This window comes from Metapseudomonas cellulosilytica (genome assembly GCF_049334135.1).
Lineage (GTDB): Bacteria > Pseudomonadota > Gammaproteobacteria > Pseudomonadales > Pseudomonadaceae > Metapseudomonas.
The window spans coordinates 1-56207 of record NZ_JBHZGN010000024.1; the positions used below are offsets into that span (position 1 = coordinate 1).

The 56207-nt window shown below is 65.5% G+C and carries 51 protein-coding genes (1 of these 51 running past the window's edge); 19 read left to right on the forward strand and 32 right to left on the reverse strand.

The window, feature by feature from the left end:
- Positions 1-250: 250 nt before the first annotated feature.
- Genes ACFW0H_RS23970 through ACFW0H_RS23995 form a run of 6 tightly spaced genes read right to left on the reverse strand, consistent with a single transcriptional unit; the run spans position 251 to position 5388 of the window.
- Positions 251-904: an HAD family hydrolase gene (locus tag ACFW0H_RS23970; protein WP_422916345.1), complete on the reverse strand. Its 654-nt coding sequence runs from the start codon at positions 902-904 to the stop codon at positions 251-253.
- Positions 904-1893 (reverse strand): ABC transporter ATP-binding protein, encoded by a 990-nt coding sequence (locus ACFW0H_RS23975; protein ID WP_422916346.1) that lies wholly within the window; start codon positions 1891-1893, stop codon positions 904-906. Before ACFW0H_RS23975 ends, ACFW0H_RS23970 begins: the two co-directional genes overlap by 1 nt.
- Positions 1890-2687 (reverse strand): ABC transporter permease, encoded by a 798-nt coding sequence (locus ACFW0H_RS23980; protein WP_422916347.1) that lies wholly within the window; start codon positions 2685-2687, stop codon positions 1890-1892. The genes ACFW0H_RS23975 and ACFW0H_RS23980 overlap by 4 nt, the downstream gene beginning before the upstream one ends.
- A complete protein-coding gene (locus tag ACFW0H_RS23985) occupies positions 2674-3516 on the reverse strand; it encodes an ABC transporter permease (protein WP_422916348.1) in 843 nt (280 codons plus the stop codon). The genes ACFW0H_RS23980 and ACFW0H_RS23985 overlap by 14 nt, the downstream gene beginning before the upstream one ends.
- Positions 3513-4319 carry an alkaline phosphatase family protein gene (locus ACFW0H_RS23990; protein WP_422916349.1) on the reverse strand — a complete coding sequence of 269 codons (807 nt, stop codon included), beginning with the start codon at positions 4317-4319 and terminating at the stop codon, positions 3513-3515. The genes ACFW0H_RS23985 and ACFW0H_RS23990 overlap by 4 nt, the downstream gene beginning before the upstream one ends.
- A gap of 10 nt (positions 4320-4329) precedes the next feature.
- Positions 4330-5388, reverse strand: a complete 1059-nt coding sequence (locus tag ACFW0H_RS23995) for an ABC transporter substrate-binding protein (RefSeq protein WP_422916350.1) — start codon at positions 5386-5388, stop codon at positions 4330-4332.
- A 301-nt stretch (positions 5389-5689) separates the two neighbouring features.
- Here ACFW0H_RS23995 and ACFW0H_RS24000 point away from each other — a divergent pair, with 301 nt between their 5' ends.
- Complete coding sequence (locus ACFW0H_RS24000) at positions 5690-6406, forward strand: UTRA domain-containing protein (protein WP_422916351.1); 717 nt, start codon at positions 5690-5692, stop codon at positions 6404-6406.
- Between the two features lie 210 nt (positions 6407-6616).
- On the opposite strand, the gene lpcA is transcribed toward ACFW0H_RS24000, so the two are convergent.
- From lpcA to minC, 7 genes are all read right to left on the reverse strand, one after another.
- Positions 6617-7204, reverse strand: coding sequence for a D-sedoheptulose 7-phosphate isomerase (lpcA, locus tag ACFW0H_RS24005; protein ID WP_422916352.1), 588 nt, complete (start codon positions 7202-7204; stop codon positions 6617-6619).
- 17 nt (positions 7205-7221) lie between these two features.
- Positions 7222-8511, reverse strand: coding sequence for a M18 family aminopeptidase (locus ACFW0H_RS24010; protein ID WP_422916353.1), 1290 nt, complete (start codon positions 8509-8511; stop codon positions 7222-7224).
- A gap of 214 nt (positions 8512-8725) precedes the next feature.
- The gene (locus ACFW0H_RS24015; protein WP_422916354.1) at positions 8726-9310 is read right to left on the reverse strand and encodes a class I SAM-dependent methyltransferase; all 585 of its coding nucleotides are present in this window, start codon (positions 9308-9310) and stop codon (positions 8726-8728) included.
- 37 nt (positions 9311-9347) lie between these two features.
- A complete protein-coding gene (locus ACFW0H_RS24020) occupies positions 9348-9983 on the reverse strand; it encodes an RluA family pseudouridine synthase (RefSeq protein ID WP_422916355.1) in 636 nt (211 codons plus the stop codon).
- Positions 9984-10041: 58 nt separating this feature from the next.
- Positions 10042-10296, reverse strand: a complete 255-nt coding sequence (gene minE, locus ACFW0H_RS24025) for a cell division topological specificity factor MinE (protein ID WP_280292442.1) — start codon at positions 10294-10296, stop codon at positions 10042-10044.
- Entirely contained in the window at positions 10293-11108 is an 816-nt protein-coding gene (gene minD / locus ACFW0H_RS24030; RefSeq protein ID WP_422916356.1) for a septum site-determining protein MinD, read from the reverse strand. Before minD ends, minE begins: the two co-directional genes overlap by 4 nt.
- 99 nt (positions 11109-11207) lie before the next feature.
- Positions 11208-11954: a septum site-determining protein MinC gene (gene minC / locus ACFW0H_RS24035; RefSeq protein ID WP_422916357.1), complete on the reverse strand. Its 747-nt coding sequence runs from the start codon at positions 11952-11954 to the stop codon at positions 11208-11210.
- A 120-nt stretch (positions 11955-12074) separates the two neighbouring features.
- Here minC and ACFW0H_RS24040 point away from each other — a divergent pair, with 120 nt between their 5' ends.
- On the forward strand, positions 12075-12995 hold the full coding sequence (locus ACFW0H_RS24040) for a lipid A biosynthesis lauroyl acyltransferase (RefSeq protein WP_422916358.1): 921 nt from the start codon (positions 12075-12077) through the stop codon (positions 12993-12995).
- Between the two features lie 37 nt (positions 12996-13032).
- On the forward strand, positions 13033-14235 hold the full coding sequence (locus ACFW0H_RS24045; RefSeq protein WP_422916359.1) for a patatin-like phospholipase family protein: 1203 nt from the start codon (positions 13033-13035) through the stop codon (positions 14233-14235).
- Positions 14236-14249: 14 nt separating this feature from the next.
- Here ACFW0H_RS24045 and ACFW0H_RS24050 read toward each other — a convergent pair whose 3' ends face one another.
- The 3 genes from ACFW0H_RS24050 to ACFW0H_RS24060 all read right to left on the reverse strand — a co-directional run bounded on the left by ACFW0H_RS24050 (position 14250) and on the right by ACFW0H_RS24060 (position 17377).
- Positions 14250-15095, reverse strand: a complete 846-nt coding sequence (locus tag ACFW0H_RS24050; RefSeq protein ID WP_422916360.1) for a pirin family protein — start codon at positions 15093-15095, stop codon at positions 14250-14252.
- A 229-nt stretch (positions 15096-15324) separates the two neighbouring features.
- Positions 15325-16089 (reverse strand): MlaA family lipoprotein, encoded by a 765-nt coding sequence (locus tag ACFW0H_RS24055; RefSeq protein ID WP_422916361.1) that lies wholly within the window; start codon positions 16087-16089, stop codon positions 15325-15327.
- Entirely contained in the window at positions 16082-17377 is a 1296-nt protein-coding gene (locus ACFW0H_RS24060) for an alpha/beta fold hydrolase family protein (RefSeq protein WP_422916362.1), read from the reverse strand. The genes ACFW0H_RS24055 and ACFW0H_RS24060 overlap by 8 nt, the downstream gene beginning before the upstream one ends.
- Positions 17378-17617: 240 nt before the next feature.
- Here ACFW0H_RS24060 and ACFW0H_RS24065 point away from each other — a divergent pair, with 240 nt between their 5' ends.
- Positions 17618-17998 carry a hypothetical protein gene (locus ACFW0H_RS24065; protein ID WP_422916363.1) on the forward strand — a complete coding sequence of 127 codons (381 nt, stop codon included), beginning with the start codon at positions 17618-17620 and terminating at the stop codon, positions 17996-17998.
- A gap of 170 nt (positions 17999-18168) precedes the next feature.
- Here the strand turns inward: ACFW0H_RS24065 and ACFW0H_RS24070 are convergent, their stop codons facing one another.
- Positions 18169-19719, reverse strand: coding sequence for a glycoside hydrolase family 17 protein (locus ACFW0H_RS24070; RefSeq protein ID WP_422916364.1), 1551 nt, complete (start codon positions 19717-19719; stop codon positions 18169-18171).
- Positions 19720-19831: 112 nt separating this feature from the next.
- Positions 19832-20056, reverse strand: coding sequence for a DUF2061 domain-containing protein (locus tag ACFW0H_RS24075; RefSeq protein WP_422916365.1), 225 nt, complete (start codon positions 20054-20056; stop codon positions 19832-19834).
- Positions 20057-20280: 224 nt separating this feature from the next.
- Between ACFW0H_RS24075 and ACFW0H_RS24080 the strand changes: the two genes are divergently transcribed.
- From ACFW0H_RS24080 to cls, 10 genes are all read left to right on the forward strand, one after another.
- Complete coding sequence (locus ACFW0H_RS24080) at positions 20281-20589, forward strand: DUF485 domain-containing protein (protein WP_422916366.1); 309 nt, start codon at positions 20281-20283, stop codon at positions 20587-20589.
- Positions 20589-22247, forward strand: a complete 1659-nt coding sequence (locus ACFW0H_RS24085) for a cation acetate symporter (RefSeq protein WP_422916367.1) — start codon at positions 20589-20591, stop codon at positions 22245-22247. The genes ACFW0H_RS24080 and ACFW0H_RS24085 overlap by 1 nt, the downstream gene beginning before the upstream one ends.
- A 306-nt stretch (positions 22248-22553) precedes the next feature.
- Positions 22554-22865, forward strand: coding sequence for a DUF485 domain-containing protein (locus tag ACFW0H_RS24090; protein ID WP_422916368.1), 312 nt, complete (start codon positions 22554-22556; stop codon positions 22863-22865).
- Positions 22862-24511, forward strand: a complete 1650-nt coding sequence (locus tag ACFW0H_RS24095; protein ID WP_422916369.1) for a cation acetate symporter — start codon at positions 22862-22864, stop codon at positions 24509-24511. The genes ACFW0H_RS24090 and ACFW0H_RS24095 overlap by 4 nt, the downstream gene beginning before the upstream one ends.
- A 121-nt stretch (positions 24512-24632) precedes the next feature.
- Positions 24633-25001 carry a DUF2784 domain-containing protein gene (locus ACFW0H_RS24100; RefSeq protein WP_422916370.1) on the forward strand — a complete coding sequence of 123 codons (369 nt, stop codon included), beginning with the start codon at positions 24633-24635 and terminating at the stop codon, positions 24999-25001.
- Between the two features lie 104 nt (positions 25002-25105).
- On the forward strand, positions 25106-25918 hold the full coding sequence (locus ACFW0H_RS24105) for an SDR family oxidoreductase (protein ID WP_422916371.1): 813 nt from the start codon (positions 25106-25108) through the stop codon (positions 25916-25918).
- 109 nt (positions 25919-26027) lie between these two features.
- Positions 26028-27182, forward strand: a complete 1155-nt coding sequence (locus tag ACFW0H_RS24110; protein WP_422916372.1) for an MFS transporter — start codon at positions 26028-26030, stop codon at positions 27180-27182.
- Between the two features lie 75 nt (positions 27183-27257).
- Positions 27258-27686, forward strand: coding sequence for a hypothetical protein (locus tag ACFW0H_RS24115; protein ID WP_422916373.1), 429 nt, complete (start codon positions 27258-27260; stop codon positions 27684-27686).
- 46 nt (positions 27687-27732) lie between these two features.
- Positions 27733-28065 carry a YnfA family protein gene (locus tag ACFW0H_RS24120; RefSeq protein ID WP_422916374.1) on the forward strand — a complete coding sequence of 111 codons (333 nt, stop codon included), beginning with the start codon at positions 27733-27735 and terminating at the stop codon, positions 28063-28065.
- A 178-nt stretch (positions 28066-28243) separates the two neighbouring features.
- The gene (cls, locus tag ACFW0H_RS24125; protein ID WP_422916375.1) at positions 28244-29638 is read left to right on the forward strand and encodes a cardiolipin synthase; all 1395 of its coding nucleotides are present in this window, start codon (positions 28244-28246) and stop codon (positions 29636-29638) included.
- A 1-nt stretch (position 29639) separates the two neighbouring features.
- Here the strand turns inward: cls and ACFW0H_RS24130 are convergent, their stop codons facing one another.
- Positions 29640-29951, reverse strand: coding sequence for a hypothetical protein (locus ACFW0H_RS24130; RefSeq protein WP_422916376.1), 312 nt, complete (start codon positions 29949-29951; stop codon positions 29640-29642).
- Between the two features lie 864 nt (positions 29952-30815).
- On the opposite strand from ACFW0H_RS24130, the gene ACFW0H_RS24135 reads away from it, so the two are divergent.
- Complete coding sequence (locus ACFW0H_RS24135) at positions 30816-32273, forward strand: multiheme c-type cytochrome (protein ID WP_422916377.1); 1458 nt, start codon at positions 30816-30818, stop codon at positions 32271-32273.
- A 653-nt stretch (positions 32274-32926) separates the two neighbouring features.
- On the opposite strand, the gene ACFW0H_RS24140 is transcribed toward ACFW0H_RS24135, so the two are convergent.
- From ACFW0H_RS24140 to mnmC, 7 genes are all read right to left on the reverse strand, one after another.
- Positions 32927-33157 carry a YheU family protein gene (locus ACFW0H_RS24140; protein ID WP_422916378.1) on the reverse strand — a complete coding sequence of 77 codons (231 nt, stop codon included), beginning with the start codon at positions 33155-33157 and terminating at the stop codon, positions 32927-32929.
- Positions 33158-33207: 50 nt separating this feature from the next.
- Positions 33208-35985 carry a hybrid sensor histidine kinase/response regulator gene (locus ACFW0H_RS24145; protein ID WP_422916379.1) on the reverse strand — a complete coding sequence of 926 codons (2778 nt, stop codon included), beginning with the start codon at positions 35983-35985 and terminating at the stop codon, positions 33208-33210.
- Between the two features lie 63 nt (positions 35986-36048).
- Positions 36049-37242 carry an osmoprotectant NAGGN system M42 family peptidase gene (locus ACFW0H_RS24150; protein ID WP_422916380.1) on the reverse strand — a complete coding sequence of 398 codons (1194 nt, stop codon included), beginning with the start codon at positions 37240-37242 and terminating at the stop codon, positions 36049-36051.
- A gap of 59 nt (positions 37243-37301) precedes the next feature.
- Positions 37302-39041, reverse strand: a complete 1740-nt coding sequence (gene ngg / locus ACFW0H_RS24155) for an N-acetylglutaminylglutamine synthetase (protein WP_422916381.1) — start codon at positions 39039-39041, stop codon at positions 37302-37304.
- Positions 39042-39045: 4 nt separating this feature from the next.
- Positions 39046-40815 carry an N-acetylglutaminylglutamine amidotransferase gene (locus ACFW0H_RS24160; protein WP_422916382.1) on the reverse strand — a complete coding sequence of 590 codons (1770 nt, stop codon included), beginning with the start codon at positions 40813-40815 and terminating at the stop codon, positions 39046-39048.
- A 257-nt stretch (positions 40816-41072) separates the two neighbouring features.
- Positions 41073-41822 carry a sulfite exporter TauE/SafE family protein gene (locus tag ACFW0H_RS24165; protein ID WP_422916383.1) on the reverse strand — a complete coding sequence of 250 codons (750 nt, stop codon included), beginning with the start codon at positions 41820-41822 and terminating at the stop codon, positions 41073-41075.
- 2 nt (positions 41823-41824) lie between these two features.
- A complete protein-coding gene (gene mnmC / locus ACFW0H_RS24170; protein WP_422916384.1) occupies positions 41825-43792 on the reverse strand; it encodes a bifunctional tRNA (5-methylaminomethyl-2-thiouridine)(34)-methyltransferase MnmD/FAD-dependent 5-carboxymethylaminomethyl-2-thiouridine(34) oxidoreductase MnmC in 1968 nt (655 codons plus the stop codon).
- A gap of 184 nt (positions 43793-43976) precedes the next feature.
- On the opposite strand from mnmC, the gene pap reads away from it, so the two are divergent.
- Positions 43977-45464 carry a polyphosphate:AMP phosphotransferase gene (pap, locus tag ACFW0H_RS24175; RefSeq protein ID WP_422916385.1) on the forward strand — a complete coding sequence of 496 codons (1488 nt, stop codon included), beginning with the start codon at positions 43977-43979 and terminating at the stop codon, positions 45462-45464.
- Between the two features lie 104 nt (positions 45465-45568).
- The gene (locus ACFW0H_RS24180) at positions 45569-46753 is read left to right on the forward strand and encodes a thiolase family protein (protein ID WP_422916386.1); all 1185 of its coding nucleotides are present in this window, start codon (positions 45569-45571) and stop codon (positions 46751-46753) included.
- 188 nt (positions 46754-46941) lie between these two features.
- Here the strand turns inward: ACFW0H_RS24180 and ACFW0H_RS24185 are convergent, their stop codons facing one another.
- Complete coding sequence (locus tag ACFW0H_RS24185; RefSeq protein WP_422916387.1) at positions 46942-47151, reverse strand: DUF6316 family protein; 210 nt, start codon at positions 47149-47151, stop codon at positions 46942-46944.
- 221 nt (positions 47152-47372) lie between these two features.
- Here ACFW0H_RS24185 and ACFW0H_RS24190 point away from each other — a divergent pair, with 221 nt between their 5' ends.
- Entirely contained in the window at positions 47373-48341 is a 969-nt protein-coding gene (locus tag ACFW0H_RS24190) for a DMT family transporter (protein WP_422916388.1), read from the forward strand.
- A 55-nt stretch (positions 48342-48396) separates the two neighbouring features.
- Here ACFW0H_RS24190 and ACFW0H_RS24195 read toward each other — a convergent pair whose 3' ends face one another.
- The 5 genes from ACFW0H_RS24195 to ACFW0H_RS24215 all read right to left on the reverse strand — a co-directional run bounded on the left by ACFW0H_RS24195 (position 48397) and on the right by ACFW0H_RS24215 (position 55866).
- A complete protein-coding gene (locus tag ACFW0H_RS24195; protein WP_422916430.1) occupies positions 48397-49047 on the reverse strand; it encodes a transglutaminase-like cysteine peptidase in 651 nt (216 codons plus the stop codon).
- 344 nt (positions 49048-49391) lie between these two features.
- Entirely contained in the window at positions 49392-49688 is a 297-nt protein-coding gene (locus ACFW0H_RS24200; protein WP_422916389.1) for a hypothetical protein, read from the reverse strand.
- A 459-nt stretch (positions 49689-50147) separates the two neighbouring features.
- The gene (adeC, locus tag ACFW0H_RS24205) at positions 50148-51581 is read right to left on the reverse strand and encodes an AdeC/AdeK/OprM family multidrug efflux complex outer membrane factor (protein WP_422916390.1); all 1434 of its coding nucleotides are present in this window, start codon (positions 51579-51581) and stop codon (positions 50148-50150) included.
- Complete coding sequence (locus ACFW0H_RS24210; protein ID WP_422916391.1) at positions 51578-54712, reverse strand: efflux RND transporter permease subunit; 3135 nt, start codon at positions 54710-54712, stop codon at positions 51578-51580. The genes adeC and ACFW0H_RS24210 overlap by 4 nt, the downstream gene beginning before the upstream one ends.
- A gap of 11 nt (positions 54713-54723) precedes the next feature.
- On the reverse strand, positions 54724-55866 hold the full coding sequence (locus tag ACFW0H_RS24215; RefSeq protein WP_422916392.1) for an efflux RND transporter periplasmic adaptor subunit: 1143 nt from the start codon (positions 55864-55866) through the stop codon (positions 54724-54726).
- Positions 55867-56067: 201 nt separating this feature from the next.
- Between ACFW0H_RS24215 and ACFW0H_RS24220 the strand changes: the two genes are divergently transcribed.
- Positions 56068-56207, forward strand: partial view of a TetR family transcriptional regulator gene (locus ACFW0H_RS24220; protein ID WP_422916393.1) — the start only. The gene runs 502 nt beyond the window's last position; the window shows 140 of its 642 coding nt (coding positions 1-140); the start codon lies at positions 56068-56070; the stop codon falls past the right edge of the window.

Genomic DNA, 56207 nt, shown 5'->3' on the forward strand with positions numbered 1-56207 from the left:
GCACTATCTACGTCGCAAGCTCGAGGCCTAAGGGTGGATACGGCTTCCTGACCCTCCCCCGATGATCAGTCGGGGACTATCGCTCTTTGAAAGGACGCTAGTCGAGATACAAGGGTGGATCACGCTTCACCGATCCACCGTCGGTGTCGAGCTTGGCCTCGCTGGTGGATGTGAAAAACGACATCCACCCTTGGTTTTTGCGGGCCTATTCGCGAATGAATTCGCTCCTACAGGTCCTGGGAGCGGGGGCTCAGCGCCAGTCGAGGATCGGCCAGCCCGCCTCTTCGGCATGGGCCCGCAGCGTCGGGTCGGGGTTGACCGTGTGGGGATTGGCCACCAGGGACAGCAGGGGCAAGTCGTTGCGGGAGTCGGAATAGAAGTAGGCGCCGTCCAGGCTTTCCCGGTGCTCTTCCAGCCAGGCATTCAGGCGGGCCACCTTGCCTTCGCGGTAGGTGAGCACGCCGCGGGTGCGGCCACTGAAGCAGCCGTGCTGTTCTTCCAGTTCGATGGCCAGGACTTCCTCCACGCCCAGGCGTTCGGCGATGGCGCTGACCAGGAAGTGCGCCGAAGCGGAGATGATCAGGATGCGATCGCCGGCGGAACGGTGCTGCGCCAGGCAGCGCATGGCGTCGGAGTGGATCAGCGGCTCGATGACGTCCTCGACGAAGGGCCCGACGACGAACTCCACCTCCTCGGCCGTGCGCCCCACCAGCGGCGACAGGCTGAAGGCCATGTAGTCCTCCATGGCCAGCTTGCCTTCGGCGTAGAGGGCCATGAGCTCGTGGTCCCTGCGGACGAAGGATTCCCCATCGACCCAACCCAGCTCGGCCATGTGCGCGCTCCACAGGCTGGCGCAGTCGCCGTCTATCAGGGTGTCGTCCAGGTCGAAGATTGCCAGGGCCATCAGGCCACCTCCCGAATTGCATGGTCGTCGATGCGCAGGCCAATGCGCTGGCCCTTGCGGTGCAGATCTTCGGCGGAGCGGTTGAGTACGTCCACCACCAGTTCCACGCCGCGAGCTTCGACCCGGTAACGCACCACGTTGCCCAACAGGCTGTGGCTGCGCACCTCGGCTTCGATGCCGCCGTCGTGGCTGAGGGCGATGGCCTCGGGACGGATGGCAATGCGGCCGTTCACCGGGCGTTGCAGCAGGCGGCTGGCGGCGTCGGCGTCGAGCAGGTTGTAGTTGCCGATGAAGCCGGCGGCGAAGGCGTCCACTGGTGCGGTGTAGAGGGTTTCCGCGTCACCGCTCTGGACGATGCGCCCGGCGTTCATCAGGAAGATGCGGTCGGACAGGGTCAGGGCTTCTTCCTGGTCGTGGGTGACGAAGATGGTGGTCAGCCCCAGCTCCTGCTGGATGGCGCGGATCTGTTCGCGCAGGTGCTTGCGGATGCGCGCGTCCAGTGCCGAGAGCGGCTCGTCCAGCAACAACAGGCGCGGCCGGGTGACCAGCGAGCGGGCCAGGGCCACGCGCTGGCACTGGCCGCCGGAGAGCTGGTGCGGGTAGCGGTCAGCGAAGTCCCGCAGTTCCACCATGGCCAGGGCCTCATCCACGCGCCGGCCGCTCTCGGCGGCCGAGGCCTTCTGCATGCGCAGGCCGAAGGCGACGTTCTGCTGCACGGTCATGTTGGGGAACAGCGCATAGCTCTGGAACACCATGCCGATGCCGCGCTTCTGCGGCGACAGCGGCACCAGGTCCTGGCCGTCCAGCAGGATCTGCCCGCCATTGACTTCGGTCAGGCCGGCGATGCAGCGCAGCAGGGTGGACTTGCCGCAACCCGAAGGACCGAGCAGGGTGACGAACTCGCCCTTGCCGATCTCGCAGTGGATGTCGCTGAAGATGGCGGTCTGGCCATAGTTCTTGTGCAGGCCGCGGATGGAAAGAAAACTCATGCCTTGTCCTTGTTCAGACGATTGGCTGCCCAGGTGAACAGCAGTACGAAGAAGAAGTAGGAGATCACCAGGGCGCTGTTGAAGTGGCCGCTGCTGTTGCGCATGTTGTTCAGGTACACCTGCAGGGTCTCGTAGCGGGTGCCCACCAGCAGGTTGGCGAAGACGAACTCGCCGAAGAGGAAGGAGAACGACAGGAACAGCGACACCATCAGGCCCTTGCGCAGGTTCGGCAGCACCACCAGGAAGGCCGCCTTCCAGGTGCTGGCGCCGAGCAGGTGGGCGGCGTCCATCAGGTCGCGCAGGTTGATCGCCTGCAGGTTGTTGGTGATGGCGCGGTACATGAAGGGCAGGGCGATGGTGAAGAAGCAGCCGATCAGGATCCAGGGCGTGCCCACCATGGCCAGCGGCCCCGAACCGTAGATCTGCAGCAGCCCTACCGAGGACACCACCGGCGGCACCGCGAAGGGCAGCAGGATGAGGATGTTCATCAGCCCGTCGAGTCTCGGGAAGTGGTAGTTCACCACGAACAGCAGCGGCAGGATCAGTACCACCGACAGCAGCAGGGCACCGAAGCACACCAGCAGCGACTGGCCGAAGGCGGTGAGGAAGCGCACGTCGCTCCAAAGCGCCAGGTACCACTTGAGCGTGAGGCCTTCCGGCAGGATGGTTGCCGACCAACTGGTGGACAGGGAATAGAGCAGGGTGCCGGCCAGCGGCAGCAGGAGGATCAGGAACAGCAACCAGACCACCACGCGGTGGTAGAGACTGCCGCTGCGGGCTTCAGCGCGCGACATGGTAGCTCCTCTTCAGCATCCATTGGTGAACCACGGTGATCAGTGCCATCAGTCCCACGAGGATCATCGCCAGGGCGCTGGCCAGGTTGGGATTGAGGGCGATGTCGCCGGCGACCATGGCGGCGATGCGGATGGTCAGTACGTTGAAGTTGCCGGTGGTCAGGGCGTAGACCGTGGCGTAGGCACCCAGGGCGTTGGCCAGCAGGATGACGAAGGTGCCCAGCAGCGCCGGGGTCAGCACCGGCAGGCCGATGTGTCGCCAGAACTGCCAGGGGCCGGCGCCGAGCAGTTCGGCCGATTCGCGCCAGTCTTCACGTAGGGCGTCGAAGGCCGGGTAGAGCAACAGCACGCCCAGGGGAATCTGGAAGTAGGTGTAGAGCACGATCAGGCCGGCCTTCGAATAGAGGTTGAAGTCCTCGATCAGGCCCGACTGCTTGAGCAGGATGGTCAGCGCACCGTTGAAGCCGAGCAGGATGATGAAGGCGAAGGCGAGCGGAACCCCGGCGAAGTTGCTGGTCATGTTGGAAAACGCCATGACGAAGTCGCGCAGCTTCGAGTCCACCTTGCGCAACGAGTAGCTGCCGATCACCGCGATGACGATGCCGAACAGGCTCGACCAGAAGGCGATCTGCAGGCTGTGCTTGATCGCCTGCAGGTAGAACTTCGAGCTGAACACCTTGGCGAAGTTGCCCAGGCCCCAACCGTCGGGGGTATTCAGGCTGTGGATGGCCACCCAGGCCAGCGGTGCGATCTGGAAGGCGATGAAGAACAGGGCGAAGGGCAGCAGGCAGAGCAGCGCCAGCCATTTGCCCCGTTTGGCGGTGTTCACTTCAGCAGCTCCCGGCAGAAGGACTTGTCATGGTCGACCCCGAGCAGCTCGCACACGGTGCCGCAGAGTTCGGTCTGCTTGGGTTGCGCAGTTGTATCCAGGCTGAAGGCTGCGCCCAGGACGAACAGTGGAACCTCGCGCTCCTCGGGAAGCAGGCCGTTGTGGGAACGGTCGTCGTTCATGCCGTGGTCGGCGGTCACCAGCACCTGGTAGCCGGCGTCCAGCCAGTGCTGCAGGTACTCGGCCAGGAGGATGTCGGCGCGTCGCGCGCTGTTGCGGTACTGGGGCGAGTCCAGGCCGTGCTTGTGGCCGGCGTCGTCCACGTTCATCGGATGCACCAGGAGGAAATCCGGGCTGTGGCGCTGGCGCAGGCTTTCGGCGTCGGCGAACAGGTGCGAGTCCGGGTAGTGGTCGGCGTAATAGAAGTGGCCGTGCTGGATCGGCAGCTGCGGGGCTTCGGTATGGCGGTCGCGGGCGGCGTTGAACGGCGAATTGTTGTACAGCTCGCTGACCCAGTGGTACGCGGCGGCGGCGGTGCCGAGCCCGGCGGCGCTGGCGTAGTGAAAGATGCTGCGCTCCTTCGACAGGCGCACCACGTCGTTATGGACGATGCCGCTCTCGATCGGCGGCACGCCGGTCAGGATGCATTCATAGAGCGGGCGGGACAGCGCCGGCAGCTCGCACTGGAGCTTGTACAAGGCGGCGCGGCCGGCCCCGCAGTAGGCCTGCAGGTGGCCCAGCGCGTGCCGGGCCACCTCGTAGTTCAGGCCATCCAGCAGAACGAGGATGACTTTGTGCTTCATCGCGGGAGCCTTACTCCATTTCTATGATGACGTGCTCTTGCCACAGCTGCGGCAGTGCCTTGGAGGTCTCTTCCCAGGCCTTGGCGTCCTTGATCGGCTGGACCTTGGCGTACTGCTCGTTGGGCAGCAGCTTGGCCTTGACCTCGGCCGGCAGGGTCAGGTGCTCGGCGCGGATCGGCCGGGCATTGCCCTTGGCCAGGTTGATCTGGCCGGCGTCGCTGAGGATGTATTCGCGGGCCAGCTTGGCGGCGTTGGGGTTCTTCGCGTACTTGTTGATGATGGTGGTGTAGCCGGAGATCACCGAACCGTCGGCGGGGATCAGCACGTCGAAGCGGCTGGGGTCGATCTGGTCGCGGTAGGACAGGCCATTGAAGTCCCAGACGATGCCCACTTCCACCTCGCCCTTCTCCAGGGTCTGGATGGTGGGGTTGGACAGCGACAGGCGGCCCTGCTTGGCAATCTCGGCGAAGAAATCCAGGCCCGGCTGGATGTTCTTCTCGTTGCCGCCATTGGCGATGGAGGCGGCCAGCACGCCGTTGACCGCCTGGGCGGCGGCGCTGACGTCACCGATGGCGACCTTGTACTTGCCGGTCTTCAGGTCGGCCCAGGATTTGGGCGATTCCTTCACCAACTGCTTGTTGACGATGAAGGCGATGGAGCCGGTATAGGCCAGCATCCAGTGGCCGTCCGCGTCCTTGGCCCAGTCGGGGATCTGTGTCCAGGTGCTGGGTTTGTACGGCTGGGTCACGCCCTGTTGCACGGCGATGGGGCCGAAGGCCGCGCCCACGTCGCCGATGTCGGCGGTGGCATTGTCCTTCTCGGCGGCGAACTTGGCGATTTCCTGGGCCGAACTCATGTCGGTGTCGACGTGCTTGAGGCCATACTGCTTGTTGAGGTCGACCCAGGTGTCTTTCCAATTGGCCCAGCTGTCGGGCATGCCAACGCTGTTCACCGTGCCTTCCTTGCGGGCGGCTTGTTCGAGACTCTTCAGATCTGCGTCGCTTGCCATGGCCTGGGTTCCCAGGGCGATGGCCGTTCCCATCAGTGAAGCCAGCAACAGGCGTTTCATGTGAAGCTCCTTAGCAGGTTTGGAGGTTGGTCTAGATCAGCAAGACCCAGGCCAAATCTAAAAGCCTTGGATGACGGTTTGATTTCAGGGTCGCCACCCGATCCGGGCGCGACAGACGCCTGAAAAGCGTAGACCATGGCTAAGTCGCTGATTCGGGAGGCTGTCGCGTTTGGCGATGGCATGGCGCATGCAGGCGTGCCTGACTGTCATCCCATGGTCATCTAGGCTGCCTAGGATGGCCGGCAAACCCGACCGTGGTGCACCTTGTTGGTGTTGGTCTATTCCAGATTGGAGTCTTTCGATGCGCGATGAGGCGCCCCGCACCCTGACCGCCATCTGCAGCGCACTGCAGGAACAGATCGAGCATGGCCTGCTGCCCCAGGGCAGCAAGCTGCCCGCCGAGCGCAAGCTGAGCGAACTGTTCGATACCACCCGCATCACCCTGCGCGAGGCGCTGGGGCAATTGGAGGCCCAGGGGCTGATTTACCGCGAGGAACGCCGCGGCTGGTTCGTCTCCCCGTCCCGGCTGGCCTACAACCCGCTGGTGCGCAGTCACTTCCACGCCATGGTGGCCGAACAGGGGCGCACGCCGGCGACCGAGGTGCTGGGGGCGAGGCTGATTCCGGCGAGCGTGGAGATCTGCGAGCTGCTGGAGTTGCCGGCGTTGTCCAGCGTCTACCAGATCCGCCGCGTTCGCCGGGTGGACGGACGCCTGGTGCTCTACGTGGAGCACTACCTGAATCCGGCGTATTTCCCCGGCATCATCGATTTCGACCTGACCCGCTCGCTCACCGAGCTGTATGACAGCGAATTTGGCATCCGCTACGGCCGGGTGCGTTTCGACATGGTGCCCACCGCCCTGCACCCGGAGGCGGCGGCGCCGCTGAAGGTGTCAGCCGGCAGCCCGGCGCTGAAGATCACCCGGATCAACCGCGACCAGCACGGGCGGTTGATCGATTGCGACCTGGAGTTCTGGCGGCACGATGCGATCCATGTGAGCGTGGAAGTGCCGGAGTGAGGCTGGAAGAGGCTTCCTTCGTAGGGTGGGCTTTAGCCCACGGGAAACTGTGCTGGTGGGCTGAAGCCCACCCTACATGTGAACGGAGTGCGTAGCGATCAGGCCGGGGCGTAGGGCGGGGGCTGGGGGGAGAGGGGCGGGACTCCGGAGGGCGAACCTGAGGTCCGCTTGGCGAATGAATTCGCCCCTACAGGGTGAAGCGATCTCCCGTCAGGCGTAGTTCTCCGGCGCCAGCTTGCGCTCCACCAGCTCGATCAGGATATGCAGCACCTTGATGTGCAGTTCCTGCACGCGGTCGGCGAAGTCGCCGCCGGGGGCGCAGATGCAGACATCGGCCAGCGCTTCCAGGGCCGAGCCGGGCTTGCCGGTGAGGGCCACCACCTTCACGCCCAGGGCGCGGGCGGCTTCTGCGGCCTTGATCACGTTGGGGCTCCTGCCGCTGGTGCTGATGGCGATCAGCACATCGCCGGCACGGCCGTGGGATTCGATATAGCGGGAGAAGATGTAGTCGTAGCCGAAGTCATTGGCGACGCAGCTGATATGGCTGGCGTCGCTGATGGACACGGCGGCGATACCGGGGCGGTTCTTGCGGTAGCGACCGGTCAGCTCCTCGGCGAAGTGCATGGCATCGCACATGGAGCCGCCGTTGCCGCAGGAAAACGCCTTGCCCTTGTTCTCGAAGCTCTCGACCAGGAGTTCCGCCGCACGCTCGACGCTTTTCAGGGCTTGCTCGTTGGCGATGAAGTTGTCCAGGGCAGACCTGGCTTCCTCCAGGCTGTTGCGGATATGGCTGAGCATGCGGGGTTCCTTGCGGTTCAGGGCAGGTCGTGGCTGGAGTAGAAGGCGGCCAGCACTTTCACCAGATGGGCCAGGTCGTGGCTGCCGGCCAACTCGCGGATCGAGTGCATGGCGAAGGTCGGCAGGCCGATGTCCACCGTGCGCACTCCCAGCTGGCTGGCGGTGATCGGACCGATGGTGGAGCCGCAACCCATGTCGCTACGGGTCACGAAGCTCTGCACCGGCACTTCGTTCTCCAGGCACAGGTGGCGGAAGAAACCGGCGGTTTCGCTGTTGGTGGCGTAGCGCTGGTTGCTGTTGACCTTGATCACCGGGCCGGCATTGAGTTTCGGGCCGTGATTGCCGTCGTGCTTGTCGGCGTAGTTCGGGTGCACGCCGTGAGCGTTGTCGGCCGATACCAGCAGGGAGCGCTGGATGACCCGGGCGAAGGCGTCGCCTTCCGGCAATACGCGACGCAACACCTGCTCCAGCATGGGGCCGTCGGCACCACAGGCCGAGCAGGAGCCCACTTCCTCGTGGTCGGTGCAGACCAGCACGCAGCTTTCGTCGGCTTCGGCGGCCAGCAGCGCCTGCAGGCCGGCGTAGCAGGACAGCAGGTTGTCCAGGCGCGCGCCAGCGATGAAGTCGCCGTCCAGGCCGATCACCGCGGCGCTCTGGGTGTCGTAGAAGGACAGCTCGTAATCCAGCACCGCGTCGGCGACCACCCCGTGTTCCAGGGTCAGCTGTTCGGCCAGCAGGTCGCGGAATTCGCGGGCTTCGCCGGCGGCCAGTTGGGCCAGGATCGGCGGCAGCTCGGTCTGGGCGTTGATCGCCCAGCCCTGGTTGGCTTCACGGTTGAGGTGGATGGCCAGGTTGGGGATCACGGCGATGGGGGCCTGGAAGTCCACCAGTTGGCTTTCCACCATCCCGGCGGCGCGGTAGGTGACACGGCCGGCCAGGGACAGGTCGCGGTCGAACCAGGGCGCCAGCAGCGCGCCGCCATAGACTTCCACGCCCAGTTGCCAGAAGCCCTGCTTGTGCAGTTCCGGGTTCGGCTTGACCCGCAGGCAGGGGCTGTCGGTGTGGGCGCCCACCAGGCGCAGGCCGCCATCCAGCACCGGGCGCTTGCCCAGCTTGATGGCGACTATGGAGGAGTCGTTGCGGGTAACGTAATAACGGCCACCGCTTTCGATGCGCCAGGCCTCGCGTTCGTCGAGGCGCACATAGCCGCCAGCCTCCAGGCGCTTGGCCAGGCTGCGGGTGGCGTGGAAGGGGGTGGGCGAGGCCTTGAGGAAATCGATCAGGCCCTGGTTCAACTCTTCGCGCATTGTGGGACTCCGGACAGCAGTGGCCGGGAGTTTATCCCATCGGGCTCGGGGATTAGGAGGCCGGGTGGCGGTGAATTTTCGCTAACAGGTTGATAGCCGGGGGCTGGGGCCTGGTTGTAGGAGATTCCATGTCGATCGGTGCGTAGGGTGGAAATCCCTTTGGGGATTTCCACCATCGCTGTCTGGCGCTGCCTCGCTGGTGGATAGAAAAGCGCTATCCACCCTCCCGGCGCCGGGCCACCACCGAAAACAGGTGCCAGTGCTTGTTGCGGCCCTTGGCGGTGACGCCGTCTTCTTCCTTTTCCTCCAGCATCAGCACGTCCCAGCCAGAGAGCAGCTCTTCCAGCTGTCGGCGGCGGAGGATGGTGATGCCGTTGTCGGCCCAGTCGTCCCGCTCGCCGAACAGGTGGCCGGCGAACAGGCCGCCGGCCGGCAGGGCGCCGCAGATGGCCTGCCACAGGTTGGGAAAGGCTGCGGGCGGGCAGAGGGGCAGGGCGAAGCTGGAGTTGACCAGGTTGGCTGGTGGAAGCGGCATGGATTCGAAGCGGCAGCAAAGGCTTTGCAGCCTTGGGCGTTTGTCTTCGTCCACTTGCGCTTCGAGACGGGCCAGAGCCTCGGGTTCGGCATCCACGGCCAGCACCCGCCAGCCGCGCCGGAGCAGTTCGAGGGTGTCGCGGCCGGCACCGCAGCCCAGGTCCAGGGCGTGGCCGGGCGGCCCGTCCCAGATTTCCAGGGCGGTGAGCAGGGTGAAACGGGCGGGTTGACCTTCGGTCGCGTTGTAGAACTCGGTGAAGCTCATGATTGTCCCGGATCGAAGCCTTTTTCTTGAGCCTAGGTCAGAACGGCGCAGGACACTCGAATCGAAGGCGTTCACCCGTCCGGGGATGGGTCAGGCAGAGCAGGCTGGCATGCAGGCAGAGCCGGTCATGGGCGGCCAGGGCCTCGGGGTTGGCATAGAGACGGTCGCCGAGCAGCGGGTGACCGATGGACAGCATGTGCACGCGCAACTGGTGCGAGCGTCCGGTGATCGGGGTCAGCTCGACGCGGCTGTAGTGGCCGCAGCGTTCGATCACGCGCCAGAACGTCAGGGCGTGGCGGCCTTGCTCGAAATCCACCACATGGCGCGGCTTGGTCGGCGGGTCGTAGCGCAGGGGCAGTTCGATACGGCCGCTGTCCAGCTCCGGCTCGCCCCAGCAGAGGGCGGTGTAGGCCTTTTCGGTTTCCCGGTCATGGAACTGGCGGGACAGCTCGCGGTGGCTGTCGGCGTCACGGGCCAGGACGATCAGGCCGGAGGTTTCCCAGTCCAGTCGATGGACGATGCGTGCCTCCGGGTAACCGTTCTCCTGCAGGCGGGTGATCAGGCAGTCCTTGTTGTCCTCGGCGCGGCCGGGCACGGACAACAGCAGGGTGGGCTTGTTGACCACCAGCAGGGCGTCGTCCTGATGAATGAATTCGATTTGGGAAAGCGGCATTGGGGTTCCGGAAACGCCGACGGCGGCCAAGGCCGCCGTCATTGCACAACTGCGTCGATCAACGATCGGGCAGGGTAATGTTCAACTCGAGGATCGAGCAGTTGCCCTGATCCTCCAGCAAGACCTGGACCTGCTCCTGGTCGATGTCGACATACTTGCGAATCACGTCCACCAGTTCTTTCTGCAGGGCCGGCAGGTAGTCCGGCTGGCTGCGTTGACCACGTTCGTGGGCGACGATGATCTGGAGTCGTTCCTTAGCGATCGAAGCGCTGTTCTGCTTCTTCCGCTCGCGAAAGAAGTCGAAAATGTTCATTCACGGCCTCCGAACAGGCGTTGTAAGAGTCCTTTCTTCTGCACGTCGAGGAAGCGGTGAGGCAGCTCCTTGCCGAGCAGACGATCGACGGAATCGCTGTACGCCTGGCCGGCGTCGCTCTGGTCGTCGAGGATGACCGGGATACCCTGGTTGGAGGCCTTGAGCACCGCCTGGGATTCCGGAATCACACCGAGCAGGTTGATGGCGAGGATTTCCTCGACGTCTTCGACGCCGAGCATTTCGCCCTTGGTGACGCGCTCGGGGTTGTAGCGGGTCAGCAGCAGGCGTTCCTTGATCGGATCCTGGCCTTGCTCGGCACGGCGGGACTTGCTGGCCAACAGACCGAGCATGCGGTCGGAGTCGCGCACGGAGGAGACTTCCGGGTTGGTCACGACGATCGCCTCGTCGGCGTAGTACATGGCCAGGTGGGCGCCCTTCTCGATACCGGCCGGCGAGTCGCAGACCACGTATTCGAAGCTCTGGGACAGCTCCTCGATGACCTTGCCGACGCCTTCGAGGGTCAGGGCGTCCTTGTCGCGGGTCTGGCTGGCGGCCAGGACGTAGAGGTTCTCAAGGCGCTTGTCCTTGATCAGGGCCTGGGTGAGGGTCGCTTCGCCGTTGATGACGTTGACGAAGTCATACACCACGCGGCGTTCGCAACCCATGATCAGGTCCAGGTTACGCAGGCCGACGTCGAAGTCGACGATGACAGTCTTGTGACCGCGCAGTGCGAGACCGGTACCGATGGCGGCGCTGGTGGTGGTTTTACCCACTCCACCCTTGCCGGACGTGACAACGAGGATCTTGGCCAAGGTGATTCACCCCAAATGATAAGAAAATCGGGAAGTTATCGACCCATCCGAGCCGTCCTTCTTCCCTTTCAGGTCCCTGAAATTTCGCGGCAGTATCCGTTAAAGACGGGTGATGTTCAACACGTCTCCCGACAGGCTGACTTGCACCTGCTGACCCCACAGCGGATCGCGTCTCAGGTCGTCGGCAACCTTGTACTGGCCGGCCACCGAGACCAGCTCGGCGGCCAATTGGCGGCAGAAAATCCGCGCCTTCGTATCGCCCTTGATGCCGGCCAGCGCACGGCCGCGCATGGGACCGTACACATGGATGTTGCCGTCGGCCAGAAGTTCCGCCCCCGGGCTGACCGCGGCCAGCACCACCAGGTCGCCGCCTGGAGCATAGACCTGTTGGCCACCACGCACAGGCGTGGTGATGACTTTTGTCGGTTGCACCTCGGGCTTTGGCGGCTCGGCCGGCTTTTCGACCTTCTTCCGTGCCGCGGGCTCCACCGGATCGATGGGGCGCTCGCGGGCGCCGGATGGCGGCAACACCGGGATGTCGAGGGCGTCGGCGGCCTTGATGTGCTCGTCGCGGCTGGCGCGGATGGCCAGGGTGCGCAGCCCGTGGCGGCGGCAGATGTCCAGCAGGGCCGGCAAGTCCAGGGGCTGTTCGCCCTCTGGCAGCTTGTCCAGCGCCATCACCAACGGGGTGTTCTGGAAGAAGTTGGGGGCCTGGGCGACTTTTTCGTCCAGTTGCCGGTCGAGGCGTTCGAGGTCGTAGTGGGCCAGTTCCATCACGGTGATGGCGAGCATGCTGCCCTTGAGCTGGAACACGGGATCTTGGTCGAGAATGTCGGCTTGGCTCATGGTCTGCCTGCAATCGTGAATGGCGAGGACTTATAGCGAGATCGCCCGGCGCTAGCAAGCCGGAGGGGGCGGCACAATTCGAGTAGAATGCGCGGTTTTCTCGCTCAAGCGGATTCAGAGATGGATAGACCTCAATTTCGCCCACAGTTCCTCCACCCGCGTTATTGGGTGCTGTGGCTGGGCCTGGGCCTGCTCTGGCTGATCACCCTGCTGCCTTATCGGGTGCAACTGGGCCTGGGCCGCGTGCTGGGGGCGCTGATGCTGCGGGTGGCCGGTTCGCGACGGAAAATTGCCCGGCGCAACCTGGAGTTGTGTTTCCCGGAACTGTCCAGCGCCGAACGCGAGCGCCTGCTGCGGGAGAACTTCGCCTCCACCGGCATCGCCTTCTTTGAAATGGCCATGAGCTGGTGGTGGCCCAAGCCCCGCCTGGCGCGGTTGTCCCATATCGAAGGGCTGGAGCACCTGCAGAATGCCCAGGCCCAAGGGCAGGGGGTGATCCTCATGGCCGTGCACTTCACCACCCTGGAGATCGGCGCCGCGCTGCTCGGCCAGGTGCATACCATCGATGGCATGTACCGCGAGCACAAGAACGCGCTGTTCGACTTCATCCAGCGCCGTGGCCGCGAGCGCCACAACCTGGACGCCACCGCCATCGAGCGCGAGGACGTGCGCGCCATGCTCAAGGTGCTGCGCGCCGGGCGCGCCATCTGGTACGCACCGGACCAGGACTATGGCCGCAAGCAGAGCCTGTTCGTGCCGCTGTTCGGCATCGAGGCGGCCACCGTTACCGCCACCACCAAGTTCGCCCGCCTGGGCCGCGCGATTGTCCTGCCCTTCACCCAGCGGCGCCTGGAGGATGGTTCCGGCTACCGGCTGGTGATCCACCCACCGCTGGCCGATTTCCCCGGGGAAACCGAGGAGGCCGATTGCCTGCGGATCAATCAGTGGGTGGAAGGGGCTGTGCGTGAGTGCCCCGAGCAATACCTCTGGGCCCACCGCCGCTTCAAGACCCGCCCGGAGGGGGCGCCCAAGCTTTACTGAAACCTATACTCGGAACAGAACGCCCGGAGTGCCGTCCATGGATGTAACCGCTACCCCCCAGAAGCCCGTAACCGGGCTGATTCTCTCCGGTGGCGGTTCGCGGGCGGCCTATCAGGTGGGCGTGCTGGGCGCCATCGCAGATCTGCTGCCGGATGCCGCCTGCAACCCTTTTCCGGTGATCGTGGGTACGTCCGCCGGGGCGGTGAACGCCGTCGGCCTGGCCTGCGGCGCGCTGCATTTCAGCCAGGCGATCCGCCGCCTCAACAGCGTCTGGCAGGGCTTCCGTTGCGGGCAGATCTATCGCAGCGACTGGCCCGGCGTGCTGCGCCAGAGTTCGCGCTTCTTTGGCCATAACCTGCTCGGCCTGGGCCGTGACATCCCGGCGGCGTTGCTGGACAACGCGCCCCTGCGCGAGCTCCTGCAGCGTGAGCTGGACTTCTCGGGGATCTCCGCCGCGGTGCGTACGCGCCAGCTACGGGCCGTGGCGGTGACCGCCTTCGGCTATGAAACCGGCCAGGCGGTGACCTTCTATCAGGGCCGCGCCACCATCGAGCCCTGGTATCGCCACCGCCGGGTGGGCGTGCCGACCCGCCTGGGTGTCGAGCACCTGATGGCCAGCGCGGCGATTCCCATGTTGTTCCCGGCGGTACGCCTGGGCCGCGAGTATTTCGGCGACGGTGCGGTGCGCCAGACGGCGCCCATCAGCCCGGCGCTGCACCTGGGCGCCAACCGGGTGCTGGTGGTAGGGGTGAGCGGCAACCCGCTGGGCATGAACCCCACTCAGGAGGTGGTGCAGCCCCAGGGCGGACGGCCGCCGACCCTGGCGCAGATCAGCGGGCACCTGCTGAACAGCACCTTCATCGACAATCTGGAAAGCGATATCGAACTGCTGGAGCGGATCAATCGCATGAGCCGGGCCATTCCGGCAGAGGTCAGGCCGCGCAATCTCAGTTCGAAGCAGGTGGACGTTCTGGTGATCTCGCCGAGCCGGCCGCTGGATGAGATCGCCGCACGCCATCGACGCGAGATGCCGCGCGCCATCCGCACCTTCCTGCGCGGCCCCGGGGCGACCCGGGCCAGCGGCGCAGGGGTGCTCAGCTACCTGCTGTTCGAGCCCGGTTACTGCAACGAACTGATCGAACTGGGCTACCAGGACGCCATGGCCAAGCGCGACGAGTTGCAACGATTCCTCGGCCTGGAGACGGCACCGGTGCATCCCCAGACCGTGCCCGCTGCTTAGGGCCCAGTGATTGTTCAGGCGCCGAAGCGGCCGTCGCGATAGTCACGCAGTGCCTGCTCGATCTCCTCGCGGCTGTTCATCACGAAGGGACCGTACTGGACGATGGGTTCGCCAAGGGGACGCCCGGCCAGCAACAGCACCTTGGTGCCGGAATCGCTGGCCAGTTCCAGCGCACCCTGTTCGGACAGTCGCACCAGACGACCCTTGGCAACGGCCTGGCCGTTGACCCGGACCTCGCCCTCGTAGACATAGAGCATCACCCGCAGGCCATCGGCCAGGCGCGGGGACACCCGGCTGCCCGCGGGCAGGTCGAGGTCGAAGATGTGCGGCTCGCTGTGGGGGCGCTGCACGGCGCCGTCCTGGCTCAGCGCGCCTTCCTCGAAGCGGCCGGCGATCACCAGCGCCGCCACGCCTGCCTCGGTACGCACGCGGGGAATTTCCGCGGGGTCGAAATCGCGGTAGCCGGGGTCGCCCATCTTGTCCTTGGCCGGCAGGTTGAGCCAGATCTGGAAGCCGCGCATCACGCCTTCCTCCTGTTCCGGCATCTCGCTGTGGATGATGCCGCGGGCGGCGGTCATCCACTGCACGCCGCCGTTTTGCAGCAGGCCGCTGTTGCCCAGGTGGTCCTCATGGCGCATGCGGCCTTCGATCATGTAGGTGATAGTCTCGAAGCCGCGGTGCGGGTGCGCCGGGAAGCCGGCGACGTAGTCGTCCGGATTGGCCGAGCCGAACTCGTCGAGCATCAGGAAGGGATCGAAGCGCGGCACGCCCTGTTCGGCGAAGACGCGGGTCAGGTTGACGCCAGCGCCGTCGGAAGCGGGCTGGCCGGGGCGTTGTTCGAGAATCTGGCGATGGCTCATCTGGACCTCCTCAAGGTTGGAATGGGGTCGATGCTACGCCGATAAATTGAATAAATGGTGCGTGTTTTTGCTTGGTTTATATCGAGAGAATAGATGTTAAGAAGGCGCGATCTGCTCTTCCTGTGGGGGCGAATTCATTCGCCAAGGGCGGCGAAGCTGCCCCAATACACTTCAGGGCAGACCTTCGGCCTGCTTGGCGAATGAATTCGCCCCTACAAGAGCGGAGCTCCTACTCCGCGATCTGCAACCTGCGCGACTGGGTGTAGACGTAGCGCAGCTTCTCGTATTCGAAAGGGGAGTTGAGCTGGCCGTAGCGGAATTTGGTGGTGTAGCGCTTGTCCACCATGCGCAGGACCGTAATTTCCGGGTGGTCGCTGCTGACTTCCGGCACATTGAGGAAGTTGATCTGGTAGTCGGCCACGTAGTCCACCACCAGTCCGCCGGTATCCCGCAGGTTGGACGGGCCGAGGATCGGCAGCATCAGGTAGGGGCCTTCGGTGAGGCCGTAGTAGCCCAGGGTCTGGCCGAAGTCCTCGGTCTGCTTGGGCAGGCCCATGCGTGTGGCCGGGTCCCAGAGACCGGCGACGCCTAGGGTGGTGTTGAGCAGCAGGCGCCCGGTGATTTCCATGGAACGCTGGCCTTTCAACTGCAGAACGCTGTTCAACAGGTTGGGCACATCGCCCAGGTTGCTGAAGAAATTGCTCACCCCGCTGCGTAGGAAACGCGGCGTGACGTAGCGGTAGCCGCGGACCACCGGCAGGAAAACCCATTCGTCGAAGCGGTAGTTGAAGTGATAGATCCGCCGGTTCCAGGGCTCGAAGGGGTCGTCGACGTTGAGCGCGTCCAGGGTAGAACGTTCGAACTCGCGCTGGTCCAGGCCGGGATTGAACTTCAGGTCCTTGAGCGGCTGGGTGAAACCATCCTTGTCCGGCTCCTGGGCCTGGGCCAGTCCGCTGGTCAACAGCAGGGCGATGAAGAGTGCTTTCTTAGCCACGGAAGAACTCCAGCATGGCGTCGCCGTTGACGCGGTAGTTGAGGTTGCCGCAATGCCCACCGTGGGGATACACGGTGAGTCGGTCTCCCAGGGTGCGGCGCAGGAAGCCCAGGTCGCCGGGGCCGAGGATGAGGTCGTCGGCGTTGTGCATGACGGCGATCTTGCTGTTGTTCTTGAGGTAGTCCTCCAGCGCGTAGAGGCTGACCTGGTTGATCAGCTGGGTAAGGCTGCCGCCGTCGTAGCGGGCGCGCCAGTAAGGGATCAGCTGCTCGGTGATGTAGCAGTCGAAGTCGCACTGCAGGGCGCGCTTGTAGAAGGGCGTCAGGCTGGTGCCTTCGGTGATCGGGAGTGTCACCGGCGTGATCAGGCCACGGCGGTTGATCAGGTCCGAGGTGAAGGCGATGTCCGAGGAGGAAAAGCGGAAGGAGGTGCCGATCAGCATCGCCATCTGCTCGTTGGACAAGCGCTGCTTGGAGTCCTGGAAGTCGAACAGCAGGGCGTCGTTGAGGTCGATGTAGCCCTTTTGCTGGAAGTAGCGGGTCAATTTGCCGAGCACCACCTGGTAGAAGGTGGTGGTGTCGTCGATGCCCTTGACCCGGGTCTGTACGAGGCGATCGAGATTGGTCACCGAGGTGTAGAGGTTGACCGGCGGGTTGAGCAACAGCACGCGCTTGAAGTTGAAGCTGCGGCGGGTCTCGTCCAGATGGCTGACGAAGGCCGCCTCCAGGGCTCCGAGGCTGTATCCGGTGAGGTAGTAGCCGGTGATCGGCAGGTCCGGGTGCTGGGCGCGCACGGCCTGCATCACCCGGTACAGGTCGTCGGCGTCTTCGGCCGTGAGCCCCGGCGTGGCATGGCGCGAGGCGGAGGTCATGAAGTCGTAGCTGGTGGGCGAGGACAGCTGCACCACGTGGTAGCCGGCGCCGTAGAAGAGCCGCTTGAGGTTTTCCGCGTGGGTGCTGGCGTAGTGGCCGCCGGTGCCGGCGATGACGAACACCAGCGGAGCCGGGCCTTTCTGACGGGCCAGGCGATAGCGCAGCTTCTTCACCGACCAGAAGTTGTCGGGCAGGGCGTTCTCCCGCTCGGGACGCAACTTGAGGTCGTAGTCGGACTGGTCGATATCATCGTCCGCCGGCACTTCGCTGCGCAGGTCCGGCGGCGTGGTGGCGATGGTCGCTTCGAACGGATTGGTGATCGGAAAGCCGTAGCCCTCCGGCGTCAGGTCCGCAGCCAGTGCTTGCGCGCAGAGAATCAGGCTGCCCAGCAGGGCGGCAAGGCGAAGACGGAGCATAGGAAAGGGTCCCTGTTCGGTTTCGGTGGAGGCCTGGGACTGTTTGCACGGGCACCAGCCACTCCCCTGACGTGCCTGCGAGGCCGCCGGTTCGCGTTACTTATAAGTGAACGTCATGAGTGAATACCGAGCCTATGACAACTGCAAGTGCTTCGAGTGCGGTCCATACATCAGGCAAGGCCCTTGCATACCCACGTCGGGGGGGTATCCTTGGCGCCGCTTACCCATTCGGAGAGAACCATGCCCAGCCGTACGTCCCTTGTCCTGCTGCTGATCCTGCTGCCGCTCTGGCTGGCCGCCAGCTACGGGATTCGTTTCGCCCTGATGGAGGACGGCCAGTGGGTCGGCCTGTGCGTCGACGAGGCGCAACGCTGGGAGTGCCAGGTGCGCGCTGGCCTCGGGCTGCTGATCCACTTCCGCGTCATTGCCTGGATCGGCCTCGGCGCCGCGCTGGTTTCTTTCTTCCTGTCCGGCCGCGCCGGCTGGTTCCTGGCCCTGCTGGCACTGCTCTTCGCCCTGCCGGCCCTGGTGCTCTACACCGCCAGCCTTGCCGTGTTCGCCTGCGTCATCGCCGGTCTGCGCCTGGTACGCCGATCGGCGGCTGTTCCGGTAGCGGCCTGAGCAGCCAGCAGAAACAAAAAAGGACGCTTCGAGCGTCCTTTTTCGTTTCAGGCATCCGGTGGAACGCATTGCCGTAGGTTGGTGCCGAGCGAAGCGAGGCCCAACGGGGTGATGCTGACCCTGCAAGCGTTGGGCTTCGCAGGCTCAGCGCCAACCTACGGCAGCTAGGCTCAGCCGCGAACCCGCAGGCTGCGCCAAAGCGCCGCCAGCAGCAGGGCGCTCACCGCGGCCCAGCCGATGGCCTGGACGTTGCCCAGGGTCTCTTCGTAGAGCTGCGGGACGATACCCGCGCCGATGAGTACGGCCATCAGGGCGATTTCGCGGCGCGGTGCGGCTACCGGGCGGAACAGGTAGACCAGCGCCGGCAGCAGCAGGGCTGCGCTGGGGAAGCTGCGGTAGCGGGCATCGAACACCAGGGCCAGCATCAGCACCGCACCGGCGAAGCCGGAGGCGGCCAGCCACCAGCCGCCACGGGCGTCCAGCCAGTCGAACAGGCGACTGCGCAGGCCGCCGCGGGCCGACAGCGCCAAGGCGCCGTGGGCCAGGACGATCAGGTTGAGGCCCACCAGGAGAACCGCCCAGAGCCATTCGCCGACGAAGCGGCTGGTGACCCGCGCCAGCTCGCCCCAGAGGCCGATGCTGGCGGCGCCGACGGCGGCCAGCAGAGGCAGCGCCAGGGCCGCGCGGGTCGAGGCCGGGCGACCGGCGAGCGCCAGGGTCGCGAGGAAGATCAGGCCGGAGATGCCGAGCCACATGGGCCAGTAGGGCAGGTTGGTGACCGGGCCGGCGAGCACGCCTTTCTCCTGGCGGTCGGCATCGAGCAGGCCCCAGTAGCCGCCTACCGCACCTTCGCTGGCGCGTTTCCAGGGCTGGTCGAAGGCCTCGATCAGGTTGTAGCCCCAGCCGTTCTGCTCGGCCATGGCGACGAATCCACGGATGAACTTCGCCTCGTTGACCCGGCTCGGAATGGCCGTTTCGCGCTGGCGGCCTTCGCTCGGCCAGCCGGTTTCGCCGATGAAGATGTCCTTGGGGGCGAAACGATTGCCGAACACCTGGCGGATTTCAGCGACGTGGCGCAGGGCCTGGTCGATGCCGGTGGGGTCGTCTTCCCAGTAGGGCAGCAGGTGGATGGTGATGAAGTCCACCGCCGGCGCCACCTCCGGGTGCTGCAGCCAGAATTCCCAGACGTCCGCGTAAGTCACCGGTTGCTGCACCTGGGCCTTGACCTGTTCGATCAGCTTGGCCAGTTGGGCGCCTGTGACTTCCTTGCGCAGCAGCGTCTCGTTACCCACGATCACCGACTGCACCACGTCCGGGTTGGCGTTGGCGGCCTTGACCAGGAGGTTGATCTCCTTCTGGGTATCCACCGGGTTGCCGTTCACCCAGGCGCCCAGCATCAGCTTGAGGCCGTGCTTGCGGGCCAGATCCGGGATGGCTTCCAGCCCGGTCATGGAATAGGTGCGCACGCAGTGGAAACGGGTCGCCAGCAGGGCCAGGTCGGCGTCCATGCGCTCGGGCCGCAGAACGAAGGGTTCGTCGAAGGGCGACTGGTCCTTGTCGAAGGGGCTGTAGGACGCGCACTGCAGCTTGTGGCTGGGGGTGGCGGCGTCCGGCAGGATCACCGGCTTGCCGAGGCCATACCAGAGGCCGGCAAGGGCCAGTACGGCGACCAGGAAGGAGAACAGGTAGGGGAGTGCCGGGAAACGGGCGTTCTGACTCATGGCTAGGGGTGCTTGCGTGGGGGCAAAGCCGCGCATCTTAGCGGATTCGCCCCCCTCGCTCCTACGGCCCCGAAGTGGAAAATCCGCACAGCGAATTTCCAGGGGGACGGCCTCAGGCGTGGTGGTGCAACCAGGCGTGCCGGGGGATTGCCGACTTTGACTTGTCGTCCTTCTCGAAGCGCTTCCAGATCTTCTCGTGGAAGTAGAAACCCACCGAATTGCACAGCGGCTCGACCGCCGCCACCAGGCCGCCCACCGCCAGGCTGCCGGTCAGGACGTAGGCCACGCTGAAGGCAATGCAGAAGTGCATGAGGGTGAAGGTCACGGTCTTGAGCATGGCACACCTCGGTAATGAGAATGATTATTCGATGTGCAGAGGCTAGTTCCGGTGATCGATACAGGGAAATGTTCATCAAGCATGGTGTTGATAGCTTTGCTGTATGGATGTCCTACGACCTTGGTCGAGAATTGGCGGGCGTACGACTAAGGTCGTCTGTTGCGCTTGTACGACAGTTCTATTGTTGGCTTCACCAGCAACCCGCGCTGTGGAGGACAACAACAATGAACGACAGCACCTACAAGCGGATTCAGGAGAATCCGCGCTTTCAGGAACTGGTTTCCAAGCGAGAGCGCTTCGCCTGGATTCTCTCTGCCATCATGCTCGGCCTGTACCTGGCCTTTATTCTCCTGATCGCCTTCGAGCCGCAAGTGCTCGGCACCCGCATCAACGCTGAGTCTCCGATTACCTGGGGTATCCCGATCGGTGTCGGTCTGATCCTGTCCGCCTTCGTGCTGACCGGCATCTACGTTCGCCGCGCCAACGGCGAATTCGACCGTATGAACCAGGAAATCCTCAAGGAGGCTCAGTAATGATCGCCCGCATCCTTGCCGCACTCGGCCTGATGGTCATCGCACCCGCCCTCTGGGCCGCCGGTGCCATCGAGGGCGAGGTCCAGCGCCAGCCGCTGAACGTCTCCGCCATCGTCATGTTCGTTGCCTTCGTCGGCTTCACCCTCTGCATCACCTACTGGGCCTCCAAGCGCAGCAAGTCGGCTGCCGACTTCTATACCGCCGGCGGCAGCATCACCGGCTTCCAGAACGGCCTGGCGATTGCCGGTGACTACATGTCCGCGGCGTCCTTCCTGGGTATTTCCGCCCTGGTGTTCACCTCCGGCTACGACGGCCTGATCTACTCCATCGGCTTCCTGGTGGGCTGGCCGGTGATCCTCTTCCTGATCGCCGAACGCCTGCGCAACCTCGGCAAGTACACCTTTGCCGACGTCGCCTCCTACCGCCTGAAGCAGAAGGAAATCCGCACCCTGTCTGCCAGCGGCTCGCTGGTGGTGGTGGCCTTCTACCTGATCGCCCAGATGGTGGGTGCCGGCAAGCTGATCGAGCTGCTGTTCGGCCTCAACTACCACGTCGCCGTGGTCCTGGTGGGCATCCTGATGGTGCTCTACGTGCTGTTCGGCGGCATGCTGGCCACCACCTGGGTGCAGATCATCAAGGCCGTGCTGCTGCTCTCCGGCGCTTCCTTCATGGCGCTGATGGTGCTCAAGCACGTCAACTTCGACTTCGCCACCCTGTTCAGCGAGGCCATCAAGGTCCACCCGAAAGGCGAGGCCATCATGAGCCCCGGTGGCCTGGTGAAGGACCCGATCTCCGCGATCTCCCTCGGTCTGGCCCTGATGTTCGGCACCGCCGGCCTGCCGCACATCCTGATGCGCTTCTTCACCGTCAGCGACGCCAAGGAAGCCCGTAAATCGGTGTTCTACGCCACCGGCTTCATCGGCTACTTCTACATCCTGACCTTCATCATCGGCTTCGGCGCGATCCTGCTGGTCAGCACCAACCCCGTCTTCAAGGACGCCACCGGCGCGCTGCTGGGCGGCAACAACATGGCGGCGGTGCACCTGGCCAACGCCGTGGGCGGCAGCCTGTTCCTCGGCTTCATCTCCGCCGTGGCCTTCGCCACCATCCTGGCGGTGGTGGCCGGCCTGACCCTGGCCGGTGCCTCGGCGGTGTCCCACGACCTCTACGCTTCCGTGTTCAAGAAGGGCAAGGCGAGCGAGAAGGATGAACTGCGCGTGTCGAAGATCACCACCGTGGTTCTGGGGGTTGTCGCCATCGGCCTCGGCATCCTGTTCGAGAAGCAGAACATCGCCTTCATGGTGGGCCTGGCCTTCTCCATCGCCGCCAGCTGCAACTTCCCGGTGCTGATCCTCTCCATGTACTGGAAGAAGCTGACCACCCGCGGCGCCATGATCGGTGGCTGGATGGGCCTGGTGACTGCCGTGGGGCTGATGATCCTCGGCCCGACCATCTGGGTGCAGATCCTCGGCCACGCCACCCCGGTCTACCCCTACGAGTACCCGGCGCTGTTCTCGATCCTGGTGGCCTTCGTCGGTATCTGGTTCTTCTCCATCACCGACAAGTCCGCCGCTGCCGACGAGGAACGCGCCCGCTTCTACCCGCAGTTCGTGCGTTCGCAGACTGGCCTGGGCGCCAGCGGTGCCGTAGCGCACTGATCCGATCTGTTCACTTGCATGACTTGGGCAGCCTTCGGGCTGCCCTTTTTGTTGGCGCACTCGCTGCCGGAGCGCTGGCGGGTGCCACATCCAGTGTCAGTTTGGTTCCGTCCGTGCCTGGGACGGCTCCGCAAATGTTGTCGGAACGAGCGCTGGCGCCATCCGAGTGCCAGCCTCAAACCCTGCAGCCATGGGCCTTTGCCGTAAACCAGGAGCGACCGGCCTACTACCAAGGTCGGCTTTCGAATAAGTGCCGCTGTCCTAGATTCGGGGCGCCTGTAACCCGTGCCAAGGAGGACTACGGCGATGACCGACCCCATCAATGAGCGGATTCTGCGGAACCCGCGATTCCATGAGCTGGTTTCCCGGCGGCAGCGTTTCGCCGGGGCGCTCTCGGCCCTGATCATCGGCCTTTACCTGGCTTTCATCCTGACGATCGCCTTCGCCCCCGGCTTCCTGGGGGGGCGCGTCGTCTCCGGCTCGCCGGTGACCTGGGGGATTCCCATTGGCATCGGCCTGGATGTCCTGGCCTTCCTGCTGACCGGGATCTACGTGTACCGCGCCAATGGCGAATTCGATCGACTGAACGAGGAAATCCTCAAGGAGGCCCGACAATGAATGCGCGCACTCTCGCGGCCATCGTCCCGATGACTGTCATCCCCACCCTCTGGGCGGCCGACGGCGGGGCCGGGGGCCAGCCGCTGAATATTTCCGCCATCGTCATGTTCGTGATCTTCGTAGGGGCCACCCTGGGCATCACCTGGTGGGCCTCCAAGCGCAGCAAGTCCCGTGCGGACTTCTACACCGCCGGGGGCAGCATCACCGGTTTCCAGAACGGCCTGGCGATCGCCGGTGACTACATGTCCGCGGCGTCCTTCCTGGGTATCTCCGCCCTGGTGTTCACCTCCGGCTACGACGGCCTGATCTATGCCATCGGCTGGCTGGTGGGCTGGCCGGTGATCCTCTTCCTGATCGCCGAACGCCTGCGCAACCTCGGCAGGTTCACCTTCGCCGACGTGGCCTCCTACCGGCTCGGGCAGCGGCAGATCCGCACCCTGTCCGCCAGCGGCTCGCTGGTGGTGGTGGCCCTCTACCTGATCGCCCAGATGGTGGGCGCCGGCAAGCTGATCGAGCTGCTGTTCGGCCTCAACTACCACGTTGCCGTGGTCCTGGTGGGCATCCTGATGGTGCTCTACGTGCTGTTCGGCGGCATGCTGGCCACGACCTGGGTGCAGATCATCAAGGCCGCCCTGTTGCTCTTCGGCGCCACCTTCATGGCGCTGATGGTGCTGAGGCACGTCGGCTTCGACCTTGGCGTCCTGTTCAGCGAAGCCATCAGGGTCCACCCGAACGGCGAGGCCATCATGAGCCCCGGCGGCCTGGTGAAGGACCCGGTCTCCGCCATTTCCCTCGGCCTTGCGCTGATGTTCGGGGTGGCCGGTCTGCCGCATATCCTGATGCGCTTCTTCACCGTCAGCGACGCCAAGGAAGCCCGTAAATCGGTGTTCTACGCCACCGGCTTCATCGGCTACTTCTACATCCTGACCTTCATCATCGGTTTCGGCGCCATCCTGCTGGTGAGCACCGACCCCGCCTTCCAGGACGCCGGCGGCGCGCTGCTGGGCGGCAACAACATGGCGGCGGTGCACCTGGCCAATGCCGTGGGCGGCAGCCTGTTCCTCGGCTTCATCTCCGCCGTGGCCTTCGCCACCATCCTGGCGGTGGTGGCCGGCCTGACCCTGGCCGGTGCCTCGGCGGTGTCCCACGACCTCTACGCCTCCGTGTTCAAGCAGGGCAAGGCGAGCGAGAAGGATGAACTGCGCGTGTCGAAGATCACCACCGTGGTCCTGGGGGTTGTCGCCATCGGCCTCGGCATCCTGTTCGAGAAGCAGAATGTCGCCTTCATGGTGGGCCTGGCCTTCTCCATCGCCGCCAGCTGCAACTTCCCGGTGCTGATCCTTTCCATGTACTGGCAGAAGCTGACCACCCGCGGCGCCATGATCGGCGGCTGGATGGGCCTGGTGACTGCCGTGGGGCTGATGATCCTCGGCCCGACCATCTGGGTGCAGATCCTCGGCCATGCCACCCCGGTCTACCCCTACGAGTACCCGGCGCTGTTCTCGATCCTGGTGGCCTTCGTCGGTATCTGGTTCTTCTCCATCACCGACAAGTCCGCCGCGGCCGACGAGGAACGCGCCCGCTTCTACCCGCAGTTCGTGCGTTCCCAGACCGGCCTGGGCGCCAGCGGCGCCGTAGCGCATTGATCCGATCTGTTCACTTGCATGACTTGGGCAGCCTTCGGGCTGCCCTTTTTGTTTGCCTGGCAGGGAACGTAGGATGGATCGGACATCGCAATACCCGTCACCCTGCCGTGGACGCCGTTCGATGACCTACCGCATCGCCGCCGACGCCGTGCTCCTGCTGCACCTGGCCTTCATCCTCTTCGTGATGGTGGGAGGGGTGCTGGTGCTGAAATGGCCGCGCCTGGCGCTGCTGCACCTGCCGGCGGTGGCCTGGGGGGCAACGGCGGAATTCCTCCACCTTATCTGCCCGCTCACGCCCCTGGAGAACCAACTGCGCACGGCGGCGGGAGAGCAGGGCTACAACGGTGGTTTCATCGAGCATTACCTTGTGCCACTGATCTACCCGACGGGGCTGACGCCGGGCATCCAGCTCTGGCTCGGGGCTCTGGTGCTGCTGCTCAACCTGGTGCCCTATTGCATGCTGGCCAGGCGCCTGATGCGGCGCCACTAGCCGCGTTTGTCCCCATCATTCAGCGCCGTGATTCAAGGGTGGTGGGACTATGGTCTTCGCTACACTGCGGTTCATCTACCGCACAAGCAGAAAGGCACCTCACCATGCACAACCGCATCATGATCACCGGAGCCGGTTCCGGGCTCGGCCGCGAAATCGCCCTGCGCTGGGCGCGCGAGGGCTGGAAGCTGGCCCTGTCCGACGTCAACGAAGCCGGCCTGGCCGAAACCCTGAAGCTGGTCCGCGAGGCCGGCGGCGATGGCTTCACCCAGCGCTGCGACGTCCGTGACTACAGCCAGCTCACCGCCCTGGCCCAGGCCTGCGAAGAGAAGCTCGGCGGCATCGACATTATCGTCAACAATGCCGGCGTCGCCTCGGGCGGCTTCTTCGAGGAATTGTCCCTGGAGGACTGGGACTGGCAGATCGCGATCAACCTGATGGGGGTGGTCAAGGGCTGCAAGGCCTTCCTGCCGCTGCTGCAGAAGAGCAAGGGCCGGATCATCAACGTCGCCTCCATGGCGGCGCTGATGCAGGGGCCGGCGATGAGCAACTACAACGTGGCCAAGGCCGGCGTGGTGGCGTTGTCCGAAAGCCTGCTGATCGAGCTGAAGGAAGAGGGCGTGGGCGTGCACGTGGTCTGCCCGTCCTTCTTCCAGACCAACCTGCTGGACTCCTTCCGTGGCCCGACCCCGGCCATGAAACAGCAGGTGGGCAAGCTGCTGGAAAGCTCGCCCATCAGTGCCGCCGACATTGCCGACTACATCTTCCGGGAAGTGGCTGCCGGAGCCTTCATGATCCTGCCCCACGAACAGGGGCGCATGGCCTGGGCGCTCAAGCAGAAGAACCCGCAGGCGCTCTACGACGAGATGGCCAGCATGTCCGCCCGGATGCGCGCCAAACACAGCAGCAACGCCTGATGGAGGCTGGCCGATCGGTCAGCTTTCGCGCCGCTCAGGGTTGCCCGGCGACAGGCCGGGGGAGTAGGGTTTCTCCCCCGGCCTGACCGCCAACCTGGATGGATCCTCCGTGAAACCGCTGTCCCGCGCGCTGATGATGTCGGCGCTGGTGCTCGCCGCGATCAACCTGCGGCCCGGCATCACTTCGCTTGCCCCTCTGATCGAACGCATCGCCCTCGAACTGTCCCTCAGCCGCAGCCTGATCAGCCTGGCCACCGCCTTGCCGGTGCTCTGCATGGGCCTGCTGGCTCCCCTGGCGCCGCGCCTGGCGGTGCGCTTCGGCCTGGAACGGGTGATCACCGTCTGCCTCGCGCTGATCGGCCTGGCTCTGCTGGCGCGCCTGGGGAGTCGTGCCAGCCCGGTGCTGATCGGCAGCGCCGTGGCCATGGGCGCCGGCATCGCGGTGGCCGGCCCTCTGCTGTCGGGCTTCATCAAGCGGCATTTCCACGACCAGATGGGACGGGTGGTCGCCTGGTACTCCCTGAGCATGACCATCGGCGGTGCGGCCGGCGCCGTACTGACCACACCGGTGACCCAATGGCTGGACGACCGGTGGCACCTTGGCCTGGCTTTCTGGGCGCTGCCTGCCTTGCTGGCCGTGGCGCTCTGGTTGTGCCTGCCGAACCGTGCCGATTCCGCCGACGAGGCGGCCAGGGGTGGCCTGCCCTGGGGTGAGCCACGGGCCTGGCTGATCACTGCCTTTTTCGCCCTGCAGGCCGGGCTCTTCTATGCCCTCACCACCTGGCTGGTGGCTCGCTACCACGAGGCCGGCCTCAGCCTGCTGCGCAGCAACAGCCTGTTCAGCCTCTTCATGCTGGTGGGGCTGCCCAGCGCCTTCGTCCTGCCCTGGCTGGCGCAGCGCTTCGACAATCGCTACCAGCTGCTGCTGGCCTGCGGGCTGATCAGCGCCCTGTGCCTCGGCATGATCAGCTTTCAGCCGACCCTGCTGCCGGAAGCCTGGGCCGCCTTGCTGGGGCTCGGCCTCAGCGGCTCCTTCGCGCTGTCACTGGTGCTGCCGCTCTACGAAGCGCACACACCGCTGGCGGTGAGCCGCTGGACTGCGATGATGCTGTTCGCCGGCTACAGCCTGGCCAGCCTCACGCCCGTCCTCGCGGGTCTGGGCCGTGACCTGGCGGGCAACTACCAGGTTCCCTTCATGATCATCACCTGCCTCGCCCTGGTCATGATCCTGTTGGCCTGGTTGCTCGGCCGCGGCCGGCATTGAGGACTTCGACGCATTTCCTTTCTCCTGTGGCGGTCCTGTGTTAGAAGGCTGCCACTGTTTTGCTGGAGTGCCCGCGTGGAGTCCGAATCCATCGTCTATGGCTGCATCCGCGACTGGCCGTCGCTCGACGGCCATGAGCACCGCCTGCGCCGCGAGACCAACCGCCGCGTGCTGGACAGCCTGCCCAGCGGCGAGGCATGGCCCTTCCTTGGCCGTGAGATGTTCTCCTGCTGCGAGCAACCCGGCGAAGGCCTGTTCCGTACCCAGGTGATCCACTTCGGCGCCAGCTACTCGGCGGTGGAATACGAGTGGAGCCTCTGGGTCAGGGCATTCGAGGCCCTGCTCAAGCAGCTCTACTGGAGCAGCGCCGTGGTTCACCTGGAAACCGAGCTCAACGGTATCCACACCTTCCGCTGGGAAAGCGAGCAGGGCTTGCACAGCCCCCAGGAAGCCAACCTGCGGGTGCGTTGCGCCTGGGAGCGCGAAGGTGGCGCACGCGGCTGATCCGCCCTCGATCCACATTGCCGTTCCGGCCCAAGGGAATGCCACGATGCTCAACTACCTCTGGTTCTTTCTCGCCGCGCTCTTCGAAATCGCTGGCTGCTACGCCTTCTGGCTCTGGCTGCGGATGGGCAAGAGCGCCTGGTGGGTCGCCCCCGGGCTGCTCAGCCTGACACTCTTCGCCTTGCTCCTGACCCGCGTCGAGGCCGCCTACGCCGGGCGCGCCTACGCCGCCTATGGCGGTATCTACATCGTCGCCTCGCTGCTCTGGCTGGGCGTGGTGGAGCGTACGCGTCCGCTGGCCAGCGACTGGCTGGGCGCCGCTCTCTGCGTGCTGGGCGCCACCGTCATCCTGCTGGGGCCGCGCTTCTCGCAGAGCTGACGGCAAGGCGCGCTTGATTCCGGACAACAAAGGCGCCCTCTGACAGCCGGTACGGCAATTTCCCTCAACCAATGGTCGGGCGGTGCGGTCGAACGGGCATTACAGCCCGGAAAGCAGCTGCCAGAGCGGCCGATACGCTTTTCAGGCATCGACCCTCCCCCCAGCAGGAGGATGCCGGATGAACCTGCCGTCATCAGGGGCGGTGGCGCGTATCCTGGTGGTGCTCTATTCGTCGCTCCTCCTGGCCTGCACCTCGCTGCCGCGCATCAATCCCGACATGCTCCAATCACCGGCTCCCCAGGTGCAGCTGGACGACGCCCGCGGCCCGCTTCCGGAGGCGCGCAGCAATGCCATCCTCAAGCGCCTCAAGGCCTCTGGAATGGAGACCAACATCTTCGACCTGCACCTGGCGATCGAAGAGGCGCTGGTGGGTAGCCCGCTGACCGCCGGCAACAGGGTGGACCTGCTGCAGGACGGGCCGGATACCTATGCGGCCATGTTCGAGGCCATCGCCGGGGCGCGCGATCACATCAACATGGAAACCTACATCCTCGAAGGCGATGAAGTGGGGCAGCGCTTCGCCAATGCGCTGATCGCCAAGCAGCGTGCGGGCGTGCAGGTCAACCTGATCTATGACAGTGTCGGCACGCTGGGCACGCCGCCCGCGTTCTTCGCGCGGCTGCGCGAGGCCGGAATCAGGCTGGTGGAGTTCAATCCGGTCAATCCGATGACCGTCAGGGCCGGCTGGGATGTGAACCAGCGCGACCATCGCAAGCTGCTGATCGTCGACGGCCGCATCGCCATCCTCGGAGGGGTGAACATCAGCGGCGTCTATTCCAGCAGTTCCGCAGGTTCGGGACACCAGGGGCGACCTCGCGGCGATATGCCCTGGCGCGATACCGACCTGCGCATTGAAGGCCCGGTGGTGGCCGACCTGCAGAAGCTCTTCATCACCACCTGGGATCGGCAGAAGGGCGGGCCGCTGGTGGCGCGCCACTACTTTCCGCCCCTGGAGCGCAAGGGCAACGCGGTGGTACGGGCCATCGGCAGCTCGCCGGAGGAGCCCTACAGCCAGATCTACGCCACGCTGATCTCGGCGCTGCACAGCGCACAGAGCGAAATCTGGCTGACCAGCGCCTACTTCGTGCCCGATCCGCAGTTGATGGACGCCCTCAAGGACGCCGTATCCCGCGGGGTCGACGTGCGCCTGGTGATCCCCAGCAGCACCGATTCCTGGCTGGTGTTCCATGCCGGGCGGGCCTATTACGCCGAGCTGCTGGACGCGGGGGTCAGGTTGTACGAACGCCGCGATGCCTTGCTCCACGTGAAGGCAGGGGTAATCGACGGCGTCTGGTCCACGGTGGGGTCCACCAACCTCGACTGGCGCAGCTTCCTGCACAACCAGGAAGTCAACGTGGTGGTGCTCGGCGCGGATTTCGGCCAGCGGATGCGTAAGGCCTTCCTGGACGACGTGCAGGGCTCGGAGGAACTGACCCTGGAAAGCTGGCAACGCCGCCCGATCCTGGCCCGCATGAGTGAGCGGATCGGACGCATCTGGGGGTATTGGCTCTAGGTCACCGCTCGGGCATGCAGCCGTTCAGCCTGTTCGACGCCTGGCACTTCTCTTCCAGCGCCTGCAGGAATGCTGCCTCGTGCAGCGCGCGAGCGTCAGCCAGGAGTAGCCCGAGGGCCGAGGCGAGTCGGGCGGTTTCCTGGGGCAGGAAGGTGAAACGGGTGCCGTTCTCCAGGATCTGCAGCAGGTCGCCGAGTGCGGCCATGCGCTGGCTGGCGGCTTCGAAGAGGTGTGCGGAGGGAGCCAGCGCGTTGACGAACAGGACGTCGTCGTAAGGCTGGGACTCTGGTGGGAGGGGCTTGAACTCGGTCATGGCCGGCCTCCGAGGTGGTGAAAGTGCGGAGCCGAATCGAGCGGGTAATGCATATCCTTGCTTCCTCGCGTGAAGGTGCGACTGCCACCGGCCTTTGCGAGAGGCATGGGTGGCGGGCCGTGCAGGGGTCGCAAACCGGTCACGTGAGGAAACCCGGCAAGGCCATAGCCTTCCCTGCACGGCCTGCCATGGACTTGAAAAGCATCCGGCATACCGTGTCCCGCGTGAGTCCGGGTTGCGACACCCTGCCGCGGTTGTCACCGCGATGGCGCGACTCTAGCGAGGGACTTTGTAGGCGATCAAGGAAAAAGCCGCGTACGAAATGTCCTGTCAGGCGGTGGTCAATTCAGTGCCCGAAAAGCGGATGCCGCGAGCCGGGAAACTCAGGGAAATCCCCGGCTTAGAGCGGTTTGCTGGAAGTTAGGCGAAAATGCCGACGAAAGGCCTGGGTTTTTTGTGGTTTCGTCATCCGATTGTCATGCGGCGGCTACACTCTCACCTCAGAGTGTATTGGTGCTCTGTGCTTTGTTTAGGCCGCCGTCTGGCGGCCTTTTTTGTGCCCGCCCGTTTGTCCGGCCAGGCTGTCGCTGGTACGGATATATCGTCACTTCATCGCCAGCGTCGCCATATCCGGTTACAGAGAAGTCCATTCAATTCAGGTGGATAGGTTCGTTTTTCCGACGCTGAAGGCTCCCGTCCGAGTTTTGACGCTGCCCTGTCCGGCATCTACTACTCACTAATACCGCAGATGCGGGAATCAGACTCTTTTCGGTCAGGTGTGCTGAGGGTGCGGGATCTTGCAGTGATCTTGCGGGGTTTCTGCGTCTCCGGTTTGGCCAGCCCTATCCTGGCGAGGCAGCGAAAATGGACGATCCGGCACATCGGACCACGGCGCGATCGAAGCTCGGTCAATCGGCTTTCCTGGTGCTGGCTTGTATCCTGGCCTCCCTGCTGGCGGCGCGCAGCGTGCCGGCCGAGACGCCCCAGCCCGACGCCAAGTGGCTGGAGCCGGCGCGCTCCAGGATGATGGAGAACCCCAGTGGGCTGCCGTTCTTTCCCCACCGGGCCAATACGCCGAACAACACCCTGCTCAATGCCGCGGACTTCGATGACGCCCAGGTCTGCGGTGCCTGCCATACCGAGATCTACCAGCAGTGGCGTACCTCGATGATGGCCCACGCCTGGGAAGAACCCATCTACCGGGCCCTGCTGCGCCACGCCAGCGAAGCCACCGAAGGGCGGGTGGACAACTTCTGCACCGGCTGCCATACGCCCATCGGCCTGACCACCGGCCGCATCAATTCGGCGGTCAACCGTGCGTCGGTGGAATTCACCGCCAAGAACGTGCCCATGCCCGGCGTGGATTGTGAGACCTGCCACAACATCAGCGCACGCACCGGCCTGGACAATGGGGCCTATGTGCTCAGCCCACGCGCCCACGGCAAACCGACCAAGTTCGGCCCGCGCGAAGACGGCGTTTCGCCCTACCACGACACCGTCTATTCCGACCTGCATACCCGCTCGGACTTCTGCGCCACCTGCCACAACGTGACCCATCCCTTCAGCACCGTAGCCGTCGAACGCACCTACGACGAGTGGCTGGAGAGTCCTTACAGTTTCAATGACCAGAGCTGCCAGAGCTGCCATATGCCGGGCTTCGCCGGCAAGGCCGCGGTCATGGGGCCGGATCGCCCCGACGTGGCCTCCCACTGGTTCACCGGGGCTAACGCGGCGGTGCTGGATTACCTGGGGCAGAAGGAGGCGGCCCAGCGTGCCCGGGAGCAACTGGCGAAGGCGGCGGAGATCAGCTTCGAGTCGATTCCGGTGAGCCTGGTGCCGGGGCAGGAGGTGTCGGTGCGGGTGAAGGTCGCCAATGTCGGCGCCGGGCACAAGCTGCCCACCGGCTTTCCCGAGGGGCGCGAGGTGTGGATCGATTTCCGCGTCGTGGATGGTTCCGGCCGCGAGCTCTATCGCCTGGGGGCGATCAAGGACGGCGCCACGGAACCGGATACCCGCAACTTCAAGGTCCATCTCGGTGACAAGGACGGCAAGGAACTGGACATCGAGGTCTGGAACGCCACCCAGATCCTCTCGGACAACCGCATCCTGCCGAAAGGCTATGACATCAGCGAGTTCACCTTCGAGGTGCCGAAGGATGTCACCGGCCCCGTCACCCTGACGGCGGAGCTGAATTACTGGCCCTTCCCGCAGCGACTGGTGGACTACCTGCTGGGCAAGGACAAGCTGATGGTGGAGGTCACGCGGATGGCGCAGGTCTCGCGCAGCCTGCCGTTGGGGATCGCGGCCCAGGCGGCGCGCTGAGGGCTACAACTGGCGGCGGGTCGGGGCATGGTTCCTGTGGGGGATTTCAATCGCTGGGCGAACTATTCGGGCGTTCAGGGGCAGTTGCGCTGCCCTTTGCGAATGAGTTGGCTATGTCTGAATTAAGTGTTGCTGAAACGTCCTGTGCCAAGCTGATTATCGAACGGACGGCGAGTCCCTGTTTCGCCTCCCGGCGAGTCTCTTTTTTCAGTCGCCAAAAAAGAAACCAAAAAGGCTTGCCCCGGCATCCGGCCCCGGCTTCGCCGGGGTTCCCTTGCTCCATCGTTGCTCCGGGGCCGCGGCGTGAGGGGCCATCCTTGGCCCCGCACGCCTCTCGCGGCATCCATGCCGCTCGTCCCCCTGCGCAACGATTCCGCTCGGCCTTCTGACGGGGCGCAGTCGCTGCCCCACCGTTTTTACTCGGCTTCAGGCCTGTTTGGGCTTCAGGAAGTTTCTGGACTCGCCGGCGCGAGTCACCCCTCTCCTCTTCTGGGGTGAAGAGGCACGCTTTCGGAAGCACCGCTTCCGGTGCCGATGAACGCCTGAGCGCGAAGCGATCGGGCTGGGGCGCAGGGCGGGGGCTGGGGGAGAGGGAGGTGTCAGGCGGGTGCGGAGGCCTGAAAGGCCCGTACTAGACGCTTCTAGGGGCCTGCCTACTCCTCCAGCCACTCTTTGGGCACATCCAGCTTGAGCATGAGCTGGCACTGCTGGCTGTCGGGGTCGTAGACGATCACCGCCTCGCCTTTCCTGAGCGCCTTGCGCACCCGTTCGACGCGGGTTTCCAGGGGCGTGTCGTCGCCGTTGTCGGTACCTTCGCGGGTGACGAAGTCTTCGATCAGGCGGGTCAGGGTGTCGGTTTCGAGCAGCTCAAAGGGAATCAACATGAAGGGGGTCTCCGGCAGCGGCGAGATGCTACAGCCGCCGCCGCACGCCGTCACCCGTCCACGCTCTGGCGCAGGATGAAGCGCTCCAGCGTGCTGAACAGCAGGGCGCTGTCCAGGGGTTTGCCGAGGAAATCGTCCATCCCGGCGGCGGCACCGGCCTGGCGGTGTTCTTCGAGTATGTGCGCGGTGAGGGCGACTATGGGGACCGCCGGCCAGTTGCGGGTGCGCTCGAGCCGGCGGATCTGCCGGGTGGCCTCGAAACCGTCCATTTCCGGCATCTCGCAGTCCATCAGGATCAATTGGATGCCATCCGGGTCGCGCTCGTACTCATCCACCGCTGCCACGCCATTGGACACGGTGCGCACCAGGTAGCCGCGCTTCTTGAGGAACCCCTGGACCACCATCTGGTTCACCGGGTTGTCCTCGGCCACCAGGATGCAGGGCGTGGCACTGACCCGGCGGCGTTCTTCCTGCTGCTGGGTGCGCTCCTCCAGGCGGCGCTCGCGGTAGAGCTCCTGCAGGGTTTCGCGCAGGTGGCCCAAGGTGAGCGGCTGGGCAATGGCGCGCAGGCGCAGGCCGGCCCCCGGTGGCAGCTGCTGGCAGTCTTCCGGCGGGCAGATCAGCATCACCCGCTGGCCGCGCTCCAGTCGTGGCCGCAGTTTTTTCAGCCAGTGCGCCGGCTCGCCGGGCCAGGGTGCCTGCAGCACCAGCAGCGGCGGTGCGGCGAAGTCGTCGAGCTGTTCGAGCAGCCGATCCGGGTCATGGCAACGCGCGCAGCGCATGCCCCAGCGCCCGAGCAGGCGGCTGAGCGCGTCGAGGCCTTGGGCGTCCTGGCAGGCCAGCAAGGCGGTGCGGCCGCCCAGCAGCTGGTTCAGATCGTCGGTCCTGGACTCACCCGGCTGCAGCGGTATGTCGAAACAAAAACGGGTGCCCTGGTTGAGGGTGCTCTGCACTTCGATGCGGCCGCCCATCATTTCCACCAGGTCCTTGCTGATGGCCAGCCCCAGGCCGCTGCCGCCGTAGCGGCGCGAGGTGCTGGAGTCGCCCTGGGCGAAGGAGTTGAACAGTTGGGTCAGGGCCTCGGGACGGATGCCGATGCCGCTGTCGCTGACGCTGAAGACCAGGTGCGCCGTGCCATCGGCGTTGCGGCGCAGGCCGAGGTTGAGGGTGACGTGTCCCACGGCGGTGAACTTGAGGGCATTGCCCAGGAGGTTCATCAGCACTTGCTTGAGCCGCGTCGGGTCGCCCTGGATGCGCCGGGGGACGCCGGCGTCCAGACTGAGGTGCAGGCCCAGGCGCTTGTCCATGGCCTGGGCGGTGAACAGGCCGAGGGTTTCGGAAACGAGGTCTTCCAGATCGAATTCGATGTTCTCCAGTTCCAGCTTGCCGGACTCGATGCGGGCGAAGTCGAGGATGTCGTTGATCACCGCCATGAGCGCCTTGCCGGAGCTGGATATGGTGTCGACGTAGAAGCGCTGGCTGCGGTCCAGCGGGGATTCCTTGAGCAATTGCAGCATGCCCAGCACGCCGTTGAGCGGGGTGCGGATCTCGTGGCTCATGGTGGCCAGGAAGCGGCTCTTGGCCTGGTTTTCGAAATCGGCCTGCTCGGCTGCCTGGCGTGAGCGGAAGCCTTCTTCCTTGAGGGTGTTGATGCGGTCGGCGAGGCCGATGGAGAGGGTGATCAGTTCGATGGTGACGCCGATCTTCACCACGGTGGCGCCGAACAGTCCCAGCACTTCCACCCCCAGCGAGCCGGTGGTGATCTGGATGAAGGCGAACAGCAGCACGCCCCAGGCCAGGATGTAGTAGGAGCCGTAGCGCAGGCCCTTGCGCCAGACGTAGAAGCCGGTGAGCAGGAGGAAGGCGGAAATCCCCGACACCGTCAGGCTGGCGAGGATGTTCCAGCCTTGCAGGCCGATCAGCGGGAAGGAGAGGAATGCCACCAGGGTGGCGACCATCAGCCAGCGCAGCAGCCGGTCCAGGCGCGGGAAGTGCAGGCCGGTGTGGAGGAAGTGCCGGCTGAACTGCACCGCAGCCAGGCAGTGCAGGTACATGAAAATGTAGATGGCGACCGACTGCAGGCCCACGTGTTCGGGCAACAGCTTGAACAGCATGCCGTCGAAGCAGGCGGCGAGCAGGCCGACGTTGAGGTTGTAGACCAGGTACCAGAGGTAGGCCGGTTCACGGAGCGACAGGTAGAGGAACAGGTTGTAGAAGAACATGGCGAACAGCACGCCATAGAAGGCGCCGTTGAACCCCATGAAGTTCTCCTGGGCGGCGGCGCTGGCGTCGTAGGTGCTGAACACCAACGGCACGAAGAGCGTGCTGGTGCTTTCGACGCGCAGGAACAGGGTGCTCTGACCGGGCTCGATGCTCAGGGGGAACCAGAAGTTGCGGACCTGCACCGGCCGCTGGGCGAAGGCGAAGTGGTCGCCGGTTTCCTGGGTCTGCACCCGGCCGTCGGGGGTGAGGTAATAGACGCGGATGTCGTCCAGCAGTGGATAGTTGGCTTCCAGATAGCCGCTCAGGGCGTGGGGCCGGCTGTTGTCCAGGCGCACCTTGAACCACCAGACCGAGCGGTTCTTGCCGAGGTTGGCGTGCTCGCCCTTCACCGGCTGGAAGGCCAGGTCGGGCAGCTTGTGCACCTGCCCCAGGTCGAACACGCCCTGGGGATCTTCCAGGTAGCCGACCCATTGGCCCAGTGAAAGGCGCAGTTGGTCACGGTCGAGTGGGGCCGCTTCCAGTGCGAAGGCGGGCCTGCAGAGCCAGAACAGCAGAAAGGCCAGACCGAGTGCTGCAGTTTTCACACAGCCTGAAAGGTGAAGCATGGGCGACCACCCGTATTGTTATTGCGTCCTTGGGTGGCACTTTGCTCTTACATCTCGGACGCTTCAAGCGTTGCCTTCACCCTTTCCTACAAGGCTTTCCACGGTCGGCACCCGCGTTTCGCTCTCCATCTGCGCGTCATGCTCCAGTTGGTGGCTGAAGGGTTCCAGGGACTGCTGGCTGGAAACCGCGTCGGTGGCGAATACCGGCGGGCTCATCAGGTAGGCGCCGAGCAGGCGGCTCAAGGCTTCCAGGCTGTCGATGTGGGTGCGCTCGTAGCCGTGGGTGCCGTCGCAACCAAAGGCCAGCAGGGCGGTGCGGATGTCATGGCCGGCGGTGACCGCCGACTGGGCGTCGCTGTGGTAATAGCGGAACAGGTCGCGGCGCAGGGGGATGGCATTCTCCGCGCCGAGGCGCAGCAGGTGCCGCGACAGGTGGTAGTCGTAGGGGCCGCCGGAATCCTGCAGGGCCACGCTGACGGCATGCTCGCTGGATTGCTGGCCGGGGGCTACGGGGGCGATGTCGATGCCGACGAATTCGCTCACGTCCCAGGGTAGCGCGGCGGCCGAACCGGAGCCGATCTCTTCGGTGATGGTGAACAGCGGATGGCAATCGATGGGCGGCACCAGGCTGGCTTCGGCCAGGCCCTTGAGCGCGGTCAGCAGGGCCGCCACGCCGGCCTTGTCGTCCAGATGGCGGGCGCTGATATGGCCGCTCTCGGTGAATTCGGGCAGGGGGTCGAAGGCGACGAAGTCGCCCACCGCCACCCCCAGGGTCTCGCAGTCGGCGCGCGTCGCGCAGTAGGCGTCCAGGCGCAGCTCCACGTGGTCCCAACTGACGGGCAGGCTGTCTACCTGGGTGTTGAAGGCGTGCCCCGAGGCCAGTAGCGGCAGCACGTTGCCGCGCAACACTCCGTCGTCGCAGAACAGGCTGACCCGGCTGCCTTCGGCGAAGCGGCTGGACCAGCAGCCCACCGGTGCCAGGGCCAGGCGGCCGTTGTCCTTGATCTCGCGGACGATGGCGCCGATGGTGTCCAGGTGCGCCGACACTGCGCGGTCCGGGCTGCTCTGGCGGCCCTTGACCGTGGCGCGGATGGTGCCGCGACGGGTGATTTCATAGGGAATACCGATCTCGTCCAGGCGCTCGGCGACGTAGCGCACGATGGTGTCGGTGAAGCCGGTGGGGCTGGGGATGGCGAGCATCTCCAGCAGCACTCGCTGGAGGTAGGCGAGGTCGGGTTCGGGGAGTCTCTGGCTCATGGCGTCTCCTTGGCGGGGGCCTTGGGACCTGGTGGGCTTCAGCCCACCGGCCGGAACGGTCAGGGCGTTCGCGTCAACGGGAACAGCAGGTCGATGAAGCGCTCCGCCGTGGGTTGCGGCTGGTGGTTGGCCAGGCCGACCCGTTCGTTGGCTTCGATCAGCACGTAGTCCGGCTGGTCGGCGCCGGACACCAGCAGGTCCAGGCCCACCACCGGTATTCCCAGCGTCCGCGCGGCGAGGATGGAGGCCTCGGCCAGGGCCGGGTGCAGGGTCCCGGTGACGTCTTCCAGGGTGCCGCCGGTGTGCAGGTTGGCGGTCCGCCGCACGGCCACCCGGGTACTGGCGGGCAGCACATCGTCATAGGCGTGGCCCGCCGCGCGCAGGGTGCGCTCGGTTTCGCCGTCCATGGGGATACGGCTTTCCCCCTGGGTGGCGGCCTGGCGTCGTCGGCTCTGGCGTTCGATCAGCTGGCGCAGGGTGCGCTGGCCATCGCCCACCACCTCGGCGGGACGGCGGATGGCGGCGGCCACTACCTCGTAGTTGATCAGCACCACCCGCAGGTCCAGGCCCTGGTGGCAGCTTTCCAGCAGTATGCGGCTGTCGAAATGCTCGGCATTGGCGATGGCGGTCTTCACTTCCTCCAGGCTGCGCAGGTCCACAGCCACGCCCTGGCCCTGTTCGCCATTCACCGGCTTGACCACCAGGCTGCCGTGCTCGGCGAGGAAGGCGGCATTGTCTTCGTCCGTGCCGGCCAGGCGCTGGGCCGGCTGGCGGATGCCCACCCGGGCCAGGGCGCGGTGGGTCAGGTGCTTGTCCTGGCAGAGGGTCATGCTCACTGCGCTGGTGAGGTCGGAGAGGGACTCCCGGCAGCGGATGCGCCGGCCGCCCTGGCTCAGGCTGAAGAGGCCGCCCTCGGCATCGTCCACCTGCACCTCGATGCCACGGCGCAGCGCCTCGTCGACGATGATGCGGGCATAGGGGTTGAGCTTTTCTTCCAGGCCGGGGCCGAGGAACAGGGTCTGGTTGATGCTGTTCTTGCGCTTCACCGTGAAGGTGGCCAGGTCGCGGAAGCCCAGCTTGGCGTAGAGCGCCTTGGCCTGGCGGTTGTCGTGCAGCACCGAGAGGTCGAGGTAGTTGAGCCCGCGCCCCATGAAGTGTTCCACCAGATGGCGTACCAGGGCCTCGCCGACGCCCGGGCGGCTGCACTGCGGGTCCACCGCCAGGCACCAGAGGCTGGAGCCACCCTCCGGATCGTCGAAGGCCTTGCGGTGGTTGAGGCCCATGACGGCGCCGATCACCTGGACATCGCGCTCGTCCTCGGCCAGCCAGTAGACCGGGCCGCCCAGGTGATACGGCGTGATGGCCTCCTGCTCCACCGGCAGCATGCCGCGGCAGCGGTAGAGCTGGTTGACCGCCTGCCAGTCGCTTTCGCTCAGGGCCCGGCGGATGCGGAAGCCGCGAAAGCCGCGGCGAGCCGGGCGGTAGTCGGGGAACCAGAGGCGCAGGGTATCGGACGGATCGAGGAACAGCTGTTGCGGTGCCTGGGCCAGCACCTGGTGGGGCGCCGCGACGTAGAGGGCGATATCGCGCTCGCCCGGCTGCTCCTCCAGCAGCTCGCGGGCGAGGCTCGCCGCATCGGGGAAGGTGTGGCCGAGGAGCAGGCGGCCCCAGCCGCAATGGAGGATCTGTGGCGCCTCGCGGGGTTCGAGATGACCCTCGGCCAGGCGCGCCTGCAGGCGTTGGTAGGAGGGCGCCTGGCCGCGCAGCAGGCGCTGGCTGTGCAGGGTATGGGTTTTCATCGATTCAGAGTCCCTGTTGATTGAGCCAGAGGTTGAGGGCGGCCATCTGCCAGAGCTTGGAGCCGTGTAGCGGGGTGATGTCCTCCGCCGGGCTCTGCAGCAGACGTTCGAGCATGGCCGGCTGGAACAGGCCGCGATTCTGGCTCGGGTCCAGCAGCAGTTCGCGCACCAAGTCGAGGGTCCGCCCGTCCAGATGCTTGAGGCCGGGAACCGGGAAGTAGCCCTTGGGGCGGTCGATCACCTGATTGGGAATGATTTGGCGGGCGGCGGCCTTGAGCACTGCCTTGCCGCCGTCTCCGAGCTTGAAGCGCGACGGAATGCGCGCCGACAGTTCGGCCACCCGGTAGTCGAGGAACGGCACCCGCGCCTCCAGGCCCCAGGCCATGGTCATGTTGTCCACCCGCTTCACCGGGTCGTCCACCAGCATCACCGTGCTGTCCAGGCGCAAGGCCTTGTCCACCGGGTCGAGGGCGCCGGGGCGCTCGAAGTGCCCGCGCACGAAGTCGCCGGCCAGGTCGCCGGCAAGCCAGGCCGGCTGCACCGTGGCCTGGTACTCGGTGTGGCTGCGGTCGAAGAAGGCCGCGCGGTAGCAATTGACCGGGTCGGAGGTGTCGGCCAATGGCGGGTACCAGTGATAGCCGCCGAACAGCTCGTCGGCGCCCTGGCCGCTCTGGACCACCTTGCAGTGCTTGGAAACCTCGCGGGACAGCAGATAGAAGGCGATGCAATCGTGGCTGACCATGGGCTCGCTCATGGCGGCGAAAGCGGCCGGAAGCTGTTCCAGCACCTCGTGCTCGTCGATGCGCAGCTGCTGGTGGCGGGTGCCGTAGTGGCGTGCGATCAGGTCGGAGTATTCGAACTCGTCGCCGCGCTCGCCGCCGGCATCCTGGAAGCCGATGGAGAAGGTGGCCAGTTGCTCGGCGCCGGTTTCCGCCAAGAGACCCACCAGCAGGCTGGAGTCCACGCCACCGGAGAGCAGCACGCCCACCTCGCGGGCGGCGCGCTGGCGGATCGTCACGGCCGCGCGCAGGTTGGCCAGGAGCAGGTCGCGCCAGTCTTCCAGGCCGAGTATCTGTTCGTCTTCGCGGGGCCCGTATTCCAGCTGCCACCAGTTGCCCTGGCTGCTGTTGCCGTCGGCGTCGATCTGTATCCAGCTGGCTGGCGGCAGCTTCTCCACACCCTTCACCAGGGTCCGCGGAGCCGGCACCACGGCGTGGAAGTTGAGGTAGAAGTTCAGCGCCTCCGGGTCCAGCGAGGTGTCCAGGTCGCCCCCCCGGAGCAGGGCCGGCAGGCTCGAGGCGAAGCGCAGGCGCTGATCTGTGCGTGATAGATACAGCGGCTTGATGCCGAGGCGGTCGCGGGCGAGGAACAGGCGCTGGCGGTCACGCTCCCAGATGGCCAGGGCGAACATGCCGTTGAGCTTGGGCAGCATGTCCTTGCCCCAGGCGTGCCAGGCCTTGATCAGCACTTCGGTGTCGCCGTCGGAATGGAAGCGGTAACCCAGTTCCAGCAGCTCCTTGCGCAGTTCCGGGTAGTTGTAGATGGCGCCGTTGAACACCATGGCCAGGCCCAGTTCGGGGTCCAGCATGGGCTGCCCGGAGGCTTCGGCGAGGTCCATGATCTTCAGCCGTCTGTGGCCCAGGGCGATCGGTCCCTGGCTGTGCAGGCCCCAGGCGTCCGGGCCGCGGGGGGCGAGGTGGTGAGTGATTCGGTCGAGGGCGGCCAGGTCGGCCGGTTGCTTGTCGAAACGCAGTTCTCCAGAAATGCCGCACATAAGTCCTTACCGGTGTTGCCGTTGGGGATTGGGTGCCTGGAAATAGCGCACCTAGGGGTCCGACCCCTGGGCGCTTCTGCGAGTTTTATATTGTTTGGGTATATGGCGGGGGTACAGAACTTGTTCACGATCTCGCGAGCTAGAGAAGAACAAGGCGGAAATGGCTGAGGACGCGGAGTTTACGAGCTGTAAATGAGCAAGTCCGAAGCCATTTCCAACGCAGTTATTCCGACGCGCAGCAGATCGTGGGCAAGTTCTCAGGCCAGCAGTTTCTGCGCTGCCAGGGACAGGCTCACCGCCACCAGCATCAGGGCGAACAGCCGCTGCAGGGTGGCACCGCGCAGGCGCAGGGCCAACTGGTTGCCGCAGAGCACCCCGATGGCGCCGCCGGCCGCCAGGCCGCCGAGCAGGGCCATGGGCGGTTGCGCGCCGGTGATATAGAGGAGGAAGCCGCCGCCCGAGACCAGGGCGATCACGGCCATGGAGGTGGCGGTCGCGGCCAGCATCGACAGCGGGGTGAACCAGAGCAATGCCGGCACGACGAGGAAGCCGCCGCCCACGCCCATTACCCCCGATAGCAGCCCCACGCCGGCGCCAATCGCCACCAGGGGCGCGCTGCGCAACGGGCCGGACTTGCCCTTGGGCAGGCCGGCGCCGCGCCACATGCGCCAGGCGGACCAGAGCACCAGCAAGCAGAAACCAAGGATCAATGCGGGTTCGGGTATGTAGCGCCCGACCCACTGGCCCACGGCATTGCCCGGCAGGCCGGCCAGGGCGAGCAACAGCACCGGGCGCCCGGCCACCAGGCCCTGGCGGGCGCGGGGAATGGCGCCGATGGCGGCGGACAGGGCCACGGCGCCGAGACTCACGCCAATGGCGTCGCGCAGGGGCAGGTGAAGGCTGAGCAGAAGGGGCAGGGCTACCAGCGAGCCGCCGGCGCCGGTCAGGCCCAGCAGCAGGCCGAGGATGGCGCCGATCGCCAGGGCTTCAATGAGCAGTAGTTCCATGGTCAGGTGTTCTGGCCGCGAATCAGGCGGCGCAAGGCAAAACGATTGGGGTGGCAGGCTTCGGCCACTATGCGGGGCACCGGCAGGGGTTCGCCATCCAGCCAGGCGGCCAGCAGTTCGCCCGACAGGGGCGCGGTGATCAGGCCGCGGGAACCGTGGGCGCTGTTCACATACAGGCCGTCGAGCCAGGGGGCCGGCACTTGCGGTACCTGGCGCGCGTCCCTGGCCAGCACGGCGTAGACCTCGGCGAAGGCCTCGGCATCCGTCAGGGGGCCGACGATGGGCAGGTAGTCCGGGGTGGTGCAGCGGAAGGCGGCGCGGCCTTCCAGCCGGGCCGGGTCCAGCTCGGCGGCGCGCAGGCGATGGCCGAGGTCGGGGGAGATTTCCTCCAGCAGTTGGAGGTTGCCGGCGTGCTCGGCGGCGGTGGGCGTGAGGTCCGTGCTGTGGAAGTCGAAACTGGCGCCCAGCGTGTGCTCGCCATCGCGCGGTGGTGCCACATAGCCCTCGGCGCAGAGCACGGTACCCAGGCTCGCACTCTCCGCGGTGGCCGGCAGGCTGCTTATCTGCCCGCGAATGCGCTTGAGCTGCAGCCCGGCGGCTTGGGGAAAGCGCAGCACCTCGGCGGCGCTGGCCAGGACGGCCACCGGTGCGGCGGCGAGGCGGGAGTCGCCGGCATAGGCACACCAGCGGTCGCCTTCACGGCGCAGTTCCAGGGCTTCGCTGTGGGGCAGCAGGCGGATATTCGGATGATCGGCCAGCAGGCGGCACAGCGCCGGCGGGTGGACCCAGCCAGCCTCGGGGTAGAACAGGCCGCCGGCGGGCAGGGCGACGCCCGCCAGGGCTTCGGCCCGGGCTTGGTCGAGGCAGTGCAGCAGGTCGGCGGGGAAGGCGTCGGCCAGCTTTTCCTGGCGCTGCGCTTCCTTGGCATCGAAGGCCAGTTGCAGGACGCCGCAGGCTTGCCAGTCGTGGCCCTGTTCCAACCGCTGCAGCAGCCGGCGGGTATGGCCGAAGCCACTGAGGATCAGCCGCGACAGCGGGGTGCCATGGGCCGAGAGCTTGAGGTAAAGCACCCCCTGGGGATTGCCCGAGGCTTCCCGCGCCGGCGCGTCGTGGCGTTCCAGCAGGGTGACCTGCCAGCCACGGGCGGCCAGGCTGGCGGCGCTGGCGCAACCGGCGAGGCCCGCGCCTATCACCAGCGCCGCGCGGCACTCGGGGACGAAGTGCGGGCGCGCGTACCAGGGCTTGCAATCGTCTCGGGCCTCACCTTCGAACGGCCCCCGGCTCATCTCCCACTTCTTGCCGAAGCCCGGGGTGCGCTTGACCGCGAAACCCACCTCTTTCAGGCCACGGCGCACGAAACCGGCTGCGGTGAAGGTGGCCAGGGTGGTACCGGGGGCGGACAGCCGCGCCAACTGGGCGAAGAGGGCGGGGCTCCACATCTCCGGGTTCTTTGCCGGGGCGAATCCGTCAAGGAACCAGGCGTCGACGCGCGCGTCCAGTTCCGGCAGGCAGTCCATGGCATCGCCCAGCAACAGGGTCAGCGCCACGCGGCCGGCGGCAAGGTTGATGCGCTGGAAGCCGGGGTGAACCGCCACGTACTGGTCGAGGAGTTGGGCGGTCAGAGGCGCCAGCTCCGGCCAGAGGGCCAGGGCGCGCTCCAGGTCGTCACGGGTCAGGGGGAATTTTTCCACGCTGACGAACTGCAGCCGGGCGTCGGCCGGTGCGTACTGTTCGAACAGTCGCCAGGCGCAGAGGAAGTTCAGCCCGGTGCCGAATCCGGTCTCGCCAATGCAGAAACGCCCGCCCGCCGGCAGTTCGGCGAAGCGCCGGGCGAGGTCATTGCCGGCGAGGAATACATGGTGGGTCTCGTCGATGCCCGAGGCAGGGGAGAAGTAGACGTCGTCGAACTCCCGCGACAACGGTTGGCCCTGCTCATCCCAGTCGAGCTGGGCGTGGTGAAAATCGGACATGGGGGTTCCCGTGACTGCGAAGCGCGAATAGTAGCCGATCGGGCGCCCGCATCGAACTGACCGGGAGATCAGGTGTAGGAGCGAGCTCTGCTCGCGAAGCGGTTCATCGAGATTTTCGCGAGCAGAGCTCGCTCCTACGGACAGGTGTCCGCTACCTTTTCCCCATTACGCCAAGGAGGTCCGCATGTTCGAATCCGCCGAGATCGGCCATTCCATCGACAAGGAAACCTATGAAAAGGCCGTGCTGGAGCTGCGCGAGGCCCTGCTGGACGCCCAGTTCGAGCTCAAGCAGCAGGCGCGCTTCCCGGTGCTCATCCTGATCAACGGTATTGAGGGCGCCGGCAAGGGCGAGACGGTCAAGCTGCTCAACGAATGGATGGACCCGCGCCTGATCAACGTGGAGAGTTTCCTGCGCTCGACCGACGAAGAACTGTCGCGGCCGCCGCAGTGGCGCTACTGGCGCAAGCTGCCGCCCAAGGGGCGAATCGGCATCTTCTTCGGCAACTGGTACAGCCAGATGCTCCACGCCCGGGTCGAGGGGGATATCAAGGACGCCCGCCTGGACCAGGCCATCAACGACGCCGAAGGCTTCGAGCGCATGCTCTGCGACGAAGGGGCGCTGGTCTTCAAGTTCTGGTTCCACCTGTCCAAGAAGCAGCTCAAGGAACGCCTCAAGGCCCTGGAGAAAGACCCCCAGCGCAGCTGGCAGCTCAACCCGCTGGACTGGAAGCAGAGCGAGGTCTACGACCGTTTCGTGCGCTTTGGCGAGCGGGTGCTGCGCCGCACCAGCCGTGACTACGCACCCTGGTACGTGATCGAGGGGTCCGACGAGCGCTACCGCAGCCTCAGCACTGGCCGGATCATCCTCGAAGGCTTGCAGGCCGCCCTCAAGCAGGAGGGCCGACCCAAACCGCAGCCCCACGCGGCGCCGCTGATGTCCAGCCTGGACAAGCTCAGCCTGCTGGACAGCCTCGACCTCGGCCGCAAGCTGGACAAGGACGACTACAAGGACCAACTGGCCACCGAACAGGCGCGCCTGAACGGCCTGATGCGCGACAAGCGCATGCGCGGCCACGCGCTGATGGCGGTGTTCGAAGGCAACGACGCCGCCGGCAAGGGCGGCGCCATCCGCCGCGTCACCGGGGCGCTGGACCCGCGCCAGTACCGCACCGTGCCGATCGCCGCACCCACCGAGGAAGAGCGCGCCCAACCCTACCTCTGGCGCTTCTGGCGACATGTGCCGGGACGCGGCCAGTTCACCATCTTCGACCGCTCCTGGTACGGCCGCGTGCTGGTGGAGCGGGTCGAGGGCTTCTGCTCCGAGGCCGACTGGCTTCGGGCCTATGGCGAGATCAATGACTTCGAGGAGCAGTTGCACAACTACGGCATCGTGCTGGTGAAGTTCTGGCTGTCCATCGACAAGGACACCCAGATGGAGCGCTTCAAGGAGCGCGAGGCGGTGTCCTTCAAGCGCTACAAGATCACCGAGGAAGACTGGCGCAACCGCGACAAGTGGGAGCTCTACGTGGACGCGGTGGACGACATGGTGGATCGCACCAGCACCGAAATCGCGCCCTGGACCCTGGTGGAAGCCAACGACAAGCGCTACGCGCGGGTCAAGGTACTGCGCACCATCAACGAAGCCCTGGAAAAGGCGTTCGCGAAAGACTGAGCAGGGGATAGCCGCGCATACGCGGGGTGAATGATCATGGTGGCTGAGCATGGGCCGCAATTATGCTCGGCCGACATTCACTCCAAACAGCAACGAGGTGCGTCATGCGTGAAGTGGTGATCGTCGACAGCGTGCGGACTGGCCTGGCCAAGTCCTTCCGCGGCAAGTTCAACATGACCCGGCCGGATGAGATGGCCGCCCACTGCGTGAACGCGCTGCTCTCGCGCAACGACCTCGACCCGGCGCTGGTGGACGATTGCGTGGTCGGCGCCGGCTCCAACGAAGGCGCCCAGGGCCACAACATCGGCCGCAACGTGGCGGTGCTTTCGGGCCTGGGCGTCGGCGTCGCCGGTATGACCCTCAACCGCTACTGTTCCTCGGGCCTGCAGGCCATCGCCATCGCCGCCAACCAGATCGCCTCGGGCTGCAGCGATGTGATGGTGGCCGGCGGCGTCGAGTCCATCACCCTGACCCTGAAGAGCATCAATCAGGACAACTTCGTCAACCCGCGGCTGAAGCTCGAACACCCCGGCATCTATTACCCGATGGGCCAGACCGCCGAGATCGTCGCCCGCCGCTACAACGTGACCCGCGAAGCCCAGGACCTCTACGCCCTGCAGAGCCAGCAGCGCACCGCCCGCGCCCAGGCTGCGGGCCTGTTCGCCGACGAGATCGTGCCGATGAGCGTGAAGTATTTCGTCGAAGACAAGGCCACTGGCGAAAAACAGGTGCTGGAGGGCGTGGTGGACGGCGACGACTGCAACCGCCCGGACACCACCCTGGAAGGCCTGAATTCGCTGAAGCCGGTATTCGCCGAGGACGGCTCGGTCACCGCCGGCAACTCCTCGCAACTGTCCGACGGCGCTTCCATGACCCTGCTGATGAGCCTGGACAAGGCCCTGGAACTGGGGCTCAAGCCCAAGGCGTTCTTCCGCGGCTTCACCGTGGCCGGTTGCGAGCCGGACGAGATGGGCATCGGTCCGGTGTTCTCGGTGCCCAAGCTGCTCAAGGCCAAGGGCCTCTCGATCGACGACATCGACCTGTGGGAGCTGAACGAAGCCTTCGCTTCCCAGTGCCTCTATGCTCGCGATCGCTTGGGGATCGACAACGAGAAGTACAACGTCAATGGGGGTTCCATCTCCATCGGCCACCCCTTCGGCATGACCGGCTCGCGCCAGGTCGGCCACCTGGTGCGCGAACTGCAGCGGCGCGGCAAGCGTTTCGGCATCGTCACCATGTGCGTCGGCGGCGGCATGGGCGCCACCGGACTGTTCGAGGCCTATCGCTGAGGCCTGGGGAGACCTGTGGGAGATTCCATGTCAATCGATGCGTAGGGTGGAAATCCCTTTGGGGATTTCCACCAACGGTGCCTTGCGTGGCATCGCTGGTGGATAAAAAAGCGCTATCCACCCTACACGGCTGTGGGGCCGAAAAGGAAAAACCCGCGTCTGGCGCGGGTTTATTCATTCAGGAGCGCTTATCGGCCCCGAAAGGCGAGTATGGCGTTGGATAGTTTCATGCGCCGGATGTACAGCGCGATTTCCCGCTCCGCATCCACGCGGGTGAAGTAGGGTCCCTCCAGGGTGCCCTCCCGTGTGGAGAAGAAGTACTGTCCGTTCACGGCGCTGACACGCTCACTGCGATAGTGGGTGCCTGCCGCCATGTCGGATGCACGTCTACCGAACATCGGACCACCTCCATAACCCATTGGCTATTTGAGTCTAATCAGCGCTGTCAGCCTTGCTCCGGGGCTCGACAAGCGGCTGCCGGATGCCGACGGCGGGACAGGTACAGTTTCACCGCTGACAGGCAGGAAACTGTTCCTGTGCCCCGGGAACGGGCGCTCCTAGAATGGCGTCTCTTGTCCTGCCCGCGGCGACGCTGTCGGGCGTGTCCGCAGAGGTTCCCATGCATATCTCCTCCGGCCGTTGGGTGTACGGCCTGTTCCTCGCCCTGGTCACGGCCGTGCTCTGGGGTGTTCTGCCCATCTGGCTGAAGGAAGTCCTGCAGACGATGGACCCGGTGACCGTCACCTGGTACCGGCTGGTTGTCGCGGGCTCGCTGCTGTTCCTCTACCTGGGCGCCAATCGCCGCCTGCCGGCCTTCCGTCCGTTGGGTGCCCGTGGCCGCTGGTTGGTGGTCCTGGCGGTGGGAGGGCTTACCGGCAATTACGTCTTCTACCTGATCGGCCTGAAGATGCTCAGCCCCGGCACCACTCAACTGGTGATCCAGGTGGCGCCCGTGCTTTTCCTGCTGAGCAGTCTGTTCATCTTCAAGGAGAGCTTCAGCCTCGGGCAGGCCTTCGGTCTGCTGGTGACGATCCTGGGCTTCGGACTGTTCTTCAACCAGCGTCTGGAAGAGTTGCTGACCTCCATGAGCCAATACACCCTGGGCGTCCTGGTGATCCTGCTGTCGGCTTTTGTCTGGACCTTCTACGGCCTGGCGCAGAAGCAGTTGCTGAGCCACTGGAGCTCGGCCCAGGTAATGATGGTGATCTACCTCGGTTGTGCCGCGCTGCTGACACCCTGGGCGCACCCCATGGAGTTGCTGTCCCTGAGTCCGCTGCAGGGCTGGCTGCTGCTGGCCTGCTGCCTGAATACCCTGGTGGCCTATGGCGCCTTCGCCGAGGCCCTGGCCCACTGGGAGGCGTCCCGGGTCAGCGCGACCCTGGCCGTTACGCCGCTGGTGACCTTCGCCAGCGTGGCGCTCTGCGCCGGTCTCTGGCCGGACCATGTGCAGCCCGAAGAGGTCAACTGGATCGCCTACGCCGGGGCCCTGTTCGTCGTGCTGGGCTCGGCGCTGACCGCCCTGGCGCCGTCGCTGTTGCGCAGTTGGCGGGCGCGACGAGCCGTCACGTCCCTGGCCAGCAGCGAGTGAGGGGAGGGCGGCGAGGCTTGCCGATCGTGATTGGCTGGTCTGTGTCGGGGCCGGCCTACAGGGTGAAGCCTTCCCTTTCCATCCGCGCCAGCAGGCCCTGCCAGACCGGCAGCTTCGCGGTGTCGCCGACGCGCTTCGGGGTGCCGCCTTTCAGGGTATAGAGCCCCTGGGCATCAAAGGCATAGCGCAGGTCCAGGTCCTTGCGCCGCGAGACGGGAAGAATCTCATCCCGCAGATTGTCCAGCACCAGGGGCTCGGCATCCGGGGTTTCGTAGTAGGTCACCACCATGTGCGCCTGGTTCAGGTCCAGGGCCCTGGCGTAGGTGATGCGCAGCTTTTCCCGGGCAACGCCCAGTTGCACCAGGGTGAAGTACTTGGCCACGGCGAAGTCCTCGCAGTCTCCGGCGCCCTTGGCCAGAGTTTCCAGCGGGGTGGCCCAGTAATCCCGGCGCTGCCACAGGGCGCTGTCGTCGGTGAAGCGTATCTGCTGGTTGATCTCGTGGTTGACTGCCAGCAGTTGCTCGCGCTCGGTCATCCGGCGACCGTTTTCCAGCAGGTCGCGCCAGGCGTGCAGGCGATCCTTGGCCGGGCCGCTGCGACCGTAGCGCTTTTCCGCCTTGCGCATGAGCGGGTCGAGGCTCCAGGCAGCCTTGGCGTCGTTGGCGCCCAGCAGCAGGCCGCCGCTGAAGGTGACGATGACCAGCATGAACCAGGACAGGGAAACGCCGAAGCGGCGGGAGGCAGGCTTCTGCAACGGGTTGATACTCCAGGGGAAAGCGGCCGTAGCCGGGTTCAGCGGTGAATCAATCCGTTGAGCGAGCCACTGGCGAGGGGAGACCTTCCGCCAGCTCGGGATAGGCGCACACTAGGGGCACTGCGGTCGTCGCCGCAAGGCACAGGGGACGCGCGGCAGGCGGAAAATGCGGAGGATGCCTGGGGGATGGCTCTGGAATGGGCATGAGCGGCCTGGACCGGCCGTCGGAAAGGCGCTGTCCTGCTGCCCGCCGGGTGCGCTGTCTGGTCGCGCATCCGACGGACGATCATTTCGGGTCATTTCCCGAATTCGACCCTTTGTTGATGGATCAGAGATTGGTATTGCTGCGTTTGTCGGCCACTGGCGCCCATACCTTCGTCCTGGTATTGCCGCCCGGCAGCGGTTGGTTGTACTTCGACCATCCTGGTGAAGCTCTCGCTGGAGTCTTCCCTCATCTGCACCTGCTGATTGCGTATCCGGTACTCGTCCAGGCGGTCACTCCCATTTTCCGCGAGGACCGGGCCCGGTCCCGTTGTCACCGCCAGGGCCAGGAGCAGGCCGCTGAGGGTCGTCAGGTTGAGTGTTGATTTCATCGTCGTGTCCTCTTGTTCCCCACTCGCCCCCCAACGAGCTGGATAAATAGGATCGGCGATTGTTACAGGCCGTGGTGGCGGCCTGACAGGTGGCAAGAAAAAGGACCGGCGGGCAATTGCAAGCCTTTGGGTGGCATGGGGATTTCCGAGTTATCCGCCCATTTCGCTGTCCCGTGCCCCGACATGGTGGCGGCCATGGCGGGCAACGGGAAGGGGACGCTTGTGCGTTCGCGAGCGCTTCTCGTTCCAGCTTGCATTGGCCGGGGCGGAACCGCCTCAGATAAGGCTCTGCGCCTGGTAGGGTGGGCTTTAGCCCACGCCGACTTCCCTTGGTGGGCTGAAGCCCACCCTACGGACTGAGTGAGTCCGTCGGGGCGGAGCCGAAAAGAAGCGCCCCCGCCAGAGAGGGCAGGGGCGCCGCGTGGATTCCTCGTTCATGAGGAATGGGGAAGTCGCGGATCAAGCCTTGGGCGTGGTGTCCTGCTGTTCCTTCCAGCCGCCGCCGAGGGCCTTGTACAGGTTCACTTCGCTGGCCAGCTGGTTGAGGCGGTCGCCGATCAGTTGCTGGCGCGCGCTGAACAGCTGGCGCTGGGCGTCCAGCAGGGTCAGGTAGCTGTCGACGCCGGTGCGGTAGCGGCGCTCGGCGAGGCGGTAGTACTCCTCGGTGGTCTTGACCAGGGCGCGCTGGGCACCCAGTTGCTGCTGGTAGGTGGTGCGTGCGGCGAGGCCATCGGAGACTTCCTGGAAGGCCACCTGGATGGACTTCTCGTACTGCGCCACCTGGATGTCCTTCTGCAGCTCGCTGTAGTCGAGGTTCGCCGAAAGACGGCCGGCGGTGAAGATCGGCAGGCTGATGCTCGGCTGGAACAACCAGCTGCCCGAGCCCGCATCGAACAGGGCCGAGAGCTCGTTGCTGGTGCTGCCGGCGTTGGCGGTCAGGCTGACGCTGGGGAAAAAGGCCGCGCGCGCCGCGCCTATATTGGCATTGGCGGCCTTGAGCAGATGCTCGGCCTGGAGTACGTCAGGGCGCCGCTGCAGCAGGTCGGACGGCAGGCCGGCCGGCACTTCGGCCAGCAGGTCGGCGTCCAGGGCCAGGCCTTTGGGCAGGTCCGCCGGCAGGCCGGTGCCCACCAGCTGGACCAAGGCGTTGCGGTCCTGGGCCACCAGGCGGCTGTACTGGGCCAGGCTGACCTGGGCGCTTTCCACCGCGGTGCGCGCCTGGCTCAGGGCCAGGGCGTCGGCGACGCCCACGTCGAAGCTGCGCTGGGTGAGGGCGTAGCTTTCCTGGTAGGTCTTCAGCGTGTCCCGGGTCAGCTGCAACAGGGCCTGGTCGGCCTGCCAGTCGAGATAGGCGTTGGCCACCGCGGCCACCAGGCTGATCTGGGTACTGCGGCGCGCCTGTTCGGTGGCGAAGTACTGCTCCAGGGCTTGCTCGTTCAGGCTGCGCAGGCGGCCGAAGAAGTCCAGTTCCCAGGCATTGGTGCCGAGGGTGGCGCTGTAGGTGCTGCTGGTGTCGGCCTCGCCGCTCTGGTTCATGATGCCCGGCATGCGCTGGCGGGTGGCGCCGCCATCGGCGGAGATGGTCGGGAACAGCTCGGAACGCTGGATGCGATGGAGCGCGCGGTACGCCTCGACGTTCAGCGCGGCGGCGCGCAGGTCGCGGTTGTTGTCCAGGGCGAGCTGCACCAGCTGGTGCAGCGCCGGGTCCTGGAAGAACTCGCGCCAATCCAGGTCGGCGGCGGTGGTGGATACCTGCGCCGCGCCCTGGCTGTAGGCCTCGCCCTCTGGCCAGGCGGCGTCCACCGGCGCTTCCGGGCGCTGGTAGTCGGGGATCATGGAACAGCCACCGAGCAGGGCTGCGGCGATAGTCAGGGATATCAGGGAACGCCTCACTGCAGGGCCTCCTTCTTGATCGCGGCCTTGCTTGCCTTGTCCTTGAACAGCGAGCAGACCAGCACATAGAACAGCGGCACCCAGAAGATGGCCAGGACAGTGGCGGTGAGCATGCCGCCGATCACGCCGGTACCGATGGCGTGCTGGCTGCCGGAGCCGGCGCCGTTGGAGATGGCCAGGGGCACCACGCCGAGGATGAACGCCAGCGAAGTCATGATGATCGGGCGCAGGCGCATGCGGCAGGCTTCCACAGCGGCGTCGAACAGGCTCTTGCCCTGCTCGTGCAGCTCCTTGGCGAATTCGACGATGAGGATCGCGTTCTTCGCCGAGAGGCCGATGGTGGTGAGCAGGCCAACCTGGAAGAACACGTCGTTGGACAGGCCGCGCAGGCTGGTGAACAGCAGCGCGCCGATCACGCCGAGCGGCACCACCAGCATCACCGAGAACGGAATCGACCAGCTCTCGTAGAGGGCCGCCAGGCAGAGGAACACCACCAGCAACGACAGCGCATAGAGGGCCGGGGCCTGGGAGCCGGACAGACGCTCTTCAAAGGAGAGGCCGGTCCAGGAGTAGCCGACGCCGGCCGGCAGCTGCTTGGCGATCTCTTCCACGGCGGCCATGGCCTCGCCCGAGCTGTGGCCCGGTGCGGCCTCGCCGAGGATTTCCACCGCCGGCACGCCGTTGTAGCGGGCGAGCTTGGGCGCGCCGTAGGTCCATTTGCCACTGGCGAAGGCGCTGAACGGCACCATCTGGCCCTGGTCGTTGCGCACGTACCACTTGTTCAGGTCGTCGGGGTTCATCCGCGCTTCGGGCTCGCCCTGCAGGTAGACCTTCTTTACCCGGCCACGGTCGATGAAGTCGTTGACGTAGCTGGCGCCCCAGGCGATGGACACGGTGTTGTTGATGTCGGCGAGGGACAGGCCATGAGCACGGGCCTTCTCGTCGTCGATCAGCAGCTGGTACTGGGGCTCGTCGCGCAGGCCGTTGGCACGCACGCGGTTGAGCACCGGGTTCTTCGCCGCCAGTTCGAGGAACTGGTCGCGAGCGGCGTTCAGCGCTTCGTGGCCGATGCCGGCTCGGTCCTGCAGGAACAGGTTGAAGCCGGTGGCGTTGCCCAACTCCATCACCGCCGGCGGGGCAAAGGCGAAGACCATGGCGTCGCGGAAACTGAAGAAATGCTTTTGCGCGCGCTGGGCCAGGTCGAACACGCTCTGGCCTTCGGCGGTGCGCTCTTCCCATGGCTTGAGCATGATGAAAGCCATGCCCGAGCTCTGGCCGCGGCCGGCAAAGTTGAAGCCAGTGACGGTGAACACCGATTTCACCGTGTCCTTCTCAGCGTCCAGCAGGTACTCGCGCATCTGATCCACCACCGCCTGGGTCCGTTCGGCGCTGGCGCCAGCCGGGGTCTGCACCTGGGCGAAAAGCACGCCCTGGTCTTCCTCGGGAAGGAAGGCGGTGGGGATGCGGGTGAACAGCCAGGCCATGGCGACGATGATCACCAGGTAGAGGGCGAGGTAGGGCGCCTTGCGCTGGAGGATGCCGCGCACGCCACGCTCGTAGCCGTTCACGCCACGCTCGAAGGTGCGGTTGAACCAGCCGAAGAAGCCGCGCTTCTCATGGTGGCCCTTCCCGACGGGCTTGAGCAGGGTGGCGCAGAGGGCCGGGGTGAAGATCAGCGCCACCAGCACCGAGAGCGACATGGCCGCGACTATGGTGATGGAGAACTGTCGGTAGATGACGCCGGTGGAGCCGCCGAAGAAGGCCATCGGCAGGAACACCGCCGAGAGCACCAGGGCGATACCCACCAGGGCGCCCTGGATCTGGCCCATGGACTTGCGCGTGGCTTCCAGCGGCGACAGGCCTTCCTCGGCCATCACCCGCTCGACGTTCTCCACCACCACGATGGCGTCGTCCACCAGCAGGCCGATGGCCAGGACCATGGCGAACATGGTCAGGGTGTTGATGGTGAAGCCGAACATCGCCAGCACGCCGAAGGTGCCGAGCAGCACCACTGGCACGGCGAGGGTGGGGATGATGGTGGCGCGGAAGTTCTGCAGGAACAGGAACATCACCAGGAACACCAGGACGATGGCTTCGCCCAGGGTGTGGATCACCCCTTCGATGGAGGCGGAAACCACCGGGGTGGTGTCGTAGGGGAAGACCACCTTCATGCCGGCGGGCATGAAGGGCTCCAGTTCCTTGACGGTGGCGCGGATCGCCTTGGCGGTGTCCAGGGCGTTGGCGCCGGTGGCCAGTTTGATCGCCATGCCGGAGGCCGGCTTGCCATTGAACTGGGCGCTGATGCTGTAGTTCTCGCCGCCCAGTTCGATCTTCGCCACGTCGCGCAGGCGCACCTGGGAGCCGTCGCGGTTCACCTTGAGGAGGATCTCGCCGAACTGCTCGGGGGTCTGCAGGCGGGTCTTGCCGATGATGGTGGCGTTCAATTGGGTGCCGGGCGAGGCGGGCAAGCCGCCGAGCTGGCCGGAGGAGATCTGCACGTTCTGCGACTGGATGGCGGTCTTCACGTCCACCGGCGTCAGCTGGTAGTTGTTCAGCCGCGCCGGGTCCAGCCAGATGCGCATGGCGTACTGGGCGCCGAACACCTGGAAGTCGCCAACGCCCTTGGTACGCGAGATGGGGTCCTGGATGTTGGAGACGATGTAGTTGGCCAGGTCGTTCTTGTCCATGCTGCCGTCTTCGGAGACGACGCCGATGACCAGCAGGAAGTTCTTCACCGCCTTGGTCACGCGGATGCCCTGCTGCTGCACTTCCTGCGGCAGCAGCGGGGTGGCCAACTGGAGCTTGTTCTGCACCTGCACCTGGGCGATGTCAGGGTTGGTGCCCTGCTCGAAGGTGGCGGTGATGGTCATGCTGCCGTCGGAGTTGCTCTCCGAGGAGATGTAGCGCAGGCCGTCAATACCGTTGAGCTGCTGCTCGATCACCTGCACCACGGTGTCCTGCACCGTCTGCGCCGAGGCGCCAGGGTAGGCGACCTGGATGCCCACCGCCGGCGCGGCGATGCTGGGGTACTGGTTGATCGGCAATTTCAGGATGGACAGGCCGCCGGCGAGCATGATCACCAGTGCGATCACCCAGGCGAAGATCGGGCGATCGATGAAGAATCTCGACATCTAATGGCTCCTCAGTGGCTCTTGGCCAGGCCGTCGCCCGCAGGCGCCTGGGCGGCCACATTGGTCGCCGGGGCGGCGTTCACTACGACACCCGGACGCACGAACTGCAGGCCCTCGGTGATCAGGCGATCGCCGGGGTTGAGGCCTTCGTTGACCAGCCAGCGGTCGCCGACCGTGCGTTCAGCCTTGAGCTGGCGCAGTTCCACCTTGTTCTCGGCGTTCACCACCAGCGCGGTGGCCTGGCCCTTGAGGTCGCGGGTAACGCCCTGTTGCGGCGCGAGAATCGCTTGCTGCTTGACCGCCGAACCCAGGCGGGCGTGGACGAACATGCCGGGCAGCAGGGTGTGTTCCGGGTTCGGGAAGACCGCGCGCAGGGTCACCGAGCCGGTGCCTTCGTCCACCGAGACTTCGGAGAATTCCAGGCTGCCCTTGTGCGGGTATTCGCTGCCGTCTTCCAGCAGCAGGGAGACCTTGGCGCCGCTGGCGCCGGCCTTTTCCAGCTGGCCCTCGGCCATTTCCCGGCGCAGGCGCAGCAGGTCCTTGGTGGACTGGGTGACGTCGACGTAGATCGGGTCCAGTTGCTGGATGGTGGCCAGGGCCAGGGTCTGGCCATTGTTCACCAGGGCGCCTTCGGTAACGGTCGAGCGGCCGACGCGACCGGAGATGGGCGCCAGCACCTTGGTGTAGCGCAGGTCGATCCTGGCCTTCTCCAGATTGGCTTCGGCCTGCAGGCGCGCGGCCTGGGATTCGTCGTAGGCCTGCTTGCTCACCGCCTGGTCGCTGACCAGGTCCTTGTAGCGCGCCGCCAGGGACTGGGCCGATGCCAGGCTGGCCTCGGCGCTCTTGTAGGTGGCGGTGTAGACGGATGGGTCGATCTGGTAGAGCTGCTGCCCGGCCTTGACCTCGCTGCCTTCGGTGAACAGGCGCTTCTGGATGATGCCGTCGACCTGCGGACGAACTTCGGCGATGCGGTACGCGGCGGTACGGCCCGGCAGCTCGGTGGTCAGGGTGAAGCTCTGCGGCTGGAGGGTGACGACGCCGACCTTGGGCGTCTGGGCTGGCGGCGGAGCCGAGGCTTCCTGGCAGCCGGTGAGGCTGAGCGTGGCCAGTGCGATGGCGGAAACCAAGGCGGCAAAGGCTGGCTTCATGGGCATCTGAAGGGACCTCAATTTTCTGGAGGGACGGCCCTGGATAGAGGGCATTGCAAGGCAGGTTCTGGATTGTCGCGAAGGTGCACGAATATACTTACATGCGTGAATGTTTGTAAATTCAATCTTCCTGTGCCGCTGTGAGATTTTGTTTCCTGGTCGGGTCGATTTTTTCCACGAAAGCAACCAGATAGGTTCCATTGGCGAATGGCCAGACGTACCAAAGAGGAAGCCGAAGAAACCCGCGTGCAGATACTCGATGCCACCGAGCGGGTATTCCACGAGAAAGGGGTCTCCCGTGCCTCCCTGGCGGAAATCGCCGCGGCCGCCGGGGTTAGCCGGGGTGC

Coding starts and splice junctions, on each gene's coding strand:
- ACFW0H_RS24150 (WP_422916380.1), bottom strand. CDS start 37,242: ATGAGCCAGAGACTCCCCGAACCCGACCTCGCCTACCTCCAGCGAGTG.
- ACFW0H_RS24145 (WP_422916379.1), bottom strand. CDS start 35,985: ATGCTTCACCTTTCAGGCTGTGTGAAAACTGCAGCACTCGGTCTGGCC.
- ACFW0H_RS24210 (WP_422916391.1), bottom strand. CDS start 54,712: ATGTCGAGATTCTTCATCGATCGCCCGATCTTCGCCTGGGTGATCGCA.
- ACFW0H_RS24180 (WP_422916386.1), top strand. CDS start 45,569: ATGCGTGAAGTGGTGATCGTCGACAGCGTGCGGACTGGCCTGGCCAAG.
- ACFW0H_RS24070 (WP_422916364.1), bottom strand. CDS start 19,719: ATGAGTCAGAACGCCCGTTTCCCGGCACTCCCCTACCTGTTCTCCTTC.
- ACFW0H_RS24075 (WP_422916365.1), bottom strand. CDS start 20,056: ATGCTCAAGACCGTGACCTTCACCCTCATGCACTTCTGCATTGCCTTC.
- ACFW0H_RS23970 (WP_422916345.1), bottom strand. CDS start 904: ATGGCCCTGGCAATCTTCGACCTGGACGACACCCTGATAGACGGCGAC.
- pap (WP_422916385.1), top strand. CDS start 43,977: ATGTTCGAATCCGCCGAGATCGGCCATTCCATCGACAAGGAAACCTAT.
- ACFW0H_RS24120 (WP_422916374.1), top strand. CDS start 27,733: ATGCTCAACTACCTCTGGTTCTTTCTCGCCGCGCTCTTCGAAATCGCT.
- ACFW0H_RS24215 (WP_422916392.1), bottom strand. CDS start 55,866: ATGCCCATGAAGCCAGCCTTTGCCGCCTTGGTTTCCGCCATCGCACTG.
- lpcA (WP_422916352.1), bottom strand. CDS start 7,204: ATGCTCAGCCATATCCGCAACAGCCTGGAGGAAGCCAGGTCTGCCCTG.
- ACFW0H_RS24190 (WP_422916388.1), top strand. CDS start 47,373: ATGCATATCTCCTCCGGCCGTTGGGTGTACGGCCTGTTCCTCGCCCTG.
- ACFW0H_RS24090 (WP_422916368.1), top strand. CDS start 22,554: ATGACCGACCCCATCAATGAGCGGATTCTGCGGAACCCGCGATTCCAT.
- minE (WP_280292442.1), bottom strand. CDS start 10,296: ATGAACATTTTCGACTTCTTTCGCGAGCGGAAGAAGCAGAACAGCGCT.
- ACFW0H_RS24080 (WP_422916366.1), top strand. CDS start 20,281: ATGAACGACAGCACCTACAAGCGGATTCAGGAGAATCCGCGCTTTCAG.
- cls (WP_422916375.1), top strand. CDS start 28,244: ATGAACCTGCCGTCATCAGGGGCGGTGGCGCGTATCCTGGTGGTGCTC.
- ACFW0H_RS24140 (WP_422916378.1), bottom strand. CDS start 33,157: ATGTTGATTCCCTTTGAGCTGCTCGAAACCGACACCCTGACCCGCCTG.
- ACFW0H_RS24100 (WP_422916370.1), top strand. CDS start 24,633: ATGACCTACCGCATCGCCGCCGACGCCGTGCTCCTGCTGCACCTGGCC.
- ACFW0H_RS24050 (WP_422916360.1), bottom strand. CDS start 15,095: ATGAGCCATCGCCAGATTCTCGAACAACGCCCCGGCCAGCCCGCTTCC.
- ACFW0H_RS23990 (WP_422916349.1), bottom strand. CDS start 4,319: ATGAAGCACAAAGTCATCCTCGTTCTGCTGGATGGCCTGAACTACGAG.
- ACFW0H_RS24200 (WP_422916389.1), bottom strand. CDS start 49,688: ATGAAATCAACACTCAACCTGACGACCCTCAGCGGCCTGCTCCTGGCC.
- ACFW0H_RS24085 (WP_422916367.1), top strand. CDS start 20,589: ATGATCGCCCGCATCCTTGCCGCACTCGGCCTGATGGTCATCGCACCC.
- ACFW0H_RS24195 (WP_422916430.1), bottom strand. CDS start 49,047: ATGCTGGTCATCGTCACCTTCAGCGGCGGCCTGCTGCTGGGCGCCAAC.
- ACFW0H_RS23995 (WP_422916350.1), bottom strand. CDS start 5,388: ATGAAACGCCTGTTGCTGGCTTCACTGATGGGAACGGCCATCGCCCTG.
- ACFW0H_RS24105 (WP_422916371.1), top strand. CDS start 25,106: ATGCACAACCGCATCATGATCACCGGAGCCGGTTCCGGGCTCGGCCGC.
- ACFW0H_RS24135 (WP_422916377.1), top strand. CDS start 30,816: ATGGACGATCCGGCACATCGGACCACGGCGCGATCGAAGCTCGGTCAA.
- ACFW0H_RS24065 (WP_422916363.1), top strand. CDS start 17,618: ATGCCCAGCCGTACGTCCCTTGTCCTGCTGCTGATCCTGCTGCCGCTC.
- ACFW0H_RS24130 (WP_422916376.1), bottom strand. CDS start 29,951: ATGACCGAGTTCAAGCCCCTCCCACCAGAGTCCCAGCCTTACGACGAC.
- ACFW0H_RS24020 (WP_422916355.1), bottom strand. CDS start 9,983: ATGCCGCTTTCCCAAATCGAATTCATTCATCAGGACGACGCCCTGCTG.
- mnmC (WP_422916384.1), bottom strand. CDS start 43,792: ATGTCCGATTTTCACCACGCCCAGCTCGACTGGGATGAGCAGGGCCAA.
- ACFW0H_RS24000 (WP_422916351.1), top strand. CDS start 5,690: ATGCGCGATGAGGCGCCCCGCACCCTGACCGCCATCTGCAGCGCACTG.
- ACFW0H_RS24165 (WP_422916383.1), bottom strand. CDS start 41,822: ATGGAACTACTGCTCATTGAAGCCCTGGCGATCGGCGCCATCCTCGGC.
- minC (WP_422916357.1), bottom strand. CDS start 11,954: ATGAGCCAAGCCGACATTCTCGACCAAGATCCCGTGTTCCAGCTCAAG.
- ACFW0H_RS24095 (WP_422916369.1), top strand. CDS start 22,862: ATGAATGCGCGCACTCTCGCGGCCATCGTCCCGATGACTGTCATCCCC.
- ACFW0H_RS24040 (WP_422916358.1), top strand. CDS start 12,075: ATGGATAGACCTCAATTTCGCCCACAGTTCCTCCACCCGCGTTATTGG.
- ACFW0H_RS24015 (WP_422916354.1), bottom strand. CDS start 9,310: ATGAGCTTCACCGAGTTCTACAACGCGACCGAAGGTCAACCCGCCCGT.
- ACFW0H_RS24185 (WP_422916387.1), bottom strand. CDS start 47,151: ATGTTCGGTAGACGTGCATCCGACATGGCGGCAGGCACCCACTATCGC.
- ACFW0H_RS24010 (WP_422916353.1), bottom strand. CDS start 8,511: ATGCGCGAAGAGTTGAACCAGGGCCTGATCGATTTCCTCAAGGCCTCG.
- ACFW0H_RS23980 (WP_422916347.1), bottom strand. CDS start 2,687: ATGTCGCGCGCTGAAGCCCGCAGCGGCAGTCTCTACCACCGCGTGGTG.
- ACFW0H_RS24160 (WP_422916382.1), bottom strand. CDS start 40,815: ATGTGCGGCATTTCTGGAGAACTGCGTTTCGACAAGCAACCGGCCGAC.
- ACFW0H_RS23975 (WP_422916346.1), bottom strand. CDS start 1,893: ATGAGTTTTCTTTCCATCCGCGGCCTGCACAAGAACTATGGCCAGACC.
- ACFW0H_RS24045 (WP_422916359.1), top strand. CDS start 13,033: ATGGATGTAACCGCTACCCCCCAGAAGCCCGTAACCGGGCTGATTCTC.
- ACFW0H_RS24060 (WP_422916362.1), bottom strand. CDS start 17,377: ATGCTCCGTCTTCGCCTTGCCGCCCTGCTGGGCAGCCTGATTCTCTGC.
- ngg (WP_422916381.1), bottom strand. CDS start 39,041: ATGAAAACCCATACCCTGCACAGCCAGCGCCTGCTGCGCGGCCAGGCG.